The sequence below is a fragment of the Roseibium litorale genome (genome assembly GCF_014842915.1).
Taxonomy (GTDB): Bacteria; Pseudomonadota; Alphaproteobacteria; order Rhizobiales; family Stappiaceae; genus Roseibium; species Roseibium litorale.
This window is the reverse complement of the sequence record NZ_JACYXI010000015.1, coordinates 57099-114396: the sequence shown is the minus strand read 5'-3', so window position 1 is coordinate 114396 and position 57298 is coordinate 57099. Positions and strand designations below refer to the sequence as shown.

The 57298-nt window shown below is 59.1% G+C and carries 50 protein-coding genes, 1 tRNA gene and 1 riboswitch (1 of these 52 running past the window's edge); of the genes, 25 read left to right on the top strand and 26 right to left on the bottom strand.

Annotated elements, in window-relative coordinates; genetic code table 11:
* The first annotated feature begins 162 nt into the window (after nucleotides 1–162).
* Nucleotides 163–951, top strand: a complete 789-nt coding sequence (locus tag IG616_RS19725; RefSeq protein WP_192150088.1) for a class I SAM-dependent methyltransferase — start codon at nucleotides 163–165, stop codon at nucleotides 949–951.
* 16 nt (nucleotides 952–967) lie between these two features.
* On the opposite strand, the gene IG616_RS19720 is transcribed toward IG616_RS19725, so the two are convergent.
* The 3 genes from IG616_RS19720 to ctrA all read right to left on the bottom strand — a co-directional run bounded on the left by IG616_RS19720 (nucleotide 968) and on the right by ctrA (nucleotide 3432).
* The gene (locus IG616_RS19720; protein ID WP_192150086.1) at nucleotides 968–2089 is read right to left on the bottom strand and encodes an ATP-dependent DNA helicase; all 1122 of its coding nucleotides are present in this window, start codon (nucleotides 2087–2089) and stop codon (nucleotides 968–970) included.
* Between the two features lie 113 nt (nucleotides 2090–2202).
* Entirely contained in the window at nucleotides 2203–2634 is a 432-nt protein-coding gene (locus IG616_RS19715) for an EamA family transporter (protein WP_192150084.1), read from the bottom strand.
* A 105-nt stretch (nucleotides 2635–2739) separates the two neighbouring features.
* Entirely contained in the window at nucleotides 2740–3432 is a 693-nt protein-coding gene (gene ctrA, locus IG616_RS19710; protein ID WP_073013530.1) for a response regulator transcription factor CtrA, read from the bottom strand.
* Between the two features lie 373 nt (nucleotides 3433–3805).
* On the opposite strand from ctrA, the gene fliI reads away from it, so the two are divergent.
* From fliI to IG616_RS19690, 4 genes are all read left to right on the top strand, one after another.
* Nucleotides 3806–5131 (top strand): flagellar protein export ATPase FliI, encoded by a 1326-nt coding sequence (fliI, locus tag IG616_RS19705; protein WP_192150082.1) that lies wholly within the window; start codon nucleotides 3806–3808, stop codon nucleotides 5129–5131.
* Between the two features lie 28 nt (nucleotides 5132–5159).
* The gene (gene fliJ / locus IG616_RS19700; protein WP_192150080.1) at nucleotides 5160–5567 is read left to right on the top strand and encodes a flagellar export protein FliJ; all 408 of its coding nucleotides are present in this window, start codon (nucleotides 5160–5162) and stop codon (nucleotides 5565–5567) included.
* 195 nt (nucleotides 5568–5762) lie between these two features.
* Nucleotides 5763–6203 carry a DsrE family protein gene (locus IG616_RS19695; protein ID WP_192150078.1) on the top strand — a complete coding sequence of 147 codons (441 nt, stop codon included), beginning with the start codon at nucleotides 5763–5765 and terminating at the stop codon, nucleotides 6201–6203.
* Nucleotides 6204–6332: 129 nt separating this feature from the next.
* A complete protein-coding gene (locus IG616_RS19690; protein WP_192150076.1) occupies nucleotides 6333–6773 on the top strand; it encodes a paraquat-inducible protein A in 441 nt (146 codons plus the stop codon).
* Between the two features lie 59 nt (nucleotides 6774–6832).
* On the opposite strand, the gene IG616_RS19685 is transcribed toward IG616_RS19690, so the two are convergent.
* A complete protein-coding gene (locus IG616_RS19685; RefSeq protein ID WP_192150074.1) occupies nucleotides 6833–7945 on the bottom strand; it encodes a DUF2336 domain-containing protein in 1113 nt (370 codons plus the stop codon).
* 201 nt (nucleotides 7946–8146) lie between these two features.
* Here IG616_RS19685 and IG616_RS19680 point away from each other — a divergent pair, with 201 nt between their 5' ends.
* From IG616_RS19680 to IG616_RS19640, 9 genes are all read left to right on the top strand, one after another.
* The gene (locus IG616_RS19680; protein WP_192150072.1) at nucleotides 8147–9709 is read left to right on the top strand and encodes an aldehyde dehydrogenase (NADP(+)); all 1563 of its coding nucleotides are present in this window, start codon (nucleotides 8147–8149) and stop codon (nucleotides 9707–9709) included.
* A gap of 139 nt (nucleotides 9710–9848) precedes the next feature.
* Nucleotides 9849–12248, top strand: a complete 2400-nt coding sequence (locus tag IG616_RS19675; protein WP_192150070.1) for a mechanosensitive ion channel domain-containing protein — start codon at nucleotides 9849–9851, stop codon at nucleotides 12246–12248.
* Between the two features lie 134 nt (nucleotides 12249–12382).
* Nucleotides 12383–13906, top strand: coding sequence for a glycerol-3-phosphate dehydrogenase (glpD, locus tag IG616_RS19670; protein ID WP_192150068.1), 1524 nt, complete (start codon nucleotides 12383–12385; stop codon nucleotides 13904–13906).
* Nucleotides 13907–13970: 64 nt separating this feature from the next.
* The gene (gene glpK / locus IG616_RS19665) at nucleotides 13971–15458 is read left to right on the top strand and encodes a glycerol kinase GlpK (RefSeq protein ID WP_192150066.1); all 1488 of its coding nucleotides are present in this window, start codon (nucleotides 13971–13973) and stop codon (nucleotides 15456–15458) included.
* Nucleotides 15459–15766: 308 nt separating this feature from the next.
* Entirely contained in the window at nucleotides 15767–17371 is a 1605-nt protein-coding gene (locus tag IG616_RS19660; protein ID WP_192150064.1) for an ABC transporter substrate-binding protein, read from the top strand.
* Between the two features lie 97 nt (nucleotides 17372–17468).
* Nucleotides 17469–18476 carry an ABC transporter permease subunit gene (locus tag IG616_RS19655; protein WP_192150062.1) on the top strand — a complete coding sequence of 336 codons (1008 nt, stop codon included), beginning with the start codon at nucleotides 17469–17471 and terminating at the stop codon, nucleotides 18474–18476.
* Between the two features lie 10 nt (nucleotides 18477–18486).
* Nucleotides 18487–19413, top strand: coding sequence for an ABC transporter permease subunit (locus IG616_RS19650; protein WP_192150060.1), 927 nt, complete (start codon nucleotides 18487–18489; stop codon nucleotides 19411–19413).
* A 4-nt stretch (nucleotides 19414–19417) separates the two neighbouring features.
* Nucleotides 19418–20254 carry an ABC transporter ATP-binding protein gene (locus IG616_RS19645; RefSeq protein ID WP_192150058.1) on the top strand — a complete coding sequence of 279 codons (837 nt, stop codon included), beginning with the start codon at nucleotides 19418–19420 and terminating at the stop codon, nucleotides 20252–20254.
* A complete protein-coding gene (locus IG616_RS19640) occupies nucleotides 20254–21084 on the top strand; it encodes an ABC transporter ATP-binding protein (protein WP_192150056.1) in 831 nt (276 codons plus the stop codon). Before IG616_RS19645 ends, IG616_RS19640 begins: the two co-directional genes overlap by 1 nt.
* A gap of 366 nt (nucleotides 21085–21450) precedes the next feature.
* Here the strand turns inward: IG616_RS19640 and IG616_RS19635 are convergent, their stop codons facing one another.
* Nucleotides 21451–22341 carry a restriction endonuclease gene (locus tag IG616_RS19635; RefSeq protein WP_192150055.1) on the bottom strand — a complete coding sequence of 297 codons (891 nt, stop codon included), beginning with the start codon at nucleotides 22339–22341 and terminating at the stop codon, nucleotides 21451–21453.
* A gap of 140 nt (nucleotides 22342–22481) precedes the next feature.
* Here IG616_RS19635 and IG616_RS19630 point away from each other — a divergent pair, with 140 nt between their 5' ends.
* A complete protein-coding gene (locus IG616_RS19630) occupies nucleotides 22482–22832 on the top strand; it encodes an ArsR/SmtB family transcription factor (RefSeq protein WP_192150053.1) in 351 nt (116 codons plus the stop codon).
* A gap of 43 nt (nucleotides 22833–22875) precedes the next feature.
* On the top strand, nucleotides 22876–23919 hold the full coding sequence (gene arsB / locus IG616_RS19625) for an ACR3 family arsenite efflux transporter (protein ID WP_343072403.1): 1044 nt from the start codon (nucleotides 22876–22878) through the stop codon (nucleotides 23917–23919).
* 10 nt (nucleotides 23920–23929) lie between these two features.
* On the opposite strand, the gene IG616_RS19620 is transcribed toward arsB, so the two are convergent.
* A complete protein-coding gene (locus IG616_RS19620; RefSeq protein WP_192150050.1) occupies nucleotides 23930–24583 on the bottom strand; it encodes a GntR family transcriptional regulator in 654 nt (217 codons plus the stop codon).
* 208 nt (nucleotides 24584–24791) lie between these two features.
* Here IG616_RS19620 and IG616_RS19615 point away from each other — a divergent pair, with 208 nt between their 5' ends.
* Together IG616_RS19615 and IG616_RS19610 are read left to right on the top strand one after the other, a co-directional pair.
* On the top strand, nucleotides 24792–26033 hold the full coding sequence (locus tag IG616_RS19615; RefSeq protein WP_192150048.1) for an NAD(P)/FAD-dependent oxidoreductase: 1242 nt from the start codon (nucleotides 24792–24794) through the stop codon (nucleotides 26031–26033).
* Nucleotides 26034–26057: 24 nt separating this feature from the next.
* Entirely contained in the window at nucleotides 26058–27089 is a 1032-nt protein-coding gene (locus IG616_RS19610; RefSeq protein ID WP_192150046.1) for a 4-hydroxyproline epimerase, read from the top strand.
* A gap of 14 nt (nucleotides 27090–27103) precedes the next feature.
* Here IG616_RS19610 and IG616_RS19605 read toward each other — a convergent pair whose 3' ends face one another.
* The 8 genes from IG616_RS19605 to IG616_RS19570 all read right to left on the bottom strand — a co-directional run bounded on the left by IG616_RS19605 (nucleotide 27104) and on the right by IG616_RS19570 (nucleotide 35288).
* Nucleotides 27104–28078, bottom strand: coding sequence for an MBL fold metallo-hydrolase (locus IG616_RS19605; protein ID WP_192150044.1), 975 nt, complete (start codon nucleotides 28076–28078; stop codon nucleotides 27104–27106).
* Nucleotides 28079–28273: 195 nt separating this feature from the next.
* Nucleotides 28274–29143, bottom strand: coding sequence for a CheR family methyltransferase (locus tag IG616_RS19600; protein WP_192150042.1), 870 nt, complete (start codon nucleotides 29141–29143; stop codon nucleotides 28274–28276).
* Entirely contained in the window at nucleotides 29140–30342 is a 1203-nt protein-coding gene (locus tag IG616_RS19595; protein WP_192150040.1) for a protein-glutamate methylesterase/protein-glutamine glutaminase, read from the bottom strand. Before IG616_RS19595 ends, IG616_RS19600 begins: the two co-directional genes overlap by 4 nt.
* A 22-nt stretch (nucleotides 30343–30364) precedes the next feature.
* Nucleotides 30365–30730 (bottom strand): response regulator, encoded by a 366-nt coding sequence (locus IG616_RS19590; RefSeq protein ID WP_192150038.1) that lies wholly within the window; start codon nucleotides 30728–30730, stop codon nucleotides 30365–30367.
* A 32-nt stretch (nucleotides 30731–30762) separates the two neighbouring features.
* Complete coding sequence (locus tag IG616_RS19585) at nucleotides 30763–31242, bottom strand: chemotaxis protein CheW (RefSeq protein WP_192150036.1); 480 nt, start codon at nucleotides 31240–31242, stop codon at nucleotides 30763–30765.
* Complete coding sequence (locus IG616_RS19580) at nucleotides 31239–33998, bottom strand: hybrid sensor histidine kinase/response regulator (RefSeq protein ID WP_192150034.1); 2760 nt, start codon at nucleotides 33996–33998, stop codon at nucleotides 31239–31241. The genes IG616_RS19585 and IG616_RS19580 overlap by 4 nt, the downstream gene beginning before the upstream one ends.
* Nucleotides 33999–34144: 146 nt before the next feature.
* The gene (gene chpT, locus IG616_RS19575) at nucleotides 34145–34789 is read right to left on the bottom strand and encodes a histidine phosphotransferase ChpT (protein ID WP_192150032.1); all 645 of its coding nucleotides are present in this window, start codon (nucleotides 34787–34789) and stop codon (nucleotides 34145–34147) included.
* Between the two features lie 118 nt (nucleotides 34790–34907).
* Nucleotides 34908–35288 (bottom strand): YHS domain-containing (seleno)protein, encoded by a 381-nt coding sequence (locus IG616_RS19570; RefSeq protein ID WP_192150030.1) that lies wholly within the window; start codon nucleotides 35286–35288, stop codon nucleotides 34908–34910.
* 244 nt (nucleotides 35289–35532) lie between these two features.
* Between IG616_RS19570 and IG616_RS19565 the strand changes: the two genes are divergently transcribed.
* The 3 genes from IG616_RS19565 to IG616_RS19555 all read left to right on the top strand — a co-directional run bounded on the left by IG616_RS19565 (nucleotide 35533) and on the right by IG616_RS19555 (nucleotide 38331).
* Nucleotides 35533–36120: a DUF1134 domain-containing protein gene (locus IG616_RS19565; protein WP_192150028.1), complete on the top strand. Its 588-nt coding sequence runs from the start codon at nucleotides 35533–35535 to the stop codon at nucleotides 36118–36120.
* 156 nt (nucleotides 36121–36276) lie between these two features.
* Nucleotides 36277–37473, top strand: a complete 1197-nt coding sequence (locus IG616_RS19560) for a coiled-coil domain-containing protein (RefSeq protein ID WP_192150027.1) — start codon at nucleotides 36277–36279, stop codon at nucleotides 37471–37473.
* Between the two features lie 78 nt (nucleotides 37474–37551).
* The gene (locus tag IG616_RS19555) at nucleotides 37552–38331 is read left to right on the top strand and encodes a DeoR/GlpR family DNA-binding transcription regulator (protein ID WP_192150025.1); all 780 of its coding nucleotides are present in this window, start codon (nucleotides 37552–37554) and stop codon (nucleotides 38329–38331) included.
* A gap of 83 nt (nucleotides 38332–38414) precedes the next feature.
* Here IG616_RS19555 and IG616_RS19550 read toward each other — a convergent pair.
* Nucleotides 38415–38489 (bottom strand) — tRNA-Glu (locus IG616_RS19550).
* A gap of 114 nt (nucleotides 38490–38603) precedes the next feature.
* A complete protein-coding gene (locus IG616_RS19545; RefSeq protein ID WP_192150023.1) occupies nucleotides 38604–38957 on the bottom strand; it encodes a hypothetical protein in 354 nt (117 codons plus the stop codon).
* Between IG616_RS19545 and IG616_RS19540 the strand changes: the two genes are divergently transcribed.
* From IG616_RS19540 to IG616_RS19530, 3 genes are all read left to right on the top strand, one after another.
* Nucleotides 38956–39981 carry an RluA family pseudouridine synthase gene (locus tag IG616_RS19540; RefSeq protein WP_192150021.1) on the top strand — a complete coding sequence of 342 codons (1026 nt, stop codon included), beginning with the start codon at nucleotides 38956–38958 and terminating at the stop codon, nucleotides 39979–39981. The genes IG616_RS19545 and IG616_RS19540 overlap by 2 nt on opposite strands.
* 185 nt (nucleotides 39982–40166) lie before the next feature.
* Nucleotides 40167–41051, top strand: a complete 885-nt coding sequence (gene rpoH / locus IG616_RS19535) for an RNA polymerase sigma factor RpoH (RefSeq protein ID WP_192150019.1) — start codon at nucleotides 40167–40169, stop codon at nucleotides 41049–41051.
* A 174-nt stretch (nucleotides 41052–41225) separates the two neighbouring features.
* Nucleotides 41226–43502, top strand: coding sequence for a CHASE2 domain-containing protein (locus IG616_RS19530; RefSeq protein WP_343072404.1), 2277 nt, complete (start codon nucleotides 41226–41228; stop codon nucleotides 43500–43502).
* On the opposite strand, the gene IG616_RS19525 is transcribed toward IG616_RS19530, so the two are convergent.
* The 4 genes from IG616_RS19525 to IG616_RS19510 form a co-directional block, all read right to left on the bottom strand.
* The gene (locus tag IG616_RS19525) at nucleotides 43499–44437 is read right to left on the bottom strand and encodes an ABC transporter substrate-binding protein (RefSeq protein WP_192150015.1); all 939 of its coding nucleotides are present in this window, start codon (nucleotides 44435–44437) and stop codon (nucleotides 43499–43501) included. The two genes, IG616_RS19530 and IG616_RS19525, sit on opposite strands and share 4 nt — an antisense overlap.
* Before the next feature lie 37 nt (nucleotides 44438–44474).
* Complete coding sequence (locus tag IG616_RS19520; RefSeq protein WP_192150013.1) at nucleotides 44475–45230, bottom strand: ABC transporter permease; 756 nt, start codon at nucleotides 45228–45230, stop codon at nucleotides 44475–44477.
* 154 nt (nucleotides 45231–45384) lie between these two features.
* Nucleotides 45385–45491: riboswitch (TPP riboswitch) on the bottom strand.
* Nucleotides 45492–45555: 64 nt separating this feature from the next.
* Entirely contained in the window at nucleotides 45556–47208 is a 1653-nt protein-coding gene (locus IG616_RS19515; protein ID WP_192150011.1) for a hypothetical protein, read from the bottom strand.
* Nucleotides 47209–47469: 261 nt separating this feature from the next.
* Nucleotides 47470–48759, bottom strand: a complete 1290-nt coding sequence (locus tag IG616_RS19510; protein WP_192150009.1) for an adenylosuccinate synthase — start codon at nucleotides 48757–48759, stop codon at nucleotides 47470–47472.
* Nucleotides 48760–49129: 370 nt separating this feature from the next.
* Between IG616_RS19510 and IG616_RS19505 the strand changes: the two genes are divergently transcribed.
* Nucleotides 49130–50032 (top strand): DMT family transporter, encoded by a 903-nt coding sequence (locus tag IG616_RS19505; protein WP_192150007.1) that lies wholly within the window; start codon nucleotides 49130–49132, stop codon nucleotides 50030–50032.
* A 30-nt stretch (nucleotides 50033–50062) separates the two neighbouring features.
* Here the strand turns inward: IG616_RS19505 and serA are convergent, their stop codons facing one another.
* The 6 genes from serA to ftsH all read right to left on the bottom strand — a co-directional run.
* Nucleotides 50063–51649, bottom strand: a complete 1587-nt coding sequence (gene serA / locus IG616_RS19500) for a phosphoglycerate dehydrogenase (protein ID WP_192150005.1) — start codon at nucleotides 51647–51649, stop codon at nucleotides 50063–50065.
* Nucleotides 51650–51664: 15 nt separating this feature from the next.
* A complete protein-coding gene (locus IG616_RS19495; RefSeq protein WP_209007790.1) occupies nucleotides 51665–52147 on the bottom strand; it encodes a hypothetical protein in 483 nt (160 codons plus the stop codon).
* On the bottom strand, nucleotides 52148–53326 hold the full coding sequence (locus IG616_RS19490; RefSeq protein WP_192150003.1) for a phosphoserine transaminase: 1179 nt from the start codon (nucleotides 53324–53326) through the stop codon (nucleotides 52148–52150).
* A gap of 168 nt (nucleotides 53327–53494) precedes the next feature.
* A complete protein-coding gene (locus IG616_RS19485) occupies nucleotides 53495–54313 on the bottom strand; it encodes an outer membrane protein (protein ID WP_192150001.1) in 819 nt (272 codons plus the stop codon).
* A gap of 232 nt (nucleotides 54314–54545) precedes the next feature.
* Nucleotides 54546–55889 carry a phosphoglucosamine mutase gene (gene glmM / locus IG616_RS19480; RefSeq protein ID WP_192149999.1) on the bottom strand — a complete coding sequence of 448 codons (1344 nt, stop codon included), beginning with the start codon at nucleotides 55887–55889 and terminating at the stop codon, nucleotides 54546–54548.
* Between the two features lie 155 nt (nucleotides 55890–56044).
* Nucleotides 56045–57298: the 3' portion of an ATP-dependent zinc metalloprotease FtsH gene (ftsH, locus tag IG616_RS19475; RefSeq protein WP_192149997.1), read on the bottom strand. Its footprint extends 666 nt past the window's final position; only the last 1254 of its 1920 coding nucleotides appear in the window; its start codon lies beyond the right edge, outside the window — the gene reads right to left on this strand; it ends in the stop codon at nucleotides 56045–56047.

Genomic DNA, 57298 nt, shown 5'->3' with positions numbered 1-57298 from the left:
AACACGCTGCCGGAGTTCCAAAGGATGTGGCTTGCCCATCAACGCCCCCTTGCTTCGTTTCAAAACAAGGAATCACGGATCAAACAAAATGGGAATCCTGAATCCGGTCAGCAACGACACGCTCTAAAAGTTCCCGTCCTTCTCTTCAAAAAGGACGAAACCATGAATTCCTCTGAAGTCGCCCGCTATTGGGAAGGGAACGCGGAAACCTGGACCCGTCTGGCCCGAGCCGGATTTGACCAGTATCGCGATGCCCTGAACACGCCTGAGTTCTTCCGCATCCTGCCCGACATCAACGGCCTCACCGGCATCGATATCGGCTGCGGCGAAGGCAGCAACACCCGCAAGCTCGCTGCCCTTGGCGCAACGCTCCACGCTGTCGATATCGCGCCCACGTTCCTGCGCCATGCACAGGAGAGCGAAGACCAGCACCCTCTCGGGATCCGCTACCGCTATGGCGATGCCACAACCTTGGATGAACCGGACGCGGCATATGATTTCGCGACCGCCTTCATGAGCCTGATGGATGTGCCTCAGCCGGAGAAAGCCATCGCCGAAGCCTTCCGGGTCCTCAAGCCGGGCGGATTCTTGCAATTTTCCATCCTGCACCCCTGTTTCGTTCCGCCAGTAACGAAAAATCTGCGCGACGAAAACGGCATCTCCTATGGCCGGATGGTCGGCGACTACTTCCGCGAGACGGATGGAGACATTGAAACATGGACCTTCGGACAGGCCCCGGAAGAACTCAAGGCAACCCTGGAGCCTTTTCAGGTTCCCCGCTTCCACAGAACCCTGTCGACCTGGATCAACACCCTCTGCCAGACCGGTTTCGTGATCGAGGAGATCAACGAACCACGAGCAGATGAGGAAACGGCAAAACGGGTTCCGAAAGTCGAGGACACAAGAACCGTGCCTATCTTCCTGCAGATACGTGTACGGAAGCCTGCGTGAAGCAAAAGATAGCGCCTTACCTCACCACGGTAATGCGCTCGGCAGCCCGCGTCACCGCCGTGTAAAGCCAGCGATCCCGATGCTCGCGGAAGGCCCAGCTTTCATCGAACAGAACCACATCGTCCCACTGGGAGCCCTGCGCCTTGTGGACAGTCAGTGCATAACCGTAATCGAACTCATCGGCCTTGCGGCGGATCGCATAGGGGATTGCCTCCGCACCATCCTCGAACATGGCAGGCAGCACACGGACCTTCACCGTATGCTTGCCCGCTTCATCCTCCGGCGTGACATCGAAGCGCAATGTGTTGCCACGAGGTGGGCGCAGTTGCTTGACCGACCAGAGGCCGCCATTCAGCAAGCCCTTGGTCTTGTCATTGCGCAGGCAGACGAGTTTGTCGCCAACGGCGGGCATCGGCGTTGAAAAGCCCTTCAGCTCGCGGATGCGGCCGTTATAGAGACGGCGCGTCTTGTTGGTGCCGACCAGAACCTGGTCTGCGGACAGGATCCGCTCCTTGTCGATGTCCCGGCGGCTGATCACCTGGCTTTCACCAAAAGTGCCATAATCCAGCGTTCCGCCTTCGCGGATCGTCATGGACATGCGGACGATCGGGTTGTCCTGAGCCTGACGGTGAACCTCCGTCAGCATCACGTCCGGCTCGGCCTCGGTGAAATACCCTCCACCCTTGACCGGCGGCAGCTGAGCCGGATCGCCCAGAACCAGAACGGGCGTACCGAAGGACAGGAGATCCTTGCCCAGATCCTCGTCCACCATGGAGCATTCGTCGATGACGATCAGACTGGCCGTCGCCGCGGCACTGTCCCGTTTGATGGCGAACTGCGGGCCATTGTCATCCGAATCGTCATCCACCTCTTCCTCCTCCTTGGTGGAGCGTGGCCGGTAGATGAGGGAGTGGATCGTGCCTGCGTCCTCACAGCCTTTCTGCCGGAGCACGTGGGCAGCCTTGCCGGTGAACGCGCCAAAGCAGACGTCCCCGTCAATGCCCTCTGCCAAATGCCGCGCCAGCGTCGTCTTGCCCGTCCCCGCAAAGCCGAACAGGCGGAAGACCTGTTTGTCGCCGCGCTTCAACCATCGCGAGGTTTCGCTGAGTGCTTTTTCCTGTTCCGGTGACCAGGCCATCGAGAGTTTCCCGTTTCGTTCTCGCCAAAGGCGTGCTTAGCCTGATTTGCACTGACATGCCACGGGAAAGGCTTGCCCATACCCCGATTCCGGGACGTTCTCCGGAGAACCGGTCAGCCTTGCGCCACCAGCAGAGCCCCGCCCGCGATCAGAACGACGCCTGCCCAGGCCCTCAGACTGAGGCTTTCGCCCAGAAGCAACGTCCCGAGAACCGCAACGAAGACCACGCTCAGCTTGTCGACCGGCGCCACCTGGGAGGCCGTGCCCATTTTGAGCGCCCGGTAATAGCAAAGCCAGGAAGCTCCGGTCGCAAGACCGGAGAGAACGAGAAACATCGTTCCCTTGGCGGACAGATCCGACACACCTTTCATCTCACCGGTAGCCACGGCAATCGCACCGGTCAGGCCCAGAATGACGATGGTGCGGATGAAAGTGGCGAGATTCGAGCCAATCTCATTCACGCCAAGCTTGCCAAGAAGGGCGGTCGCGGCTGCAAAGATGGCGGCCAGAACCGCCCATAATTGCCAGGTATCACGCATCGTCATGCCTCCGGAAAAGGACGAAGCCCCCTCTTCGGCGGCCAGCATAAACGAAAACCCCCGCCACGAGGGCGGGGGTTTCAGAAGAAATCATCTTTAAAGACGCTGCGGTCAGGCCGCGACTTCCACATCCGGCTCGCGCAGCACATAGCCACGGCCCCAGACGGTTTCGATGTAATTCTTGCCGGATGTTGCCGCAGCCAGCTTCTTGCGCAGCTTGCAGATGAAGACGTCGATGATCTTCAGTTCCGGCTCGTCCATGCCACCATAGAGATGGTTCAGGAACATTTCCTTGGTGAGCGTCGTTCCCTTGCGCAGGGAAAGCAGCTCAAGCATCTGGTATTCCTTACCAGTCAGGTGGACGCGCTGCCCACCCACTTCAACAGTCTTGGTGTCCAGGTTCACACGCAGATCACCTGTTACGATTACCGACTGAGCATGACCCTTGGAGCGGCGGACGATGGCGTGGATGCGCGCAACCAGTTCGTCCTTGTGGAACGGCTTGGTCATGTAGTCGTCAGCGCCGAAGCCCAGGCCGCGAACCTTGTCCTCGATACCGGCGTTCCCGGAAAGGATCAGGATCGGCGTCTTCACCTTGGAGACGCGCAACGTCCGGAGAACCTCATAGCCGGACATGTCCGGGAGGTTCAAATCCAGCATGATAATGTCGTAATCGTACAGTTTGCCGAGGTCGATGCCTTCCTCGCCAAGATCTGTCGTGTAGACGTTGAAGTTCTCGGATTTCAGCATCAGCTCAATGCTCTGTGCTGTAGCGCTGTCATCCTCAATCAACAATACACGCATGCCAATCCCCTTATGTTGCCTTTCCTAGGCAAGTCGCAACGGCTCTGTCGGTGCCTGCTACGAAGGACTGCCTTTAACCCCGACTCGAAAGCTAGTCGTTAATGGTTAACAAAATCTAATTCGCAGCGGCAAGCCCTAAGGAGCCAAATCTGTGCACAATACCCAAGGGCTTGAATCCCCAGTTAAAATCCGGATCAAAGCCACTTAAAGTCTTGGTTTAGAAAATCGCTGTAAGCGACTCCCGCCAGACTCATTTCCACAAAGCCTTTGGACTGTGTAAAGGCGCTCTCGCCTGTCAACGTTCCGTTCATTAAGATTAAGCAGAGACGTAAACGATAGGTTACCAAGCCACCCCTTTTGAAAGGAATTCAGCGTGAAGTCGCTTTTTGCCGAGATTGATTCGCTGATGGCTACCGAAATTTACGGACGGGTGGCTGCTGTCCAAGGTCTTCTGGTCGAGGTTGCCGGGCCTGTTCATGAAATGAGCGTCGGCTCCCGGCTGATGATCGATAGCGGCGAAGACAACCCGAAAGTTCCCGCAGAAGTCGTAGGTTTCCGCGACGAACGGGCCCTTTGCATGCCTTTCTCCGGCCTTGAAGGTGTCCGGATGGGATGCAAGGCGGTGATCAGCGCCCGTGACAGTGTCGTGCACCCCTCCACTGCTTGGCTGGGCCGCGTCATCAACGCTCTTGGAGAACCGATCGACGGCAAGGGAGACCTTCCTGGCGGCGCGGTTCCCCGCAAACTCCGCAGCAATCCCCCTCCCGCTTCAGAGCGTGCCCGCGTCGGCGGCCCTCTTGATCTTGGCGTCCGGGCCCTGAACACATTCGTGACTTGCTGCGAAGGTCAGCGCATGGGCATTTTCGCAGGCTCCGGCGTCGGAAAATCAGTGCTCATGTCGATGCTTGCCCGGAACACAGACTGTGATGTGGCTGTCATCGGCCTGATCGGCGAACGCGGCCGCGAGGTGCAGGAATTCATTGAGGACGATCTGGGAGAGGAAGGCCTCGCCCGTTCTGTCGTGGTCGTCGCCACTTCGGATGAAAGCGTGCTGATGCGGCGGCAAGCTGCTTATCTCACCATGACCGTGGCCGAACACTTCCGTGACGAGGGGCAAAATGTGCTCTGCATGATGGATTCCATCACCCGGTTTGCCATGGCCCAGCGTGAGATCGGACTATCCATCGGCGAGCCGCCGACCTCCAAGGGCTATACCCCGACTGTGTTTACGGAACTGCCCCGGCTTCTTGAGCGCGCCGGGCCGGGCCGGGTGGGAACCGGGTCCATTACAGGCCTCTTCACCGTGCTTGTGGAAGGTGACAATCACAATGAGCCTGTTGCCGATGCGGTGCGCGGCATTCTGGACGGCCATATCGTGATGGAACGCGGGATTGCAGAACGGGGCCGCTACCCGGCAATTAATGTGCTAAAGTCCGTTTCGAGAACGATGCCCCGCTGTGTGCCGGAACAGCAGCTTCCTGTCCTGCGCAAGGCAAAACAGCTTTTGTCCACATACACGGACATGGAAGAACTGATCCGGTTGGGGGCCTACCGCAAGGGATCAGACCCCACCGTGGATGAGGCAATCCGCCGGTTTGAGCCGATGGAAGCCTTTCTAAACCAGCGCAAAGACGAGGCGACGTCTCTGGCTGAAGGATATTCTCAACTCGCCAACCTTTTGGAAATGACTCCGGGCTAGGATGCGTTTGCTAGGGGAGTATTGAGTTATGAAGACCCGAGACAGCCTCATTCGCCTGAAGCGATTTCAGGTAGATGACAAGCGCCGGCAACTGGGCCAGATCGAAGCCATGATTGCGGAGTTCAACCGCATGGCCGACGAGCTGGACGATCAGATCCGTTCTGAGCAGGAACGCGTTGGCATTACCGACGTGGGCCACTTTGCCTATCCAACTTTTGCCAAGGCAGCAGCCACCCGCCGCGACAATCTGCGCAACTCCGCGCTGGAGCTGGACGAGCAACTGGAACGCGCCAGGGACGAGTTGAACGAAGCAATTGAAGAGTTGAAGAAGTTCGAACAGCTGGAAGAGCGTGACCAGCAAAGGGAACGCAGCGCCCAGGAAGCGGCTGAACAGGACCAGCTCGACGAAATCGCCGGCAGAGCGCGCCTCCGCTAGACGCCGCTTTCCACGAGCTCTCCGGGGCACCTATACCGCCGCGCCCTATACGCGGCGCCTCTTGGCACACCCAGGAAATAAAACTCACCAACAAATGATCGGGAAGACGCCCTTTTGATTGGAGCGGGCTTCCTACGGCGGCTATTTTCCCTTCCTAAGGTCCGCACTTGGCAGGATCAACTAGGGAGAAAACTCATGCTGCGCCGCTTGGCTCTTGCTTTTTGTCTTGTGCTCACGGTTCCGGTAACCGCAGTTCTGGCAGCCGGCGCTCAGCATAAGCTGGCGATTCACGTGGACCAGAACGACCCCGCGGTCATGAACATGGCGCTCAACAATGCGCAGAACGTCCAAGCTTATTACAATGCCAAGGGCGAAAGCGTTGAAATCGAAATCGTAGCCTATGGTCCTGGTCTTGTGATGCTTCGGGAAGACAAAAGCCCAGTCCGCGACCGGATCGCCGCCATGAGCCTCGAAATCCCGTCACTTGCCTTCTCCGCCTGCGGCAACACTCACAGCGCCATGTCAAAGGCAGAGGGCAAAGAGGTCCCCCTCATGAGCGAGGCAACGCTCGTTCCTTCGGGCGTTGTGCGCCTGATGGAGCTACAGGAAGAGGGGTTCTCATACGTCCGGCCCTGACGTTCCAAACGGAACACAGGCAAGCGTATCCGCCGCAGCTGAGAGGTGGCGTCTCTCCACGTCATTTGCGCAAGTCATGCGAGGTGCTATAGGCGGGACCAAGCCATTTGCACAGCCGGACGGAACCGCATGCGCTTTCTGATCGCCATTCTTCTTCCTCTTTCGACCTTCAGTTTCGCGCTGGGCCTGACCCTGCCGCTGATGCGGTTCGAAAGATTGCTGTTCCTGGAAGACCGGCCATCGCTTATCGATATGGTTCTCAGCCTCTACCAGGATCAGGAATATCTGCTGACTGCTCTGGTTGCGGCGTTTTCGATTGGATTTCCCGCCGCAAAGATCGTGCTCACTCACATTGCAGCACTGTCCGGCGGGAAAAGCCGGTCTCTCGCCCTTCTGGCTGCCGTTTCCAAATGGTCAATGCTCGATGTGATGCTCGTCGCGCTGGTTCTGTTCGCGGCAAAGACCAGCGGTCTTGCGGCTGCGAGCGTTCTCCCCGGCCTCTGGTTCTACGCTGCGGCGGCCATCGGCACGGCGGCCACGGCTTTTCTTGCGAAACAGCAGTCCCGCTGATTCCAGCACAAACAGCGTCAGGAATGGACCATTCTGAGGAATCTCGGCTGTTTTACCGCCTAGAGAGACCGCAGCGGGGTTCTGGGCTGGCCGTTGCGCGGCTTCGGTTTGCGCTTGGCGGCAAACTCTCCCCTGGCCCGCTGTGCCAGATGCGGTTTGCTGATACCGCTTGCGGTGACATAGGCGGAAATCCAGTCTGCGGCTTGCGACATGGGAATACGCAAGTGGTCGCACCGGGCTTTTGCCAGAATGGAGAAGGCATCAAGCGACATACCCGCCTTGCGCGCCATGCCGATCACGTCGTCGCGGTCGCCGTTGAAAAGCGCATTCCGGGCCGTAACGGGCGGAACACCAGAGCGGAAAGCAAGCAGATCTGTTGCATGGGACAGCCTCTTGTCCTGAACAAGCAGAATGGAAAGATCGTCGGCTGCGATACCATGCTGCTTGCAGAACCTGAGAAGGCCGGCCACATCCGGACTATCAAGGTTCACTCCAATCGTGCGGCGCACCTGGCGGAGCCTGGCGAGTTGGTCCAGATCTTCCTTGGAAATCGCACCGCTGATCATTTTCTTGAGGTGAGCTGCCGTCGTCTCATTCACGGAAGGCAGCAGCATCTGGCAGATGGATGGGGTCAGGTCACTGCGCAGGGCGAGATCCTCGCGCAGGACGATGTCCTGAATGGCATGTTTGACCAAAGCCCGCAGCGTGAGCCTGGAAAGTTCAATATCCCGGTTGCCCGCCAGCATCCGCCGGACAATCTTGCTGCCCCGTTCCGCCATCAGATGGGACGCCTTCTGGCCGAGGTCCTTCCTGCGCGAGAGCACCTGAAGGTGGCTGTCGCCGAGCGTCTCGGCAAATTCCTCCAGGTGCTCCTGCTGAAAGCCCGGATACTGTTCCAGCATGGGCATGGCAACACGGATGACGTCGGTGGCAAAGGCCATCGCCAACGGCAAAGGTGTCTGAATATGGGGAGCCAGTTTCTTCGAAAGTGCCGCCCGGCTCTGTTCGGAGATATCCTGATAGAGAAGCAAAGCCACTTCGCCAAAAATCTCGGACTCGGCCGCAGTCCGGCGCTCGACTCCCTCGACATACATGTCAGTCAAGGCAGTCAGCAAAGTGTCCCGCGATTTCCCGGACTTGTCACTTGCCAGACCTAGCAACTGAACTGACATGGTTATATCTCCGTTTGCCTTAACTTATTTTGACGTGCGTTAGAGAACCGTAAAATCTGAAGGGACAAACGAACGGATTCAATCCGTTTTTCTGAAAGTGGGTGGCGAGCACGGTGTAAACCGGTTAAGTCTCTGACCCAAATGCGCGGCCTTAGGGCACTGTGCACTGACTTTGATGAATTTCAAATGGGATAGAATACCATGCTGAGTGGAAAACATCTGATTGACGGCGCCTGGGTGGAGGGCGGCACCACATTCAAAACGGTTTCCCCCGCGACAGGCGAGGTCCTGCAGGAAAAAGTGTGGGATGCAGATCAGGCAACTGTCGCGCTTGCGGCCGAAGCAGCGGAACGCGCCTTCGCAGCCTATAGCGCAACCTCGACCGCAGACCGCGCCAAGTTCCTCCGCACCATTGCGGATGAAATCGAAGCCCGTGGCGCAGCCCTAACGGAAACCGCGAACAAGGAAACCGCGCTTCCGGAAGCCCGGCTCAACGGCGAGCGCGGCCGCACAACCGGCCAGCTGCGCCTGTTTGCCGACTGGATCGAAGAGGGCTCCTGCTTTGACGTGCGCATCGATCGCGCGATGCCGGACCGTCAGCCCCTGCCCCGCCCGGATGTCCGCCTGATGCTCAAGGCAATCGGTCCGGTCGGCGTCTTTGGCGCCTCCAACTTCCCGCTCGCTTTCTCCACCGCCGGAGGTGACACCGCGTCCGCTCTGGCAGCCGGCTGCCCGGTCGTCGTCAAGGGGCACCCGGCCCATGCAGGCACCGCAGAGCTGGTCGCCGAAGCCATCCGCGTTGCAATAGAAAAATGCGGCATGCCAAGCGGTACCTTTGGCCTCGTCCAGGGCGCAAGCCAGGCTTCCGGCGGCGCACTTGTCACTCATCCGCTGATCAAGGCCATCGGTTTCACCGGCTCCCTGCGCGGCGGCCGTGCCCTGTTCGATCTGGCGGTTTCCCGCCCTGAGCCAATCCCGTTCTATGGTGAACTCGGATCTGTCAACCCGACCTTCCTCATGCCCGCAGCCCTCAGCGCGCGCGCGGCAGAAGTCGGTGCAGGCTGGGCGCAGTCGCTCACCATGGGCGTTGGCCAGTTCTGCACCAACCCGGGCCTGGTCATCGCCATTGCAGGTCCGGATCTCGACACCTTCACCGATGCAGCCTGCGAAGCCCTTGGCGCCGTTCCGGCCCAGACCATGCTGACAGCTGGCATTGCAAAGGCCTATCAGAGCGCCATCGACGCCCGTATCAAGGGCGGCAAGGCCAATGTGAAGCTGAAAGGCGTTGCAGAGGCTGGTGCCTGTGATGTCTCCCCCGCAGTCTTCGAAGTCGACAGCGCAACCTGGCTGGCAAACCCGGACCTTCATGAGGAGGTCTTCGGCCCCTCCGCCGTCATCGTTGCGTGCCCGGATGCCAGTGCGGTTCTGGAAGTTGCCAAGGCACTTGAAGGCCAGCTGACCGCAACCTTCATCATGGATGATGCGGACCTTGACGCGGTTCTCCCCCTGCTGCCGGTCGTGGAGCGCAAGGCAGGCCGCCTGATGCGCAACAACTTCCCGACCGGTGTAGAGGTCTGCCACGCCATGATGCATGGCGGCCCGTACCCGGCCTCGACCGATGTCCGGTCGACCTCCGTCGGGACCAAGGCTATCGAACGGTTCCTGCGTCCGGTCGCCTTCCAGAACTTCCTTCAGGACATGCTTCCGGAAGCGGCCCGCGATGGCAGCTCTGTCCCGCATCTGGATAACGGCAAGCGGTCCTGATACCGCACCGGCTTGAAAAGAATTGAGGCGGGCATTCGACACCACGAATGTCCGCCTTATATTTTTCCGCCAGGGGAACAGTTTGGGACACACTTCATGTCCCTGTTCCGAAAAGCAGACACAAAACCGGATCGTTCGCATGACATTTCGCCATCGCCTGCAAGCGGGTCTCATAACCCTGTTGCTCTTGTGCTACGCGGCACCCGCCGCATTCGCCCAGACAAATGCCCAGGCTCCTGGCAATGCCTCAACGGCTGCTTCTCCGCAGACAAGTGCGCCAGCTTCTCCTGAAGCTGCGCGAGAAGCTCTGATTCAGCTCCTGCAGGACCCCAAAGGACGATCCGCTCTCATAGATCTGCTGAAGCAGGAGGGAACCACATCACCGGCGAATGGAGTGATGCCGGAAGTCACAGTTGAAACAAACAGCACCCCGGCTGAAAAGCAGGATTCCTCAGCAGCGGCCACTACACCGGATGAAGACGGCACAGCCACAGACCGTGAGCCATTCGCCGTATGGCTGGGAGCAAAAACCCGTCTGATCGCTGATGATCTGTCTGACAACCTCAATCTGATTGGCCGCTCGCTCAATGGCGTTGTGCTGCTGGCAACCGGAGAGGTTCAGATCCGCTGGGATCGTGCCCAAAGCGCCGCCCTTGAGGTCGCAGTGGTCCTGATCACTGCACTCCTGGTATTTTATGCCGGACAGCACGTCCTCAAGTTCGCCCTGAAGAAATATGTCTCACGGGCAGGATACGGCGGCTGGATCAAGCGGACCGTGCTGCTTCTGCTGGTCACACTAGCAGACGGGCTGACCGTGGTGATCGGCTGGGGAGCTGGCTATGCAGCGGCGATTGCAGTCTTCAAAGACAGCCAGAATGCCGGGTTTCTACTGCAAAGCCTCGCGTTGAATGCCTTCGTATTGACGGGCCTTGCCAAGGTGATCCTGCGCACAGTCTTTGCTCCAAACCGTGCGCCTTTGCGTATTCTGCCGTTCAGCGACGAAACTGCCGGAATCTGGTCCCGTCACCTCGGTTTCGTCACTTCCCTGCTTGGTTACGGCCTGATGCTGGGTGTGCCGGTCGCGAATCTCACCATTTCGTTTGTTCTCGGAAATGCCGTACGCGTTCTCGTTGTCCTCGCCGCAACCCTTTATCTGATGATAACAGTGCACCGGCAGCATGAGCGCGTTGCGAAGGGAATCCGCACTTACAGCGAGCGCATGAGCAGCGACATCCTGCAGCAAACCCTTAGGGCTCTTGCGGGTTTCTGGCATCTGATTGCGTATCTCTATGTTCTCGTCGTCCTTGGCATCTGGCTGTCACGCCCCTTCGACGCGGTGACCATCATCGTTCAGGCAACCGGCTTGTCCCTGCTCACGGTCTTCGGCGGTTTCATGCTGTCGTTCGCCATGACGCGGGCAATCGTCGGCGGCATTCGTGTGCCAGCCAATGTGAGAGAGAGCTTGCCGGCGCTGGAAAGCCGTCTCAACACCTTCGTTCCCTACCTCTTAAAGCTGTTCAGATTCCTGGTCTTCGTTGGAACACTTCTGATCCTTGCGGACATCTGGGGAGCCATCGGGCTCTTTGAATGGGTGAACTCCACCACCGGACGTGAGATTCTTGACCGGTATAGCTCTGCACTTCTGGTCGTTCTGGTCAGCTTTGTCGTCTGGCTGGCAGTGATGTCATGGATCGACCTGCGTCTTCGCAGCCATTCTGGCTACGTCGTAACCGCCCGCGTGCGCACCTTGTTCCAGCTTTTCCGCAACGCATTCACGGTGGTCATGATCGTGATGGGCGCCCTTCTGTGCCTTTCGGAAGTCGGCGTCGATATCGGGCCTCTTATCGCTGGTGCCGGTGTTGTCGGTCTGGCGATTTCCTTCGGTGCCCAGACCCTGGTGAAGGACATCATCACCGGGGCTTTCATCCAGATCGAGAATGCCATCAACGAGGGCGACGTGGTCACGGTGGGGGGCATTACCGGTGCTGTGGAACACCTGACTGTCCGATCCGTCCGGCTGCGCGATGTAGACGGCACCACCCACATCGTACCGTTCTCGGCCGTCGACACCGTTTCCAACTTCATGCGCGACTTCTCCTATCATGTCGCTCTGATCGGCGTTTCCTATGACACGGATATACGCAAGGCCAAGGCGGCGATGGAGGAAGCCTTTGAGCGCCTCAGAAACACCGAGGCCGGCAAGGACATCATCGCGGACCTGGAAATGCATGGCGTTACCAGCTTCGGGGATTCTGCCGTCAACATCCGGGCGCGCATCAAGACCCTCCCGGGGTCCCAATGGGGAATTGGCCGCGCCTATAATGAGCACATAAAGGATGTTTTCGACGAGCAAGGCATTGAAATTCCTTTCCCGCAGGTGACCTACCATTCCGCAAATCCGGCTATCGTGGAGGAGCTGGAAAAAACCACCTCGCGGGACAAGGACGAGCCCAATGACCGGCCAGCAAAGGACTCTCCGAACGAAAACGACGCAGATGCCGACGCAGGCGAAGCGGACTCCGATGACGCTCCGCGTTGATCGCGAGAGCCGGAAAAGTGAGCAGGCCGCCGGAGCACTTCCGGCGGCCTTTTCATTGATTGAACTTCGCTAAGTTTCGTTTTATTTTCGCTTCATCACAATATCGCGCATCAGACCACTCAGGAGACGCCTTAATGACCCCCGAATTCGACCTCATCGTAATCGGTGGCGGTATCAACGGAACCGGGATTGCCCGCGACGCGGTAGGCCGCGGTGCAAGTGTGCTTCTGGCAGAAATGGGTGACCTTGCAGGCGCAACGTCTTCGGCCTCGACCAAGCTCATCCACGGCGGTCTGCGCTACCTGGAATACTACGAGTTCAATCTGGTCAGAAAGGCTCTGAAGGAGCGTGAGGTTCTTTGGCGGGCAGCCCCTCACATTGCCTGGCCGCTGCGCTTCATCCTGCCCCACCACAAGGACCTGCGCCCGGCATGGCTGCTGCGTCTTGGCCTGTTTCTCTATGACCACCTTGGTGGCCGCAAACTGCTGCCGGCAACCAAGACCGTGCGCCTGGACAAGCCTCCCTTCTCCAGCGGGCTGAAGAGCCTGTTCCGCAGGGGCTTTGAATATTCCGACTGCTGGGTGGACGACGCCCGCCTTGTCGCGCTCAATGCCCGCGATGCGGCAGACCGCGGCGCGGAGATCCTGACCCGGACGAAATGCATCAGCGCCCGCCGCGAAAATGGCCATTGGTCCGTAACGCTTGAAAACACTGCGACCGGAGAGCAGCGCCTCGTCACCGCCAAGGTGCTGGTCAACGCGGCAGGTCCCTGGGTTGCGTCCATGCTGTCCGGTGTTGCAGGGGTTAACCGCTCTTCCAATGTGCGGCTCGTCAAGGGCAGCCACATTGTCGTGCCGCGCTTGTTCGACCATGACCGCTGCTTCATTTTCCAGAATGGCGATGGCCGGATTATCTTCGCTATTCCGTATGAGACCGATTTCACGCTGATTGGAACCACCGACGTGGACTACCAGGAGGAGCCGGGAAAGGTCGCCATCTCAAAAGACGAGATCGACTATCTGTGCCGCTCTGTCAGCGAGTATCTCGAAACACCGGTCAAGCCGGAAGACATCGTTCACACCTATTCCGGCGTGCGCCCCCTCTACGATGATGGCGCAAAAGACGCGAAAGCCGCCACCCGCGATTACGTTCTGGAACTGGACGGTGGTGACGCCGGAAACCCGGCGCTACTGTCCGTTTTCGGCGGGAAAATCACCACCTACCGCAAGCTGGCGGAACACGTTCTGGAAAAGCTGGAGCCGTTCCTTCCATTCAAGAACGGGCCCTGGACGGCTTATGCTCCGCTGCCCGGAGGCAACTTCCCGGTGCTTGCCTTCAACGAGGAAGTTCAGAAGCTGCGGGACGCGTTCCCGTTCCTGGCCGCCTCTCATGCAACCCGTCTGGTGCGCGCCTATGGCACAGACGCCCGGATGATCCTCGACGGAGTTTCCTCACCGGCGGAGCTTGGCCGCAACTTCGGTCATGATCTTTATGAGGATGAAGTCCTCTGGCTCGTTGGCCGTGAATGGGCGCGGACGGCGGAGGATATCCTGTGGCGCCGGTCCAAACTGGGGCTTCGTGTCAGCAAGGATGAAGCTGACGCACTGGACGGCTTCCTGAAGGACTATCTTGCAACCCGCACGTCAGCCTCGGCATAAATTAAGAAGAACAACCGCGGCAAACCGGCAAAACCAGCCGCTGAAGCTACATCAGGAGGAAACAATGGCGGGAGCCATTCTAGCCATCGATCAGGGCACAACGTCCAGCAGGGCGATCGTATTCGGCAGTGATTTTCAGCCGGTCAGCGTCGGCCAGAAAGAGTTCCCGCAGCATTTTCCACGCTCCGGCTGGGTTGAGCATGATCCGGAAGACCTTTGGTCCACAACGGCCGCGGTCTGCCGGGAGGCCCTTGAGCGCGCCCATGTGGCAATTGCCGATATTGCAGCAATAGGCATCACCAATCAGCGGGAAACCGCGGTTGTCTGGGACAAGAAGACCGGCAAGCCGGTCTATAACGCGATTGTCTGGCAGGACCGCCGCACAGCCGATGTCTGCGCCAAACTCCGGGCTGCTAGCAAAGAGGCTCTGATCACATCCAAGACCGGCTTGATCCTTGACCCCTATTTCTCCGGCACCAAGGTTGCCTGGATCCTGGACAATGTGGAAGGCGCACGGGCACGGGCGGAGCGGGGCGAACTGGCGTTCGGTACAGTGGATTCCTGGCTGATCTGGCACCTGACGGGGGGTGAGAAGCACGTCACCGATGCGACCAATGCCTCGCGCACCCTGCTCTACAACATCCATGACAATTGCTGGGACGAAGAACTGTGCGGCCTGATCGGCGTTCCCATGAACATGCTGCCCGAGGTCAAGGACTGCGCCGACGATTTCGGGATGACCAGGGCTGATCTGTTTGGGCGTCCCATTCCCATCCTTGGCGTTGCCGGCGACCAGCAGGCAGCAACGCTGGGCCAGGCCTGTTTCGAGCCGGGAATGGTCAAGTCGACCTATGGCACGGGCTGCTTTGCTCTGATCAACACGGGCAAGGAACCGGTTTCTTCCAAAAACCGGCTGCTGACGACAATCGCATACCGGCTGAACGGCGAAACCACCTATGCGCTGGAGGGATCGATCTTCGCGGCCGGCACCACCGTTCAGTGGCTGCGCGACGGGCTCGGCATCATCACGTCGGCCTCAGACACCCAGGCAATGGCGGAGCGCTCGAACCGCGAGCAACAGATCTACCTGGTTCCGGCCTTCGTCGGCCTCGGCGCGCCTCATTGGGATGCGGATGCCCGCGCGGCCATCTACGGCCTGACCCGCGCTACCGGCCCGGATGATTTTGCCCGCGCTGCACTGGAAAGCGTTGGCTACCAGACCCGCGATCTGATTGATGCGATGCAGGCAGACTGGTCCGCACAAGGTCAAACCGTTCTGCGTGTCGATGGCGGCATGTCGGCCTCCGACTGGACCATGCAGTTTCTGGCAGACATTCTGGGTGCCCCCGTGGACCGGCCTAAGGTCTCTGAAACCACCGCGCTCGGCGCCGCCTGGCTGGCTGGTTCCCACGCGGGAGCCTGGCCAGGACAAACCGAATTTTCCGCCAAATGGCTGCTGGACCGGAGATTTTCCCCGGAAATGGCTCAAGCAGATCGCGACAAATTGCTCGCCGGCTGGCGGGACGCCGTGCGCCGGACCCGGTCGAATTGAACCTGGCTGCCCCGCCGGAGACCAACCGGTGGGGCCAATTATATATGATATATCATACCATTAGGCGTGTACTGCGCAGTACTCTATTCGGGATAAAGTTTCCCGTGAGCGACATCGAACCAGCACGTCATTACGACAGCATAGCTGACCTAGTGAATATTTTCCCCGTTAATGCCATTTTTCGAAATATTTCCGCTGTTGATTTTATTGGCAAAACCCTCTTAGTTTGGCCCAGTCCCGGGCACCAGAGCGCCACTTTTTCGCCAAGACGCCGCCCAGGGATCCTTCATCAAGGGGAGATAAATTTGATGATTATTCAGAAAACCCTGAAGGCCGCCCTTCTGGGTGTCAGCCTTGCCGTAGTCGCTGCAACCGGCGCGTCTGCCAAAACCTTGGTCTATTGCTCGGAAGGCTCTCCGGAAGGGTTCGATCCGGCCCTCTACACCGCAGGCACTACCTTCGACGCTTCTTCCAAGCCGGTTTACAACCGTCTGGTCGAGTTCAAGCGCGGAACCACCGAAGTCGTGCCGGGCCTGGCTGAGAGCTGGGACGTTTCCGAAGACGGGCTGGAGTACACTTTCCACCTGCGCAAGGGTGTCAAGTTCCACACCACCGGCTTCTTCACCCCGACCCGTGACTTCAACGCCGATGACGTTGTTTTCTCCTTCGAGCGTCAGCTGAAGAAGGACAATCCCTGGCACGAATACACCCAGGGCGCGTCCTGGGAATACTTCGACGGCATGTCCATGCCGGACCTGATCAAGGAAATCGTCAAGGTTGACGACAACACGGTCAAATTCGTCCTGAACCGCCCCGAAGCTCCGATGATCGCCAACCTGGCGATGGACTTCGCGTCGATCTTCTCTGCCGAATATGCAGCTCAGCTTGAAGCTGCAGGCAAGAAGGAAATGCTGAACCAGGAACCGGTCGGCACGGGCCCGTTCTCCTTCGTTGGCTACCAGAAGGATGCGGTCATCCGCTATCAGGCTTTTGCAGACTATTGGGGCGGCAAGCAGCCGATCGACAACCTGATCTTCGCAATCACCACCGACGCAGCCGTCCGCCTGCAAAAGCTGAAGGCAGGCGAATGCCACGTGATGCCTTATCCGGCTCCGGCTGACATTGCTGACATCAAGGCAGACGGCAATCTGTCCATGATGGAACAGCAGGGCCTGAATGTTGGCTACCTCGCCTACAACACCAAGCAGGCTCCGTTCGACAAGACCGAAGTCCGCAAGGCGCTGAACCACGCCATCAACAAGCAGGCGATCCTCGACGCAGTCTTCCAGGGCTCCGGCCAGGCAGCGAAGAACCCGATCCCGCCGACGATGTGGTCCTACAACAACGCCATCGAAGATGACGCGTTCGACCTGGACCTTGCCAAGAAGATGCTGGATGAAGCAGGCGTCAAGGATCTTTCCATGAAGATCTGGGCAATGCCGGTGCAGCGTCCGTATAACCCGAACGCCCGCCGCATGGCCGAAATCATCCAGGCTGACTTCGCCAAGATCGGCGTCAACGTGGAAATCGTCTCCTACGAGTGGGGTGAATACCTCAACCGTTCCAAGGCTGAAGACCGCGATGGTGCTGTTCTGCTGGGCTGGACCGGTGACAACGGTGATCCGGACAACTTCCTGGCCGTTCTTCTCGGCTGCGACGGCGTGGGCGGTTCCAACCGTGCACAATGGTGCAACAAGGACTTCGAGGACCTGATCCAGAAGGCCAAGATTGTCTCCGACAAGGCCGAGCGCACCAAGCTCTATGAAGAAGCTCAGGTCGTGTTCAAGAAGGAAGCTCCGTGGGCAACCATTGCGCATTCCGTGGTGTTCATGCCGATGTCCTCGAAGGTCTCCGGCTACGTCATGGATCCGCTGGGTGGCCACTGGTTCGACGGTGTTGACATCGCCGAGTAAGGTTTCCTGACCCTTCGGGCGCCGGCGGTAGAGCTGCCGGCGCCCTGTCTGTTTCTGAGGCGCCCGTGCGGCGTCCTCTTCATACCCGGGCTACGGTATGCTTCGTTTTCTTCTAAGCCGCTTCGGATTGCTGATCCCGACGTTCTTCGGCGTCACTCTGGTTGCGTTCAGCTTCATCCGCCTGCTTCCCGGCGACCCGCTGGAGCTTCTGGCCGGCGAGCGCGGGATCGACCCCGCCCGCAAGGCGGAACTGATGGCCAACATGGGCTTCGACAAGCCGCAATGGCAGCAGTACCTCAGCTATCTGTGGGACGTGCTTCACGGAGATCTGGGTGTCTCCTTTGCCTCCAAGAAGCCGGTTCTGACCGAATTCCTCACCCTGTTCCCCGCCACCGCCGAACTCGCCTTCTGCGCCATCATCATCGCGGTCTGCCTGGGCATTCCGGCAGGCATCTTCGCCGCCGTGAAGCGCGGATCCGTTGCTGACCAGGCGATCATGGGCACGGCTCTGGTCGGCTATTCCATGCCGATCTTCTGGTGGGGCCTGCTTCTGATCATCCTCTTCTCCGGCATCCTGCAGTGGACCCCGGTCTCGGGCCGCATCTCGCTGATGTATTTCTTCCCGCAGGTGACCGGCTTCATGCTGATCGACAGTCTTCTGTCGGGGCAAAAAGGCGCCTTCACATCCGCGCTCAGCCACTTGATCCTGCCATCCATTGTGCTCGCGACCATTCCTCTTGCGGTGATTGCCCGCCAGACGCGCTCGGCCATGCTCGAAGTTCTGGGCGAGGATTATGTCCGCACGGCACGGGCCAAAGGCCTGCCGCCGCGCCGGGTCATCGGGCTTCACGCGCTGCGCAACGCTCTTATCCCCGTGATCACCACCATCGGCCTTCAGGTCGGCGTGCTTCTTGCGGGCGCCATCCTGACCGAAACGATCTTCTCCTGGCCGGGTATCGGCAAGTGGCTGGTCGACAGCATTTCCCGCCGCGACTACTTCGTGGTCCAGGGCGGACTGCTGCTGATCGCCGCCATCATCATGCTCGTCAACCTGATCGTGGACCTGCTCTACGGCCTGGTGAACCCGCGTATCCGCCACAGGTGAGACCCAAGTCATGACAGAAATCACCCCCAACGGCGTCGACACAACAGTTCTCGAGAAAGAGAGCCGCAACGCCACCCGGGCCATGCTGACGGAGTTCTGGTATTATTTTTCCCAGAACAAAGGCGCCGTCATCGGCCTGATCGTCTTCCTGGCTCTGGTTCTCGTGGCCATCTGCGCACCGCTGATTGCCCCGCACGACCCGAGCCTGCAATACCGTGACAGCTTCCTGACCCCGCCCGCGTGGCAGGAAGGCGGCAAGGCGGCATTCCTGCTCGGAACCGACGCTGTCGGGCGCGACATCCTCTCCCGCCTTATCTTCGGGGCGCAGTACTCCCTGTTCATCGGCGTGATCGTGGTGAGCATCGCGCTGGCCGGCGGCATTAGTCTTGGCCTTATCGCAGGCTATGTCGGCGGCGTCGTCGATACGCTGATCATGCGCGTCATGGATATCATCCTGGCCTTCCCGTCCCTGCTGCTCGCCCTCGTGCTCGTGGCCGTGCTTGGGCCGGGCCTGACAAACGCCATGATTGCCATCGCCCTGGTGCTACAGCCCCATTTCGTGCGCCTGACCCGCGCGGCCGTCATGGCCGAGCGGAACCGGGATTACGTGGTTGCCGCCCGTGTGGCCGGTGCCGGGCATTTGCGCCTGATGGTCAAGACCATCCTGCCGAACTGCCTGGCCCCGCTGATCGTTCAGGCAACCCTGTCCTTCTCCAACGCGATTCTGGATGCGGCAGCCCTTGGCTTCCTCGGCATGGGCGCTCAGCCGCCCACTCCGGAATGGGGCACCATGCTGGCCGAAGCGCGCGAGTTCATTCTCCGCGCCTGGTGGGTCGTTACTTTCCCTGGCCTTGCCATCCTCATCACCGTTCTGGCCATCAATCTGGTCGGCGACGGCCTGCGCGATGCGCTTGACCCGAAGCTGAAGAGGAGCTGAGCCGATGCCGCTTCTTGAAATCCGCAATCTCAGGGTCGAGTTCGACACTGCCAAGGGCCCGTTCCGGGCGCTGGACGGCGTCGACTACACCGTGGACGCCGGTGAAGTGCTCGCCATCGTTGGCGAATCCGGCTCCGGCAAGTCCGTTGCCATGCTCGCCACCATGGGGCTTCTGCCCGATACGGCGACCATCACCGCTGATGTGATGGAGTTCGAAGGCCGCGACCTGCGCAAGCTCTCCCCCAAAGAGCGCCGCCAGGTTATCGGCAAAGACATCTCCATGATCTTCCAGGAACCGATTGCCAGCCTCAACCCGTGCTTCACAGTCGGGTTCCAGCTGAGCGAAGCCCTGAAAGTTCACACCAATCTGTCGAAGACGGACCGCAAGGCCCGTGTGCTCGAACTGATGCGTGCAGTCGGCCTGCCCGATCCGGAACGCCGCCTCAACGCCTTCCCGCATCAAATGTCCGGTGGCCAGTGCCAGCGTGTCATGATCGCCATGGCCATTGCCTGTTCGCCCAAGCTGCTGATCGCTGACGAGCCGACCACGGCTCTCGACGTGACGATCCAGAAGCAGATCCTCGATCTTCTGGTGAAGCTGCAGCAGGACAGCGGCATGGGCCTGATCATGATCACCCATGACATGGGCGTGGTGGCGGAAACCGCCGACCGGGTCATCGTCCAATACAAGGGCCGCAAGATGGAGGAAGCCGATGTGCTGTCCCTCTTCGAAGCCCCCAAGAGCAACTACACCAAGGCCCTGTTGTCGGCCCTGCCGGAAAACGCGACGGGCGACCGTCTGCCGACAGTGAGCGACTTTGCCGGCGCGGGAGGTTTCTGATGAGCAGCGATCCCATCCTCAAGGTCCGCGATCTCTACCGGACCTATGACATCAAGGGCGGCCTGTTCCGCAAATCGTCAACTCTGACCGCCGTGAAGGGCGTCAGCTTGGACGTGGAGCGCGGCTCCACCCTTGCCATCGTCGGCGAAAGCGGCTGCGGCAAGTCCACCCTCGCCCGCATGCTCTCCATGATCGATGCCCAGTCGTCCGGCTCCATCGAGATCGGCGGCATGCAGATCGACATTGCCAAGACCGGCATTTCCCGCGAGATGCGCCAGATGGTGCAGATCGTGTTCCAGAACCCCTATGGCTCGCTCAACCCGCGCCAGAAGATCGGGCATGTTCTGGAAGAGCCTCTGCTGCTGAACACCAGCATGAGCGCGGCGGAACGCCGGGATCTGGCGCTGGAAATGCTGCAGAAGGTGGGCCTTCAGCCGGAGCATTATGGCCGCTATCCGCATATGTTCTCCGGCGGCCAGCGCCAGCGCATCGCCATTGCCCGTGCCATCATGCTGAAACCGAAGCTCCTGGTGCTGGACGAGCCGGTCTCCGCGCTCGATCTGTCGGTTCAGGCACAGATCCTGAACCTGCTCAAGGACCTTCAGGACGAAATGGGCCTGACCTATGTCTTCATCAGCCATGACCTGTCGGTCGTGCGTTACCTCGCCGACAAGGTGATGGTGATGTATTTCGGCGAAGTGGTGGAATACGGCACGCGGGATGACGTCTTCAGCGACCCGAAGCACGACTACACCCGCACCCTCTTCGCCGCGACGCCCCAGGCGGACGTGGACAGCATCCGGAAGAGGCTGGCCGCCAAGGCAGCGTGAAAGGGGTAGTTCCCTTTCCTATGTGCGCGCCTCATAGGACTGATCGCTGCGATCTGTAGCGAACGATGTCTGCACAAATGTGTCCGCGAACTCCCGTCTCCCCCCTCGCGGGGGAGATGGCCCCGAAGGGGTCAGAGGGGGCAAAGCCCCTCGAAGAACAACGGTTTTTCTGCATATGCGGAAGCATCACCCCCCTCTGTCAGCTATCGCTGACATCTCCCCCGCAAGGCTTTACGGACGCACGAGGGACAAAGAGAATGGTATGTGAAGCACTCAGGCTTTGATCATGCAACCATCTTGAGAAGCAGGTATAGCGCCTAACATCTCACAAGATGTTTCACGTATCTTATAATGTATTTCAGTTAGTTACGCAGAAAAAAGCTCGGTCACCTTGACAAAGGGCTGTCGCCGCTCCGAATGATATCGAACCTTTTTCCGTATCACTTCACCAATGTCGAGTCGCCGATTCAGCGTATGGTAGATATCGGTTCCGTCCATCATAATTAGGCGTCGTGCAGTAAAAGCATCAAAACTCTGACCCGAGAAACCTCCATAGGAGACATAGAGTCCTCGGGTCCAGTCCGGACGCTCAAGAAGCTTGCCTTGAAAACTATGCAGTAGTCCGGCATCAACAGGGCGAGTATGCCATTTCGCTTCAACAAGATAAGTACTTCCATCATGCTGAAACGAGCCATCAATCTGCTCACCTACTGTACGAAAAGAAGCATTCGCGTCCAAACCCCACACATCACACCAGCGCTTCAAAAAACGTTCGAAGGCATAGCCCCTATGCTGAGGAACCTCATCCATCGTGGTGATTGCTAGAAACTCCTGCTCCAGTGCTGATAGTATGCCGTCCGGAGGCACCTTTGAGTCTGGCGTTTGTGTTTGAGCGAAGTTTGGATCCGGCGGTAGCTCTTTTCCCCCAAGCTTGGCTAATAGGCCGTTTAGTCGCTGCCGTGCATTGCTCACCGTCTCGACCTCACCACGGTCGAGCATGATAGTTTCTCTATACTCCCATAGGGCAGTGAGAGCCCGATGCACCTCAGGATTTGGGGCAATTTCAAGGAAAGCACGAAAGCGCTTCCCCATAGAGTTTCCATTTATCGCGTACCTGTCGTGATAGATATCAATGCTGAGATCTCGACGAAAAAAATCTGCAAACCGTGCCTTGGAGTTAAGGTCCAGCACGTACCCGCTGTACATCCCGAAGATGTTGTTAATCAGCGCCATATCAGTAATTGTTAACTGCGCCATCGTATCGATCGTCCGATTCTTACTGTCTGGTAATCTGGCGCTATTCTGAGTTTGTGTGCAAATCGCAAATTACTAAATCACCGCCTGTCGCAGTTTAGTTTGGTACTTGTACAATTCCATATTTCGAGTATTCTCGAATAATGGAAAAACAAAATTCCCTCACGGCCTTTGCAGCCCTCGGTCAGGAAACCCGCCTCGACGTCTTTCGCCTGCTGGTGAAGGCCGGACAGGAAGGCATGGCCGCGGGCGCCATTTCAGATGCGCTGGATGTGAGAGCCAATACCCTGTCGACCCATCTGAGTGTCCTGTCCCGGTCCGGCCTTGTGCACGCCCGCCGGGATGGGCGCTCAATCGTCTATCAGGCGGATATGGCCGCCATTCAAAGCCTTATCACCTATCTGCTGAATGATTGCTGCGGCGGCAAGCCGGAGCTTTGCGCGCCGCTTTTCTCGATGCTTCAGGGCAACGCCGGTTCGCCCTGCTGCGGCTGATCCCTATCAGCCCTTGTGCCTTCAGGCCTCAGGAGACACCCCAGTGACCACGCAGAACACCTCCCCTCTTGGCGTTTTCGAGCGCTATCTCTCCCTGTGGGTTGGGCTGTGCATCGCCGCAGGCGTTGCCCTCGGCCTGCTCATGCCGGGCACGTTCCAGGTCATCGCCGGACTTGAATATGCCAGCGTCAATCTGGTCGTCGCCGTGTTCATCTGGGTGATGATCTACCCGATGATGGTCAACGTGGATTTCGCCTCGCTGAAGGATGTGGGCAAGAAGCCGAAGGGCCTCTGCATCACCCTGGTGGTGAACTGGCTGATCAAGCCCTTCACCATGGCAGCGCTCGGCATCCTGTTCTTCGAGCATCTGTTTGCCGGTCTGGTCGACCCTGCAAGCGCCAAGGAATATATCGCGGGCATGATCCTGCTCGGCGTCGCGCCCTGCACGGCCATGGTCTTCGTCTGGAGCCAGCTTGTGCGCGGGGATGCGAACTACACCCTGGTGCAAGTGTCCATCAACGACATCATCATGGTCTTCGCCTTCGCCCCGATCACCGCCCTTCTGCTGGGTGTGACCGATATCATCGTGCCCTGGGCCACCCTGGTTCTGTCAGTGATCCTCTATGTGGTGATCCCGCTTGCTGCCGGTTATGTCACGCGCCGGATGCTGGACAGGAGCGGCAATCATGAAGGCATTGCCGAGTTCACCGGCCGGATCAAACCCTTCTCGATCATGGGTCTTCTGGCCACGGTCGTGCTGCTCTTCGGCTTTCAGGCAGAAACGATCATTGCCGACCCGCTGCTGATCGCGCTGATCGCCGCCCCTTTGATCATCCAGAGCTACGGCATCTTTGCGATTGCCTATCTGTGGGGAAAGGTCTGGGGCGTCCCGTTCAACACGGCAGCTCCCGCAGCCCTGATCGGCACGTCCAACTTCTTTGAGCTGGCGGTGGCCGTTGCCATCAGCCTCTTCGGCCTGAACTCCGGCGCTGCGCTGGCAACGGTCGTCGGCGTTCTGGTGGAAGTGCCGGTGATGCTGTCGCTTGTGGCCTTCGCCAACCGCACCCGGCACTGGTTCAAAGCGTAGGCAGGTCTGATCAGACCCACTCCACCTCGGCAATAAGCCTGACGGCCTGACGGCGGAAATGCTGCATCAGGCCTTCGGCCTTGACCGTCGCCTCGCGCTCCTGGCCAGCCTCGATGGCCATCATCAGCTCAAGATGCCCCCGTGCCGACGCCTCGAGATCCGTATCGCCGAGATAGCGGAACCAATAGCGGCGGCTGAGGGTTTGCAGCGGAGCGACGGCCTTTGCCGCAAAAGGGTTGCAGGCAGCCTTGGCAACGATCTCGTCGAATTCCTTGTCCAGCCGCAGGAAGGCAATGACATCGCCATCGCCCGCGGCATCCCGCATCTTGCCTGCGCAGTCCTGTAGCTCCCTGCGCTCCTCTTTGCTGGCCAGCCGGGCAGCGGAACCTGCGAGAAGCACCTCCAGAGCATGCCGGGCCTCCATCACCCGGGTAAAGTCGCCCGGGTTGATATCGGCAATGACCATCCCGAGCCGCGGGCGGATTGTCAGAAGCCCCTCCCAGCTCAACCTTTGGATAGCTTCCCGGATCGGAGTCCGGCCCATGCCAAGTTCCGCCGTCAGCCGCGCCTCGGTGATCGCTTCACCGGGCTTCAGTTTCAGGGTGACAATGTCCTCCTCCAGACGGCGGTACGCGATCTGGGCGAGACTTTCCTCATCGGCCATGTGCAACTCCCTGACACTAAGGTGGCAAAATTACCCGCAGGCCTTTCATTTGATATATCAGTCGTTGACAAAAAGATAAACCAATCGCACTCTTCCGCGCTGAAACCATCAGAATGCGGTCCCGGCCGCTTCTTTCAGGAAGGATTTGGACCCGCCTCGTTTCGTAATGGCTGACCGGCCAGACGGAGAGCTCCAGGTCCCAAGCGACATGACCCAGCCGAACGTCACGATCCTCGGAGCCGGCATTATCGGCCTGGCCACTGCGTCTGTCCTTGTCAGCAGGGGCTGTTCTGTCACAATCATCGACAAGGAAGGACCGGCGGCAGGCGCCAGCCAGGGCAATGCGGGCGGCATCGCCTGGACGGATGTTGCCCCCCTTGCCTCGCCCGGCGTCTGGAAAGACGCCATCGGCTGGCTGATGGATCCGCTTGGGCCTCTGACCGTCCGGCCAGCCTATGCGCTCCGAATTCTGCCCTGGATGCTCCGCTTCGTCGCGGCTTCAAGCCCTGCCAAGGTCAAAGCAAGCACCCAGGCAATCGCAGCCCTCAACGCATCCGCGCTGCCAGCTTGGGAACGGGTCTGGACCCTGACCGGCACCCACAACCAGGTCCGCCGCAACGGCTGTCTCGAAGTCTTCGACAATGTTTCCAAGTTCGAGCGCAACAAGGCAGGCTGGGAAGAACAGAAAGCCCACGGCATCAAGATCGATCTCCTGTCCTCCGGCGAACTCTTGGAACTGGAGCCGGACCTCAGCCCGTCCGTGGTTGGCGGCGCCTTCGTTCCCGGCTGGGCGCAGATGGACGACCCGAAAAAGCTCTGCCTCTCCATCGCCGGATGGCTGGAGGCTCAGGGCGTCACCTTCGACCGGCGGACGCTCGCACAGGTCAGCCCGGAAGGCGAAGGAGCCCGCCTGACTTTCGCGGATGGCAGTGCGCAGAGTTGCCAAAAACTCGTCATCGCTTGCGGCGCCTGGTCCAAACCCTTTGCGGCCCAGCTTGGCGACAAGGTACCGCTCGATACGGAGCGCGGTTACAACATCACCATTCCGGAACCCGGCATCTCGCTGAAGCATTTCATGATGCTGCCGGGGCACGGATTTGCTGTGTCCCAGCTGGAAACAGGCTTGCGGCTCGGCGGTGCCGTGGAATTCGGCGGCCTCGACCTTGACCCGAACTGGAAGCGCGTGGACGCCATGATCTCCCGCGCCAGAACGATCTTCCCCAAGCTGGATGCAAGCCAGGGCAAGCGCTGGATGGGTTTCCGCCCATCCATGCCCGACAGTCTGCCGGTGATCGACCGCTCCTCCGCCTCGCCATCCATTCTCTATGGCTTCGGCCATGCCCATCACGGACTGACTCAGGCAGCAACGACCGCCGAAGCCCTGGCAGCCCTCATTTTCAACGAGACCCCCAAGCTCGACCTCTCCCCCTTCAGCGCCAGCCGTTTCTGACGCGGCAGCACAGCGGAGTTCTCCATGGCACGTCACACGTTCTTCTGCATCGATGGCCATACCTGCGGCAATCCGGTCCGCCTGGTGGCAGGCGGAGGGCCCCGCATTCAAGCCTCTTCCATGTTCGAACGCCGTCAGAAATTCCTGGAGGATTTCGACTGGATCCGCACCGGACTGATGTTCGAGCCGCGCGGACACGACATGATGTCCGGCTCCATCCTCTACCCGCCTTCAAGCGGCGACTATGACGTCGGCGTTCTCTATATCGAGACCTCCGGCTGCCTGCCGATGTGCGGTCACGGGACGATCGGCACCGTCACCATGGCGATCGAGGAAGGGCTGCTCGAGCCAAAGACACCAGGCCTTGCGCGGTTGGAAACGCCGGCGGGTCTCGTCCTCGCCGAATACACCATGGATGGCGAATACGTATCCTCGGTCAAACTTACGAACGTGCCGTCTTTCCTGGCAGCGGAAGGGTTGGAAATCGACTGCCCGGATTTAGGCCGTCTGACCTTCGATGTGGCTTATGGCGGCAACTTCTACGCCATCATCGAACCGCAGAAGAACTTCGCCGGCGTCGGCTCGGTTCCGGTGGATCAGCTGGTGCAGATCAGCCCCAAACTCCGCACTGCCCTGAACGAGGCTTACGAGATGGTTCACCCGGTCAATCCGGGCATCAAGGGCATTACGCACATTCAGTGGACCGGGCCAGCAGCAGCAAAAGGCGCGGACGCGCGCAACGCCGTCTTCTATGGCGACAAGGCCATTGACCGCAGCCCCTGCGGCACCGGAACCTCCGCCCGCATGGCCCAGCTCTTCGGCAAGGGCAAACTCAAGGTGGGCGACAGCTTCGTCCACGAGAGCGTCATCGGCTCACTGTTTACCGGCGGGGTCAAGAAAGAGGTTCTGGTCGGCTCGAAGCGGGGCATCATTCCGACCATCGAAGGCTGGGCGGTGAAGACCGGCACCAGCACGATCACTCTGGATGAACGCGATCCCTATATGACGGGCTTTTCGGTGACAGGAACGGGGGTAAAACGCTACCCCCGGCCCTGATCAGGAGGTTAGGCTTACATCCGCAACTGGTAGGTTTCAGGAACATAGCGGAAGGCATCGCCCGCAGCCTCGACATAGCCTACCGCCGGGAACGGCATGTGGTATCCGGCAAAGGCGATCTTGTCGCTGGAGAGCATGCCCAGCACCTTGCGGCGGGTCGCAGCAGCTGCCTCTTTGTCCATATCGAACCGCACTTCCCAGTCCGGGTGGGCAAGAGACCAAACGTAATGATTGGCTGTGTCTGCTGTCAGAACAAGCTGCTTGCCGTCGCTTTCAATCATGTAGATCATGTGGCCTGGTGTATGGCCGCCTGCAGCCATTGCGGTAATGCCTGACACAACTGAGCCGCCATCTTCCACAAACGTCATCTTATCGGCCAGCGGGACGATGTTCTGCGCCACCAGTTTCGCCGCACCGTTTGCGGCGGGATCCATCTTCGACCAGAAGTCATATTCCTTCGCGCCGGTTACATAGCGTGCGTTGGCAAAGGCCGGCTTCCCGCCTTCCATCACGCCGCCGATATGATCGGGATGCATGTGGGTCAGAACCACCACATTCACCTCATCCGGAGAATATCCGGCGCTTTCCAGCGCAGCACGCATATTGCCCCGGTCCGGGCGAGCACCCTCTCCCAGTCCGGTGTCGAACAGCACAAGCTCCTTGCCGGTGTTGACGAGAGTCGGCGTGAAGAAATTGGTGAAGCTATCGGTGGGCAGGAAGCTCGCAGCCGACACTTCGGCGAACTCATCAGCAGGAACATTCATTCCAAAGGTCTTCTGCGGCTCAGCAGAGGAAGCCGTGCCATCGAGCAGCGTCGTGACCTCGAAACCACCAATCGAATAGCGGGCGAAGGGCAGACGGGCGGCAGCTTGTCCAGTGCCGGCATTCCCGGCAGCGGCGAGCACTGGCGCAGCGGTGGCAAAGGCAGCCACCCCACCTGCTCCCAAAAGCGCCGCGCGGCGCGAAATTGTCAGATTGAGTCCAGTCATCTCTGTCTCCCATGTCGGCGTAGTCAGTGCACATACGACAGGGGCATGTGGATCGGATCAAAGAGATAAAAAGAGGGGGATGAACGAAAAGTGAAGGGTGGACGTGTCACGTTTCCGCGAGCAGCGCCAAGCCCCTGCCTACAAAGACAAACGGCGGCTTGAAGCCGCCGTTTGCGTCACTCCGATCTGACTCACTCAGCGCGGGACCGCACCGCCAACGGCAAATCGGGGCGTTGCCTGGGCGGTCTTGACGGCTTCCTTGCGCTGGAACAGGCCACGCTTGCCCGGCACGGGACGGAAGGCATCGCTCAAACCGACAACCGTTTCGGCAGCTCCCAGGACAAGGTAGCCATCTTCCGGGATCATCTTCGCAAGACGGTCCAGAACCATGGTCTTGGTCTGCTGGTCAAAATAGATCAGAACGTTCCGGCAGAAGAGAATGTCGAATTCGCCAAGATGCGAGAAGTTCTCCAGCAGGTTCAGCTTGCGCCACTCGATCATTGCCCGCAGCTCCGGGCTGATCTGCCACATGTCGCCTTTCTGATCGAAATACTTCAGCAGCATTTGAATCGGCAGGCCGCGCTGAACCTCGAACTGGCTGTAGAGGCCAGCCTTGGCTTTCTCAAGCACCTCCATCGAGAGGTCGGTCCCGAGGATCCGGGTGCGCCACCCAGCCATCTTGGCTCCCGCTTCCTTGATGCAGATTGCCAAGGAATAGGGTTCCTGTCCCGACGAGGCCGCAGCACACCAGATCTTGAGGCTCTTGGTGCGCGCACGCGACTGCAGCAGAGCAGGCAGCATGGTGTCGTTGAAATGCTCAAACGGCGTCTTGTCGCGGAAGAAGAACGACTCGTTGGTCGTCATGGCTTCGACCACGTCTTCGGCCAGCTTGCTGCTTCCACCACGCTGCAGAAGCCGGATCAGAGGCCCGAGGCCATCCAGTTTCTGAGCCTTTGCCAGCGGCAGCAGACGGCTTTCCACCAGATACTGCTTGTCGTTGGAAAGCACCAGACCGGAGCGTTCCTTGAGGAACTTTTGGAGAAATTCAAACTCTGCGGGGGTCATCGCGCATTCCCCTTCAGGACACGGACGACTTTCGGTCCGATTTCAGACAAGGGAAGCACATCACTGCACATCCCCGTGTTTGCGGCAGCGCCCGGCATGCCCCAGACAACGCTGGAAGCTTCGTCCTGGGTTAAAATGCTGCCACCACCGGCGGCAATCGTCTTGACCCCGTTCGCCCCATCATGACCCATGCCGGTCAGAATGACGCCAAGAGTTGCCGACCCGTAGATCTTGGCAACGCTGTCGAACAACGGGTCGACGGCCGGCTTGCAGAAGTTGACTGGAGGGTCGTCCGTCAGCCGGATTTTGACCGCACCGCCATCCTTCTCAAGAATCATATGCTTGCCGCCGGGCGCGACGTAGATATGACCCGGCTGCAGCACCTCGCCATCGGCACCTTCCTTGGAGGGCCGCAAGGCTGCCTTGCCAACATGTTCAGCCAGAATAGCCGTGAACGTCGGCGGCATATGCTGGGTAATAACCACCGGGATATCGTGCATGGCGGTGCCAACATCCCTCATCACCTGCTGAAGAGCCTGCGGCCCCCCAGTGGACGATCCAATCGCCAGAATACGCGGACGCACGGCGGAATAAGGACGCAGTTTGAATGTTGCACGGGGAGCTGCCGGAGCGGCGCCTCGCAAGGGAGCTGCCGCCGTAGCGAGCCGTCCTACGGGAGCCTGCGAAGCAGTACGTCCAGCATTGGTCTCTGCCCGCATGGTCCGCACAGGACCGCGCATACGCCGCGCACGGGCACCCAGCACCTTCACCTTTTCAATCAGTTCCCTGCGGAAATCGACGGAAGTGGTCACTTCCGAGGTGGATTCAGGTTTGGGAACATAGTCGGCAGCGCCGAGAGACAGAGCTTTCAAGCTGATCTCGGCGTTCCGCCGGGTCAGCGTCGAAGCCATGATCACCACGAGGTCCCGCTTCTTGGCAAGCATGAGCGGGAGCGCGGTCATTCCATCCATCTCGGGCATCTCGATGTCGAGGACAACGACATCGGGATTGCTCTTTTCGATATCATCTACCGCAAGTTTGCCGTTCCTGTGGGAGCCGACAACCTTCAGGCCGGGGTCAGTGTCCAGCCAGCGTGTCAAGAGACCACGGATGACGACGGCGTCATCCACGACCATGACTTTGATGGGATCAGTTCCGGGGTTTGCCCCGCTTGTGATATTTTGTTGTGCAAACGGCATCGATGGGATCCAGTCGTGGTATTTAGATCAAGCCAACTTCCTGGAACTTTGCTTCCACGATTTCCCTGTCGAACGGCTTCATAATGTACTCGTTTGCACCTGCCCTGATAGCACGGGCGATGTGTGCAACGTCGTTTTCCGTGGTGCAGAAGACAACGATCGGCTTCTCGCCGCCCTCTTCACTGCGCAGGCTCGTGAGAAACTCCAGCCCATCCATGACCGGCATGTTCCAGTCAAGCAGGATCGCATCCGGCATTGCCTTGCGGCAGGCATCCAGGGCCTGCTGACCGTCTTCAGCTTCCGTAATCTCGAAGTTCATGTCTTCCAGAATACGCCGGGCAACCTTCCGAATGACACTGGAGTCATCGACAACGAGGCACTGTTTCATTTTCATTATCTCCCTAGGTTCCAGCTGCCATCTCAAGCCGCTGCCATCGGCTCCGTAAACATGGATCCCAGCAAACGCGCCACATCTAGAATGACCATCAGCCGGCCATCGAGACGGTGAACACCAGCCGAGATTTCCGCCCAACGCTTGTCCAGGTTGGTCGGGTTCGGCTCGGCGCTCTTGGCCTGCAAGGTCAGAACCTCGCCAACAGTATCGATCACGAGACCATAGCTCTCGTGCTTGTATTCGATACCGACAGCCATCATCGTGCCTTCCGTCCGCGGCGGCAGGTGAAGGCGGCGGCGCATGTCGATCGCGGTCACGATACGGCCACGCAGGTTCAGAACGCCTGCAACTTCAGGCGCGGAAAGCGGAACACGGGTTACACTTTCCGGAACGAACACGTCATGAACCTGGGAGATTGGGAGACCAAAAAGCTGGCCTCCGATCACAACGGTGACATACTGGATCATGTCACCGCCAGCAGCGACATTGGTTTCGAGCACAGTCATGCTGCAACTCCCATCTCACCAGAGAACACATCCTTGAGGGCGGCAATCAGGCCCGGACGGTCAAACTTAGCAACATAGTCGTCGAACCCTGCCTGACGGCCGCGTTCGATCGACGCCGGTGTGACCATGGCCGAGAGAGCCAGGATCGGAATGTTCCGGAACCGGGGGTCGCGGCGCATCGCTTCGCAGAATTCGAAGCCGTTGATTTCCGGCATCTCGATATCGCTGACGATGGCGTGGAACTTGACGCCGTTTTCCAGAAGATCGAGGGCTTCCTGCGGACCGACACAGGTGGTCACATCATAACCTGCGGCCTTGAGGACCGGGGTCAGCATGTTGCGGAAGAATGCGGAGTCATCGACAAACAGAACCTTCTTGGTGAGGGCCTGAATGTCCATTTCCTTGCGCATGAACCAGTCTTCAAAGGCCTGCGGCAGGTAGTAGCCGAGGTCGATGATTTCGGTTGCCCGTTCCTTGATGACCGCCGATCCGAGGATACCCGGACGTTCGGAGCCAACCTCGATGTTGAGACGCTCTTCGACGATGTCAACGATCTCGTCGACCACCAGTCCCATGGACCGGCCGCTGTCGGAGAAGACGAGCATCGGCTGGGTGCCTTCAAGCTTATGCTGATCTCCGTCGTTGACGTAGACGAGCGGCATGAGCGCACCACGGTACTGAACCAGATCCCGGCCGTTGGAGCGTTCGATCTTGGAGACCTCGAACTCTTCGAGACGGGTAACCAGCGACAGTGGAACGGCCTTCGGCTCCGGCGCGCCGGCGCGGAACAGCAACATAGAGATTGCTGCCTGGCTTGTCTGGGTCCGGCGCTGCAGGTCTTCGGCTTCTTCTTCCGACTGTTCTGCGACTGTACTGGACGCATGGCTTGCCATCGCACTGGCGACCCCGTTCGGATCGATGATCATGATCACCGAGCCGTCACCGAGAATGGTGTTGCCCGAGAACATGGTCAGGTTCCGCAGCATCGTAGACATCGGCTTGACCACGATTTCCTCGGTGTGGAAGACGCCGTCAACCACAAGACCAAAGGTCTGGCTGCCAACCTGCATCACCACGATGAAGCCGTTGTCCTCATCGATCGCCTTATCCGCATTTTCACCGGCATAGATACCGAGAAGCTGAGACAGGTGCAGCAAGGGAAGCAGCTTGTTGCGCAGACGCAGGACTGGAGTGTCCTTAATCCGCTCAATCCGGTGCTCGGAGTTGTTCTGAACACGAACCAATTCGACCACAGACAGCTGCGGAATTGCAAACCGGTCTCCGCTTGCCTCGACGATCAGTGTCGAGACGATGGCAAGGGTCAGCGGGATCTTGATGATGAAGCTGGTACCCTTGCCCGGCACCGACCGCAAGTCCACGGTGCCGCCGATCACCTCGATGTTGTTGCGAACCACATCCATGCCGACACCGCGGCCGGACACGCTGGTCACCTGAGCGGCCGTAGAGAAGCCGGCTGCAAAAATGAACTTGTGGATCTGGGCGTCGGACATCTTGTCGACTTCGGCTTCGGTCGCGATGCCGCGTTCGATAACCTTGGCCTTGATCTTGTCGACGTCGAGACCCTTACCATCATCACGAACTTCGATGATGATGTGACCGCCTTCATGATAGGCCGCCAGCGTAATGGTGCCCTTTTCCGGCTTGCCGGCGTCGCGGCGGTCCGACGGCATCTCCAGACCATGGTCAGCAGAGTTGCGGACCATGTGGGTCAGCGGGTCCTTGATCATTTCAAGAACCTGACGGTCCAGCTCTGTCTCTGCGCCGATCATTTCAAGTTCGATCGGCTTTTCGAGTTCCTGGCTGAGATCGCGGACGATACGCGGCAGCTTCTGCCATGCGTTGCCAATCGGCTGCATGCGCGTTGCCATCACGCCTTCCTGCAGTTCGGCCGTCACATTGGACAGGCGCTGCAGCGGAACCTTGAATTCGCTGTCTTCATGACGGCGGACGATCTCAAGGAGCTGGTTTCTGGTCAGAACCAGTTCCGACACCATAGTCATCAGGTGTTCAAGCGTATCAACAGACACACGGATCGACTGATTGGAGACCGACGAGCCGGACTTCTTTTCAACAGCTTCGGCTTTGTCGTCATCCGCTTCAACAGTGCGGGACGGTTTTGCGGGCTTGGCAGGCTTTGCCGGAGCTTCTGCTTTCACAGGAGCCGGGGCAGGTGCCGGCTCTTCGACCGGTTCCGGCGCAACTTCAGCGACGTCCACTTCGACTTCTGTCTCGCGGAAAGCACGCTCGAGCTCGTCAAGCGAAACTTCACCAGGGCGAAGCGGGCGCTCAAGGCTTTGTTCAAGGATGTTCAGTGCCGGTTCGGGCTCTGCAACAGGCTCGACAACCGGAGTTGCCGCTGCACTGGTCGACATCCGCTCCAGTTCGGCAATCAGATCACTGTCATCTCCGGCAGGCTCCTCGCCCTCCGCAGCTTCCAGATCTGCAAGAATATCCTTGATACGATCAATCGAGCTCAGGATGAGAGACACGGCGTCTGGCGTAACAGGCGTCCCCTCACGGAACTTGCCCATCAGGGTTTCAGCGGCATGGGCGATCGCCTCAAGCCGGGGAAGCCCCAAAAAGCCGCATGTGCCCTTGATCGTGTGAACAAGGCGAAAAATATTGTCAAGGATCGTTGCGTTGTTGGGTTCTTGCTCGAATTTAACAAGCTCAACGTCCACAACATCGAGACTCTCGTTGGTCTCGGTAATGAATTCCCTGAGAAGGTCGTCCATGGCCTGCTCTCACCCGACTGTTACACTGGTTCCGCGCCTCCAGGGAGACGTCTGGACCGGGATGTCCATGGAGAGAGGTTGAGCCCAAACAGTTAAGATACGCTGAAACGAAAGAAGACTTTCGCCTCAAGCGTACAACCGGCCTGTCATTGGGTCTTCAGAGCAGTAATTCTGACAATGTCTTCGTCTTTAACGATTGCCAATTTCATTCCGCACTCACGTGCGAGTAGTACCGTGTAGATGGGCTGAACGGAATGCGCGTCCACACGCTCAGGCTCTTCGCCGGAGAGAGTTTCCTGCATCCCGAGCGGAATGCGCGGATTAAGCCCTTTGGCGGTTAAGGTGAACTCTGGAGCGGAAGGTTCGCCTTCCATTGTCACGGTAATCACGCCGCCGCGCGGAATACACTGATTGGCGATCAGGATCAGGTTCAGGAGCATCTTGACGAAATTTTTCGGCATGAGGTTCCGGGGAACCTGCCAATCAAGATCCGACTTTTCATTCTCCATGAAGCCGGTCGCCACGACCTGGGCATCGCCAAGATCGATTTCTGCGCCTGCGGAACCGGCAGCGCCAAAGGCAAGCCGGGCGAACTGAAGCTTTGCGGAGGCCTGACGGGCGCTCTTGCGGATGAGGTCCATGGCGAACTCGCGCATGTCCTCCGAACCTTCCTCGTCCAGCACTTCAAGTCCGTTGGTAATTGCACCAACCGGGCTGATGATGTCGTGACAAACGCGGCTTGCGACCAGCGCGGACAGATCAAGCGAGGAGAGATCCTTGAGTTGAGACATGGCGCTTCAAAGCTCTTCGTGTCTGCGGTCCCGCTAATAGCCGGCCCGATTATGATTCGATTAACGATAAACAAAGGGATACACACAGGATGCTTTGATGCCAAGCCGGAGAAGGCGCTCAAAGTGCCGGTTTACACCCCGTCTTCTGCATATTGGCCTCGGCGTCGGCCATCTGGGGCTTCGCGTTGGCCAGAAACAGGAATCTGTTCACTACAGAGTGGAAAAAAACGAGCTTGCCATCCACGAAGGCGAAGATATGTGGATTTCCGGCTGTCACGTAGCCTTCAGAGAGCGCATGCGCTCCGCAGGCCGCAAAGAGCGGAGCATAGACTTCTGGCGCGGCCTTGAACGCAGCCATGTTGCCTTCGTTCAAAAAAATCCACTCCGCACCGCCCCACATGTACTCGTACTTCCTCTTTCCCATTCTTGGCTTGTGATCGATGAAGTAAGCGACGGGGTCATGTCCACCCAGGGCGTAACCGGTTATCGGGTCCGGCATGAACAAATCCGTTCGGGTGACGGCCTTCCCCGGCGCAAAGGGAATTCCGGCTGCCGCACAAAAGATTGCCGCAGCCAGAGCCGGCAGCCATATCCTTGACCTATTTAAGCTACACTTTTTCATCGTTTTGTGATCGTAAAGGTCAGAAGGCCGTGCGAATCATTCAGATAATCCGGTGCAGTCTACACCATCGGGACTTAGATTGGCCGGACGGTCATTTGACGCTGCCAAGGAGAAATTCTTTATGATCTGGGAAAGTCTGAGCCGCATTCGCCGCGGCGTCTTTTCTGCCATAGTGACTGCAGCGGTCTTGCTGGCGGTTCCGTTGTCTGCGTCCGCGCAGTCAGGGCAGACCTACAAGCAAGACGAAATCGTCAAAACCGGTCATGAGTTCTTCGGCTCGGTTTCCGGCGGGCTCGCATCTGTCGTCGAAAAGGCGTTTGCAAAATACGGCGAACCCAACGGCTATATTCTTGGCGAGGAAGGCTCCGGTGCGATTGTTGCCGGTGCGCGCTACGGCGAAGGCACCCTCTACACCCGCAACGCCGGCAATCACAAACTCTTCTGGCAGGGCCCCTCGATCGGCTGGGACTTCGGCGGCGATGGCGCGAGAGTCATGATGCTGATCTACAATCTGCCCAGCACCCAAGCGATGTACAACCGCTTCATGGGCGTCAACGGCTCAGCTTATCTGGTCGGCGGAGTCGGCATGACTGTGCTTGCCAACCAGGAGATCGTCGTGGTGCCCGTTCGTGCCGGGGTCGGCGCGCGGCTGGGTCTTAACCTTGGCTACCTGAAGTTCACGAGCGAGCCGACCTGGAATCCATTCTGAGGCATTTCTCAGCCTGCATCATTCAACCCTGCAGGCTGAACCCTCTGGCTGAGCCGCTTCCTGTTTTGATCATCCAGCTCATTTGACCCAGCCTGTAATCAATGGGATTGTGGCGGAACATTAAAATGCCGATCAAGTTATTAAACGGAGCCCCGCGTGATTGAAGCGGCGATGTATGTTGCATTGGGTTTCTGCGCAGCCACACTTCTGGTGCTCGCTATCCTGCCGGCAATTTACCGGCGCTCCGTGCGCTTGACCCGCGAGGCTCTGGAAGCCGTCAATCCGGCCACCTACGCGGAGGTTCGCGCCAGCCACGATTATGATCGCGCCACTCATGCGCTGAAGCAGCTGCGGCTCGAGCAGACCATCGAAAAGGAACGCGAGCAGAGCGTGCGGAACCGGCTTGAAGCCGGACGCCTGACCACGGAAATCGTGAAGACCAAGGCCGCGCACGAAAGAGAACTCTCAACGCTCCGGGTCGAACTTGAGAAAGCCCTGCAATCGCAAGCCGGAACCAAGGGCAAGGATCTGATTGCCGAAATGGAGAGCTTGCGCCACCAGCTCAACGAAACCGAATTCGCTCTGGGCAGCACCCGGGCTGAACTGAATCTCTTGAAAAGCCAGACAGATGGCCAGCCCATCCAGGCCCAAAGCTGGCTTCCGGCCGACGATGCCATGTCCCTTGCGACCATCACCAGCCTGGAGTCCCAATTGGCGACGGCGCGCAAGCGCCTTGCCCAGCTTGAAGGCAATGGAGGGCTGCCCGCAGATCCTCTTCTGCCAGTCTCCGCCCAAGAGCTGCAATCCGCGATGGTTCAGCTGGAAGCCGATCTTGTTGACGCAGAAGCCCAGTTCATTACCGCTCAGGCAGAGGTTACCCGGCTGACAATCCTGCTCGACCAGAGCGACAGACCCGTAGATGAGCACATCCAAAGGCTTGAACGGGAACTTGAGTGGGCCGACGCGGAAAAAGCACGGCTGACAGCTCTGGTCCACCAGCGCAACCGGGCTCTCAACCGCGCCCGGTTGCAAGTTCAGCAGCTGCGGAAGGATCTGCGCGCCTCACCGGATCTCAAGGAGTTGCGCAGCGGCCTCCTTGAAATAAGCGCCCGGATACTGGATCCGGAGAACAAGACAGAGCGTGCTGCCGCACCTGACGGATCAACAGAAACGGCAGCTGCCATTCCTAATCCCGAGCACAATGATATACCTCATGCGCTTGTGAGCAGGATCGTAAATGCAAGCCGCGCCAATGCGATGGAAGAAGCAGCAAGCACAGAGGTATCAAACCCGGAGCAGTCTGCAACGCCCGGCGGAAAAACCGGGACGTCTTCGGCGAAGGACGTCGCCTGACCAATCCTGCCGGTGCCCGGCTCCTGAAGGCAGCAGCCTGCCCCTGATTCTGACCAAAATTCCGAGCAAGAGTTTCGCATGCTGATTGCCCGCCACAACGCGATCCTGGAAATCGCCCGTCAGACTGGCCGTGTCACGGTGGAGGATTTGGCAAAGCGGTTCGACGTTAGCCCCCAGACAATCCGCAAGGACTTGAACGAACTTTGCGAACGGCGTCTTCTTGCCAGAACTCACGGAGGCGCTCTGCTCTCTTCCGGTATTGAGAATGTCGGCTACGAGGCCCGGCGCATCATTTCCAGCACGGAAAAAGCCGATATCGGCGCCTCGGTCGCAGACCTGATTCCGGACAACGCCTCCCTCTTCATCAATATCGGAACCACGACAGAGGCAGCCGCACAGGCCCTCCTTCAACACCGCGGCCTGATGGTCATCACCAACAACATCAATGTTGCTGCGCTGATGCGCGGCTACTCGCAGATCGAAGTCGTTGTTGCAGGCGGCGTCCTGCGCCATGCGGACGGCGGCATCGTAGGAGAGGCAGCTGTCGATTTCATGCGGCAGTTCAAGGTGGATTTCGCCATCATTGGCGCATCCGCGATTGACCTCGACGGATCCCTGCTGGACTACGACTATCGGGAAGTCCGTGTGACCCAGACCATCATGGAAAATGCTCGCCATGTCATTCTGGCTGCTGACAGCACCAAGTTTGAGCGGACGGCCCCTGTGCGTGTTGGACAGATCTCTCAGGTCAATACTTTCGTGACGGACCAATGCCCCTCAACGAAAATCCGCCAGATTGTCCGCGACGCAGGCGTGACCCTAGTGGAAACCGGCTCCCCGTCACCGCAGCCAGCGTGACGTAAGCGATAACGGCTACGGCTGTTCAAATGCGCTCGGGCAAAAGGCGTATGCCGTAATCAGATAATTTGAAGGGAAGAGAGTGGTACGCCCAAGGGGAATCGAACCCCTGTTTTCGCCGTGAAAGGGCGACGTCCTGACCGCTAGACGATGGGCGCATCCGACCGAGGCATGCGCCTCAGCTGATGGGGAGGCTAATAAGGCCAGAGCGGGGCCGATGCAAGATACTTTTTTCAAGCACTCTGCACCGGCCTGTGAATAACTCTGTCAGATCAACGGGAAACCAGATCCGTACGGCCCAGCTGCACTCCCGTGGAAGGATCGAAATGAAGCAGTGCGGACTTGTCGTTTTCCTTCACCAGCAGCACCAGCCGCCCGCCAATCAGCTCCATATCCTCGACCACCGCATCAGGACCGACCGCGATCGTTGAAGGAATGCCACCTGAAGCCCCGCCATCAGAAGAGTTGATCTTGTAGAAGATAGCTGCGAAGACAGCGATAAATCCCGCGAACATGATCAGGCTCGATCCCGCGAGCAGGCGCTTCAGCTTTGCCTGCACTCGCAAAGTGGCCGGATCCAACGGTTGTTCTTCGGGCTGCGATCCCTTGGACTCAGGTTGACTCATGAACGAATTCACTCCGGAAGACCCGGCCGACATGGACACGGACTTCAGTTATCTGGTTGATGCTGAGGACACGGGCAAGCGCCTCGACGCAGTCCTGGCGGGACAAATGGACGCCTTGAGCCGTAACCGGATCCAGGCCCTCATCCGCGCCGGCGAGGTCACTGTGGACGGCGCCAAGATAGTTGAGCCGAAATACCGGGTCAATGAAGGCGAGCTTCTCGCTCTGACCGTGCCTGAGGCGGAAGAGGCAGAACCTCAAGGCGAGGATATTCCCCTCACCATCGTCTATGAGGATGAGCATCTGATCGTTGTCGACAAACCCGCTGGCCTTGTTGTTCATCCGGGAGCCGGCAACTGGACCGGGACCTTGGTCAATGCCCTGATCCACCACTGCGGTGACAGCCTATCCGGCATTGGCGGCGTCAAGCGTCCGGGCATCGTGCACCGGATCGACAAGGACACGAGCGGTCTTCTGGTCGTCGCCAAAACCGATCTGGCCCATCAGGGTCTCAGTGCCCAGTTTGCCGATCACGGCCGCACCGGTCCTCTGGAACGGGCCTACTCAGCGCTTGTCTGGGGAGCTCCCGCCAGCCTCAAGGGCACGATTGACGCGAACCTTGCCCGCTCTCTCCACAACCGTCAGAAGATTGCGGTGGTGAAGACCAGCGGACGGCAGGCGATCACGCACTGGCAGGTCAAGGAGCGGTATGGCCCTGAAGACCAGCCTTCACTCGCCTCTCTGATGGAATGCCGCCTTGAGACCGGCCGCACGCATCAGATCCGCGTGCATATGGCGCATATCGGTCATCCGCTGATCGGCGATCAGGATTATGGCGCCGGCTTCAAGACCAAGGTCAACAAGCTTGATGATCCACTGAGGACGGTCATTTCGGACTTCAGCCGCCAGGCTCTTCATGCCGGACTTTTGGCATTCGAACATCCCGCAACGGGGGAGACGCTGAAATTCGAGAGCCCGTATCCCTCTGATTTTGCCAATCTTTTATCCGCATTACAAAAATTTTAGAATGCAATTCTCGCTCCCGGCCATGCAATCGGCGTATTGCTACTTATATTGAAGCTTTGCAGCGGGCCGTGAAACGGACGCTGGTCTAACGCGCTCGCCTGAGAAGAGAGGCGCGTCCGGCAGCAAACTGCTTCCGGATGACGACCCGGAGGGAGCGCAAATTCGGGAGAAAGGGGGCGCATCTAATGGCCCGGAATGTACCGATGTTAACCGCCGGGGAAGGTGGCCTGAGCCGCTACCTCGACGAGATCCGCAAGTTTCCCATGCTCCAGCCGCAGGAAGAGTACATGCTCGCCAAGCGGTATAAGGAGCATGACGACCCGGAGGCTGCCGAACGCCTGGTGAATTCTCATCTGCGTCTCGTGGCGAAGATCGCTATGGGCTATCGCGGTTACGGTCTGCCTTTGGGTGAAGTCGTTTCCGAGGGCAACGTCGGCCTGATGCAGGCCGTGAAGCGGTTCGAGCCGGACAAAGGCTTCCGCCTGGCAACCTATGCCATGTGGTGGATCAAGGCCGCGATCCAGGAATACATCCTGCGCTCCTGGTCCTTGGTCAAGATGGGAACGACTGCCAATCAGAAACGTCTGTTCTTCAACCTGCGCCGCCTCAAGGGCAAGATCCAGGCGCTGGATGAAGGCGACCTGAAGCCTGATCAGGTGCAGGAAATCGCGACCAAGCTCGGCGTGAGCGAGGAAGAAGTGATTTCCATGAACCGGCGCCTGGGTGGTGATGCCAGCCTGAACGCTCCGGTTCGCGCCGAAGCAGATTCCGGCGAATGGCAGGACTGGCTGGTGGATGATTCCGACAGCCAGGAAACCATTCTCGCCAATCAGGAAGAGCTGGATGCACGCCGCCGCATGCTGAGCGACGCCATGGACGTTTTGAACGACCGCGAGCGGCGTATTTTCGAGGCCCGCCGCCTGTCGGAAGACCCGATCACGCTGGAAGACCTCTCCGACGAATTCGGCGTGAGCCGGGAGCGTGTCCGCCAGATCGAGGTCCGGGCCTTTGAAAAGGTCCAGAAGGCGGTTCAAACAAGTGCCAAGGAATTCGAGCGCCCTCACGCCTGAGGCAATCGAAGCTCGATCAGAACGGATGAAAGCCGGGCGTTTCACCCGGCTTTTGTTTTTTGCAGCATCAAACTGCCCCCGGTCCTCAATGCTTGTTCGCCGCAACGTAACCGCCTAACCTGCGATGAGCGCAGGTCCAGAGCGGGGAGCAGGATGCGGGGGCTGTTGAAATTCGTGCGGGGCAAGCGGATGCTTGTCGCCCTTGTGGCTGTTCTGACCTTGATGGCCGCAACCTTCATCCGCGTGACAGACCCGCCGTTTCTGACCGCCGTCCGCGAGCTGACCTTCGATTCCTATCAGCAACTTTTCCCGCGCGAGTACCATCCCGGGCCCGTGCGGATCGTTGATATCGACGAGGCATCGCTTAAGAAATATGGGCAATGGCCCTGGCCACGCACCCGGCTTGCCGAACTGACCCATGCGCTCAACGAGATGGGCGCCGCCGTCATTGCCTATGACATCGTCTTCGCAGAACCGGACCGGACATCTCCGGGACTGGTTCTGCAAAATCTCTCGGCGGACAATCTGTCAGATCTGGAGAGCTTCAAGTCGGAGCTGGCAAAGCTGCCGGACCATGATGTCGTCTTTGCCCAGTCCCTCGAAGAATCTCCCTCCGTTGTTGCCTTTGCTGTGCTGACCCACGCGGGCGGACGGCTGCCCATATCCCGCTCCGGCTTTGCCTTCGGCGGCGAGAACCCGGCCAGCTTTCTGGCTCCTTTCGCCTCAACCCTGCCAAGCCTGGACATGTTCCAGACTGCGGCAAGCGGGTCCGGCGGGATTTCGCTCTCCGAGGATGAAAAGGGCGGCGTTGTCCGGCGCGCGCCCCTGATCTTCACAGATGGAACCAAGCTCTACCCGAGCCTTGGAGTGGAAGCCCTGCGTGTCGCACAAGGGGCAAGCGGCGTGCTGGTAAAATCAACCGGCGCAAGCGGAGAGGCCGCAACGGGCAATTCCGCTGTCACCGAACTCAAGATCGGCAGCTTTGTGGTTCCGACCACGGCCAAAGGCGAGGTCTGGGTGCACTACGACACCGACCGGAAGGACCGCTATGTCCCGGTCATTGACGTTCTGGACAAGACAAAGCGCGACCTGATCACGCCCTTGATCGAAGGCCAGATCGTTTTTGTCGGCACGTCGGCCGCAGGCCTTCTCGACCTCAGAACAACGCCTCTGGGCGAAGTGGTGCCCGGGGTCTCCGTTCATGCCCAGATGATCGAACAGATCCTGTCGGAAGACTTCCTGACCCGGCCCGACTGGGCAGATGGCGCGGAAGCTCTGGCCACGCTTGCGATCGGCCTGATCGTTATCCTTGCCCTGCCCGCGGTTGGAAGCATCGGCACCGCGGTCATGGGTGCGGTGATTGCCGCCAGCCTGGTGGGCGGCTCGCTGATGGCCTATCTGAAGAACGGGCTGCTGTTCGATCCGGTCTTCCCCTCCCTCGCCGTGCTGTTCGTCTTCGTTGCGGAAACGACCCTGCTCTACATCATGACAGAACGGGAGAAGCGTTTCGTCCGGCAGGCCTTCGGTCAATATCTGTCGCCCCATCTGGTCAATCAGCTTGAAGAGGCTCCGGAGCAGCTGGTTCTGGGCGGCGAAATGCGCGACATGACCATCCTCTTCATGGACGTGCGCGGCTTTACACCGATTTCCGAGCAGCTGACCCCGACCGAGCTGGTCAGCTTCCTCAATACCCTGCTCTCTCCCTTGTCGGACATCATCCAGCATGAGGAAGGCACGATCGACAAATATATCGGCGACAGCATCATGGCTTTCTGGAACGCGCCACTGGCGATCAAGGCCCATGCCAGCCATGCCTGCCGCGCCGCGCTGGACATGCTGAAAAAGGTCGATGAGCTGAATGAAAGCGATGCCTTCGGTTTCAAGGCCCGCGGATTGAAAACCCAGTCGGTTCACATCGGCATCGGCCTCAACACCGGCGAGGCCTGCGTCGGCAACATGGGGTCCAGCCGCCGCTTCAACTATTCGGTGATTGGCGATGCAGTGAATATTTCCTCGCGGATCGAGTCGAGCTGCAAAGCTGTGGGTGCGGAGTTGCTCATCTCTGATGCGACCCGCCGGGCTGCGCCCGAGTTCGCTTATCTGGAGGCAGGCGAAATCCCTCTCAAGGGAAAATCGGAACCGGTGCGGCTCTTTGCGCTGGTGGGAGACGAGAGCTACCGGCACACGGAAGGCTTCCGCCTGCTTTCCAAGGCGCATGCAGCAATGGTCAGCGCCATGCGCGATGGCAACGCCGCAGAGGCAGCGCTTCATCTGGAAGCCTGCCGGAAGGCCGCGACCGGACGGCAAAGCCCGTTCTACGAGGTCTTTGCCGCTGCCATTGCAGAGCTTGCCGAACACCAGATGCTCTCAGGGAGTGTGCCGGAGGAAGGCTATCTTCCACTTGGGGCGGCAGAACAGGAGCCAGCCACCCCAATGATTGATCAGACTTAGCGGATCTCGACCGCGTAATCAGCGACCGGAACCGCTTTCTTGATCAGGCCGTTTTCCAGCATGAAATCAGCGAAGCGCTGATATCGGCCCTCGTCCAGAGCAGCGGGCCGCTTTGCGAAACGCGGCAGCGTATCGAACCAGGCCCGGCGGTTAAGTTCGTCATTGAGGTTCGGATAGGCCTCGACAAAAGCATCCCAGGCTTCTTCCGGATGGTTGGTCAGATAGATGGTCGCATTCTCGACTGCAGCCAGAAACTTCGCGTAGCGGGGGTCGCCGGTCTTGTCCTTGTGCACGACATAGATCAGCTCGTCATAAGGGGGCACGCCATGCTCTTCCGGAAAGAAGGCGCGGCCCTTCTTGCCCTCGATTTCAATCTGGGTCAGTTCGAAGTTCCGGTAACCGCCAATGACCGCATCCACCTGGCCCGTCATCAGAGCCGGAGACAGAGCGAAGTTAACGTTGACCAGTTCGACATCCTTCATGGTCAGCCCGGCCGACGTCAGCATCTGACCAAGCATGGCATCTTCAAAACCGGAAACGGAGAAGCCGACCTTCTTGCCCTTGAGATCCTTGAGTTCCTTGACCGGACCGTCATCAAGAACAATCAAGCTGTTGAGCGGCGTCGAGACGAGAGCCCCAATGCTCTTCAACGGCATGTCCTCTTCGATCTGGGCATGAAGGGTCGGCTGATAGGAGATTGCAATGTCCCCCTGCCCCGCGGCAACCAGCTTCGGTGGCATGGCAGGATCAGCCGGCTCCACGATTTCAACGTCCAGGCCTTCTGCGGCAAAGAACCCCTTGGTCTGCGCCGTGATGATCGGCGCGTGATCCGGGTTCGTGAACCAATCGAGCAGAACAGTTAGCTTTTCAGCCGCCTGAACCGGTGTGGCGGCCAGAACCGCTGCAGCGGTCAGGCATCTGATCAGGTTTTTCATGAAGTCCTCCACAATTATGGGATTGGGTGCTGGCAGATCAGTCTTCCGGCTGCCAGGGAACAAGAGAGCGGGTCAGGCGGTCGACGGTGAAACGGAGCGTCAAGACCATGAGCGCGAGCAGGATGAGCGCGGCGAACATGACATCGGTCTGCATGCGGGCGTTGCTCTGAAGCATGATGAAGGCAAGGCCGCCCTTCGCACCGACCCACTCGCCGACAATGGCTCCGATGGGGGCGAAAACCGCTGCGATCCGGATACCGGAGGCAAGTGCCGGCAGTCCGGAAGGGATGCGGAAGTAGATGAGTTCCTTGAACCGGGACAAGCGGTAGAGCCGGGCCAGATCCACCAGCCCGGCATCTGCCCGGCGCAGACCATCATAGAACGAGGACGTGACCGCGAAGAAGATGACCAGCACCGCCATCACGATCTTCGAGGCAAGACCGAAGCCAAGCCAGAGAACAAGGATCGGAGCTATGGCGAAAACCGGCAAGGCCTGAGTGACCAGAACGACAGGCAGCAGGGCCCGGCGCGTCAGAGGCGACAGCCACATCGCAATGGCCAGCAGGGTGCCGGCGGAGACCCCGAAGACGAAGCCGAGCAGCGTTTCATAGGCCGTAATTGCCGCATGTTCGAGAAGGAAAGATGCGCGCTCAGAAAAGGCCACCGCAACGCTGTATGGCCCCGGCAGCATAAAGGCGGGGATCTCCAGCGCGTGGACCAACCCCGCCCAAAGACACAGGAATACAATAAGCCCCGCGGCAATCCGCAGACTGGAAGAAGCAAAACCGGTCATGAGCCTTTGGCCCTTTCCAATTGGAAAAGGCGGCGGCACATCATGGCCGCGGAAATATGCTCATCGGAAATGCCCCGGAGAGGGGATAGTACACAACGCAAAGCAGGATCTCCCGTCTTCGGACAAGCCGAATGCGACACTGGAGATCCGGGATATGGCTAAAGGCTTCCGTCCCTTCGCCGGCATGACCCGGATCAGGTTCTAAGGGTTCGGCGCAAAGCCATCTCAGTTCCGGTTCACGGAACACCCCTCGGACCAATGCGGAACATGCATTGCCTTCAGACAAAAGGCAAGCCTGTTCCCGCAAAGAAGAACTGCGAAAGGATCAGCCGGCCTGCCAGGACGTGACAGCCTGATCGACGGCCGCCGTTCCGGCGCCACCCTTTTCAAGCGTCAGGATGCCGCGTTTGCCATTTTCGAACAGCATCGGGATATCAATCCAGCCGCGCTCGCGCAGCAGGCCCATATTCCGCTCCCGCTCACTGCTGAGGCTGGACAGCGCGATCCAGAAATAGCCGGGAGACACTTTCACCGAGGCTCCGATCAGGCCATCGCCGCGGGCTTCTTCGGTCGGCTTCATGACCAGACCTGGAACGCTGACGATTTCACCCGCGGAGAAGTCATCCGGGAAGTCGAACTTGATCTCGACCAGATGGCTCGCAGGCAGGGACGGATCGTCATTCGGCTTGATCTTCAAAGACACCGAGACGTTCCGCTCAGGGATCTGGATATCGGCAGACAGAACGTTATACTTTTTGCCTTCCAGATTCGTCTCTTCATTCAGCGCCCAGGTCACCTCCCCCTGAGACGCAGTCCCCGCACCATTTGCCTCGTCCCCTTCCTCATAAAGGATGGAGCGCTGAGTACCGGCGGTCACCCCGCTTGTATCGGCTTCCGGCGTCACGGATGCGATACCTGAGTTCTCGTTCACGATGGCCGGGCTATCGAGCGGAACATCGGTGCTGGTTCCTGGCGATGAGGAAACACCGCTTTCCTGAGGCGTAATCAGGGTCGTCGTGACAGTCCGTGCGTCCGGCGCCGCAGCAGGCTCACCACTGTCGTCCAGCAACCGGTCTTCAATCTTTGTGTTTTCTTGCGCAGGTGCAGGTGTTTCCACCGTATCTCCTGGCGCTGTTTCCGGTCCGGAATCAGACGGAGCCGCCGTCTCTGTCACAGGCGTGTTGACCGCGACATCCGTCCCACCTTCATCCCCGGAGGAATAAAGAAACGCTACTACGCCTGCGATCAAAAGCACCAGAACCCCAACCAGAGCGAGGGGCAGAACCGGGAAACCGGATCCAGCCTGCTTCCTCTCAGAAGCAGGTTTACGCTTTTCACGCCGTGGCTTTTCGGCCCGCAGCTTTGGAGCTTCAGGCGCTGTATCCGCGTCTGAACCCGTGGGTTCCTCTGCAGAATACGGCTCTTCTGAAGAAGCGGAAGCATCAACAGGCTGGGCTTGCGGCTTGCTCGACGAGAAGACCGGTTCCTGTCTAACCTGAGGGTGAGACACCGCCGGTGCGGACGCCGACATCACTTCCTTGGTCGATTGAACCGCTCTGTGAGACGCTTCGCCAAGCTGCGCGGCTTGATCCACACTGGACTTCAGCGGCGACGCCGTTTGAACAGCGGAAGCTGAGGGCTGAACATGGCTTTCAGGCTCCGCCGCAGGTGCTTGCGGCGCCTGGGGTTCCTGTCTGACAGGGGCCTGAGGAGCCGGGGCGGCAGCAGGAGCTGCTTTTGGCGCGGCCTGTCCAAGTCCAAGGCTTTCACGAGCAGCCTCAGCCTCGACTTTGCGGATGGCCTCTTCAAGGCGCAATTGCTCCGCCGTGATTTCGGACGGCGAGAGCGGCGGTTCATAGGCCTTGAGCTGATTGACAATCGCATTGCGCGCCCGGCTGTAAACACTCCGGCGCGCAGCGCCGTTGTTCTCCGGAAGCGACGAAATCGTTCGTTTCAAAATCGAATAATAATCAGCCATCTTCCCGCCTGTTGGCCGCCGCCAAAAGTTTCCCGGTCATTATCAATGAAGGCTTATACCATGTTGCATTCAGAGCGAAGCCCTTGTTGTCGCTCGTGATCATTGAGTTCAGCGCACGCTACCGCTGAATTCCGCCATTCCTGCGGCGCAGTTCCGGCAAGCAGACGGCAAAGCTCCAGCCCGGATATAAAAATAGCGCTGACAGCCCGGTTTGAAAGAGCCGCCAGCGCTATGCTTAAACGTGAGGCAAACCCTAGGATCTCAGTCCTGGAAGGGGTTCTGCATCAAAATGGTGTCTTCGCGCTCGGGGCTGGTGGACAGCAGTGCGACCGGTGCACCGATCAGCTCTTCCACATAGCGCACGTATTTGATCGCCTGAGCCGGAAGATCGGCCCAGCTGCGTGCGCCTTCTGTGGATTCTTTCCAGCCCGGCAGGCTTTCGTAGATCGGAATGGCGCGTTCCTGAGCCGCCTGAGAAGCCGGCAGATAGTCGATTCGCTGACCATCCAGCTCATAGGCAACGCAGATCTTGATCTCGTCGAGACCGTCCAGAACGTCCAGCTTGGTCAGTGCAATACCGGTGATACCGGACGTGCAGACCGTCTGGCGCACCAGAACCGCGTCGAACCAGCCGCAGCGGCGCTTACGGCCCGTGACCGTGCCGAACTCATGACCGCGGGTTCCAAGGAAATCACCGACTTCGTTTTGCTGCTCGGTCGGGAACGGGCCTTCCCCCACGCGGGTGGTGTAGGCCTTTGTGATGCCGAGCACGTAATCGATCGAGCCCGGCCCAAGTCCCGAACCGGCAGCGGCTTGACCCGCAACGGTGTTGGACGAGGTCACGAAAGGATAAGTGCCGTGATCAATATCGAGAAGAGCGCCCTGTGCGCCTTCAAACAGGATCCGCTTGCCAGCCTTGCGCTCGCCATCCAGCAGACGCCAGACAGAATCCATGTAAGGCAGGACCTTGTCGGCAACGCTCGCCAGCTCATCATAGATCGCCTGAGCGGAGATCTCGTCCTGGCCAAGGCCCTTGCGCAGCGCATTGTGGTGGGTCAGCAGGCGGTCGATCTTGGCCGGCAGCGCGTTCAGGTCAGCCAGGTCCATCAGACGGATGGCGCGGCGGCCAACCTTGTCTTCGTAAGCCGGGCCAATGCCGCGCTTTGTGGTACCGATGCGGGTTCCGCTGTTGGAGTTCTCACGCAGCGCATCCAGTTCCTGGTGCAGCGAAAGGATCAGCGTGACATTCTCGGCCACGCGCAGGCTTTGCGGAGTGACGGTGATACCTTGAGCGGCGAGACGTTCGACTTCCGCGACAAAAGCATGCGGGTCAAGAACGACACCGTTGCCGATGACGGACAGCTTGCCACGAACAACACCGGAGGGAAGCAGGGACAGCTTGTAGCTGACACCATCGATCACCAGCGTATGGCCAGCGTTGTGACCGCCCTGGAAGCGGACGATGACATCGGCCTGTTCGGACAACCAGTCAACGATCTTGCCCTTGCCTTCATCACCCCACTGCGATCCGACGACAACCACATTGGCCATGGATTTCCTGCCCTCCTGAAACGGCATCACCGGCGCGGTTTCCCGCCGGTCTAAACACGAAGAACCCCGGACGCTCCGCCCGGGGCAAACGCGGCGGACTATAGACATTTGCTCCGGCAATGGCGACCCCTTGGAGCCGCTTTTTCTCAAGCGTGACCGCGCAAACCACCGGATCAATCAGATAGCCAGCTCACCCGGAAACCGGGAGCAGCAATTCTACCGGCTAAGCACATGTTCTCAAACGGGAACTTGCGGACGGGAAGACGGAAACAAGCTGCCGCTCGCAAATCGGGTTTTCAGCACCACAACACGCCGTGCTAGAAAAGACAGATCAACGCAATCGTCCCACCTTCGAATTCTGGTGCCTTCAATGTCCTTCAGAAACTGGCTCCTGCTTTTGCTTCTCGGCGCGGTCTGGGGAGGTTCCTTTCTTTTTGCGAAAGTTGCGGTTGCAGAGATACCGCCGCTCGTGCTCGTTTTCTTGCGGGTCAGCCTGGCGGCGGTTGTTCTTCATGCGGTCCTCCGCCTGACAAGACGGCCGTTCCCGTTCGAGCCACGGATGCTGGGAGCGTTCCTGATCATGGGACTGCTCAACAACGCCGTTCCTTTCTCGCTGATCTTCTGGGGCCAGACCGCGATCGCGGCGGGACTTGCCTCCATTCTCAACGCGACAACGCCGATCTTCACGTTTCTGGTCGCGGCAGTCGTTCTGAAACAGGAACCTGTCCGTCTGTACCGAATTGCGGGTGTTCTTGTCGGGTTTGGAGGTGTTCTGCTCATGCTGATGCAGAGCCTTGAGAGCAATGGGAACGATCCGCTCTGGGCCCAGCTGGCCTGCCTTGGCGCTGCGGTTTCCTACGCACTCGCGGCCGCGTTCGGTCGCCGCTTCAAGCATCTCCCGCCGATGGTGTCCGCAGCCGGGCAGCTCAGCGGCTCCACGCTGATCATGCTTCCGGTTGCCCTGCTGACATTGGGCTCATGGTCTCCCTTGGAGACGTCCGGCTTTGTCTGGCTCAATGTTCTGGCGCTTGGCGTTCTCGCAACGGCCTTTGCCTATCTGCTCTATTTCAAGCTTCTGGCCGATGCGGGCGCTACCAACGCTTCGCTGGTCACGCTGCTTGTTCCGGCCAGCGCCATCCTTTTTGGCAGCCTGCTGCTTGGAGAGCAGTTGAAGGGATATCAGCTCGGCGGCTTTGCTCTGCTGCTCGCTGGCCTGCTTTTGCTGGACGGGCGGATTCTCAACCTTGCAGGACTCAAAAGGGCGGCCCGATGAGCCGCCCTTCTTTAACGTCTCGCCGGCACCTCAGAAACGCAGTTTCTTGACCTGCTTGACATGGGAAACCGCAGACAGGCGGTTAAGAACCTCCTGCGGCACCTCTCCGTCGACCTCGACAAGGCAGATCGCATCCTTGCCCGGAGCCGTTCGGCCAAGGTTGAAGGTTGCGATGTTGATACCGCTGTCGCCCAGCTCCATGCCAAGGCGGCCAATGAAACCCGGCTTGTCCTCGTTGGTGATGTAAAGCATGTAGGGGCCGAGTTCAGCCTCCATATTGATGCCCTTCACCTGAATGATGCGCGGCTTGCCATCCTCGAACACTGTCCCGGCGACGGACCGTTCCTGGGTTTCGGTCACCAGCGTCAGCCGGATATAGGTCTCGAAGGCCCCCTTCTGCTCACGGCGGGTTTCTTCCACCTCGATCCCGCGTTCACGGGCAACCACAGGGGCGGAGACCATGTTGACGGTCTGCAACAGAGGGGTCAGCACCCCGGTCAGCGCCGCCGAGGTCAAAGCCCGGGTGTTGAGGTCCGCAACGGCACCGGCATATTCCAGACGGATGGTCTTGATCCCGCTTTCGGTCAGCTGGCCTGCAAACAGACCAAGCTGCTCCGCCAGCCTGACAAAAGGTGTAAGCTTCGGCGCCTCGTCAGCCGAGATAGACGGCATGTTCAGGGCGTTGGACACCGCCCCATGCAGCAGATAGTCGCACATCTGTTCGGCGACCTGCAGAGCGACATTCTCCTGCGCTTCGCTGGTTGACGCTCCCAGATGCGGCGTTGAGACAAAGTTGCGCGCGCCAAAAAGCACATTTTCCTTTGCCGGTTCCTCGACAAACACGTCAAACCCTGCCCCTGCCAGCTTGCCGCTGTCCAGTGCATCGCGCACAGCCTGCTCATCGGCGAGACCCCCACGGGCGCAGTTGATCAGATAGGCCCCGGTCTTCATCTTGGCGATGGCAGCCGCATCGATGATGTTGCGGGTCTTGTCCGTCAGCGGCGTGTGCAGCGTGATGAAGTCAGCCCGGCGCAGCAACTCGTCCAGTTCAACCTTTTCGACGCCAAGAATAGAAGCCCGTTCAGGTGTCAGGAATGGGTCAAACGCAACCACCTTCATCCGCAATCCTATAGCCCGGTCGGCAACGATGGAGCCGATGTTGCCGCAACCGATCAGGCCAAGCGTCTTGGAGGTGATTTCCACTCCCATGAAGCCGGACTTTTCCCACTTCCCAGCCTGGGTTGAGGCGTCGGCGGCCGGGATCTGGCGGGCAAGCGAGAACATCATCGCAATCGCGTGTTCCGCCGTCGTGATGGCGTTGCCGAAGGGGGTGTTCATCACAATGATGCCCCGGGCCGTGGCCTTCGTGATATCGACATTGTCGACACCGATGCCCGCGCGGCCGATCACTTTCAGCCGGGAAGCCGCAGCGATGATCTTTTCCGTGACCTTGGTCGCAGAGCGGATCGCAAGCCCGTCATACTGATCGATGACCGACAACAGCCGGTCTTTGTCCTTGCCGAGATCGGGCTGAAAATCGACGTCGATACCGCGGTCCTTGAAGATCTGGACCGCCGCGTCGGACAGCTTGTCCGAAATGAGAACTCTGGGTGCCATGTTCGTACCTGAAAGTTAGCGCAACCAGCGCAGCATATTGGGAAAGGGGTCGACACCCTCTTCGGCCGCCAGCCTCGGCTCGTAACACATGCCGTAGTACTGAAGCAGGGGAACACCGACATAGCGGCCGGCCGAGAAATTCTCGATCAGCGCGTCGGCACCGCCCTTGTAGCCATCGGGGTGAAAGACGACCTCAACGGAAATCTCGAGATGGCGGGCAGCCGCATAGGACCACGCAAGTGTCGCCATCTCATCGCCAGGCTGAGGATCCAGTTTCTCCAGCTGCCGTTCTTCAGGGGACGCGACAGCCACGTGCCCTGCCTCATGCAGCAGATCGCCCGGATACAGCAGGCGTTTCTCGTCAACAATCAGCTCGCCGAACCGGATATCAATTCCGGGCAGAAACGTCGGATCCGGCAGATCGGCCAGATGCACCGGTATTCCTATGTCCTGCACGAATCCCGCAAGCTTGGCGCTTAGCGGATCGGCGAGCATCACTCAGGCCGCCTTGACCGCTGACGCGGCAGCCTCGGCAAAGGCCCAATCGAGCCAGCCGAACAAGGCCTCGAGATCGGACGTCTCGATGGTTGCACCGGCCCAGATACGAAGGCCGGAGGGAGCATCCCTGTATGCTCCAATATCATAGGCGACACCTTCCGCAGCCAGTTTGGAAACAATCGCCTTGGCAATCGCATCCTGCTCCGCATCAGGCAGAGCCGTGACGGCGGGATCCACCACCCGAAGGCAGATGGACGTATTAGAGCGCGTTTCCGGCTCCACAGCTAGAAAATCAACCCACGGGGTCCGCTCAACCCAGGCCGTCACAGCCGCAAGGTTGCGGTCAGCCCGGCCGATCAGCCCCTCCAGACCACCGATGGACTTCGCCCACAGCAGAGCATCAAGATAATCCTCGACGCAGAGCATGGACGGGGTGTTGATGGTTTCGCCCTTGAAGATGCCTTCGATCAGCTTGCCGCCCTTGGTCATGCGGAAGATCTTCGGCATCGGCCAGTCAGGCGTGTAGCTTTCCAGCCGCTCGACAGCACGCGGACTGAGGATCAGCATGCCATGCGCGCCCTCCCCGCCCAATGCCTTCTGCCAGGAGAAGGTCACGACGTCGAGCTTGGAGAAGTCGAGGTTCTGGGCGAACGCCGCGGAGGTGGCATCACAAATGGTAAGGCCTTCCCGATCGGCCGGGATCCAGTCGCCATTGGGAACACGCACGCCAGAGGTCGTGCCGTTCCAGGTGAAGACAACATCGTGAGAAAAATCGATCTGGGACAGATCCGGAAGGAGACCGTAATCAGCCTCGAACTTGCGGACATTGTCGAGTTTCAGCTGCTTGACGACGTCGGTAATCCAGCCGGAACCGAAGCTTTCCCAGGCGAGCATGTCGACCGGGCGCGCGCCGAGCAGCGACCAGAGCGCCATCTCAACAGCGCCCGTGTCGGACGCCGGAACGATACCGATACGATAATCTGCCGGAACCTGGAGAACCTCACGGGTCAGGTCTATTGCCTGCTCCAGCTTGGTCTTGCCGATCTTGGCGCGGTGGGAGCGGCCAAGCGGCGCGTCGGCCAGGCCTTCAAGAGACCAGCCGGGACGCTTTGCGCAGGGACCGGAAGAAAAATTGGGATTGGCCGGACGCTGGTCCGGCTTGGCATGTGCAGTCGTCATAAATTCTACCCTCTCAGATAGCAGCCCCTCGGTGGGGAGGAGTGGCCCACTGACCGGCATATGCCTGTTGCCAGGCTCCGTCAAATAGTTTCGTGAGGGGTAGCCTTACTGTAACAAAAAGGCCGGACAGATTGCCCGGCCTTTCCGATCCAGAAAGATCTGAATTTCTTAGAAGTTGCTCGTCAGCGGCTGGCTGGACGGATAGTAAGCCGGCGCCGGAGCCGCTGCGGCATAGCTGTCAAACTTGTAGCGCACGCCAAGGCGGATTTCGTGAGCCGTCAGATCCTTGAAGGTCGAGCGGGTCTGACCGGAACCGGTGTTGTAGTACTTCACGGTCTTGGCCGTGCCGAGATCGCGGTACTGGTAACCAGCATCAATGCTCCAGTTCGGCGTAACCGCATAGGACGCACCAGCCATCAGGGCCCAGGCCAGGTTCCACTCACCATGGCGGCCATCATAACGAGTGGTCGCGCCGCCCGGGTTTTCGGAGATGGTGTTGTTTGTGCTGACATAGGCAGCACCGATGCCGGCACCGACATAAGGCGTGATGTTATTCCAGGTACCAATGTCGACATAGCCGTTCAGCATGACGGTCCAGACATCCACATCCGTGCTTTCACGCGAGAAGCCACCGCTACAGGTGCCGCAAACGGCGTAGCCGCGGGTCTTGGACGGAGTTTCATAGTCGAGCGTAATGTCACTGCGGAAATAATCAGTGAACTGATAGCCAACGCCGACGCCAACCATCCAGGCATCATCCATGCTTTCACGCTGGTAGCGCAGGTTGCCGACGACGGAGTCGTTGAAGCTGCCATCGGGATCGCCGTAGAATTTGTAACCGATATCCCCGCGCAGGTACCAGCCGCCAGAGGCCGGGATTTCCGGGGCGTATTCAATCACCGGAGCCGGCAAGTCCGCTGCCCAGGCTGCGCTGGAAACAAGTGCTGCAGCGCCTGCCAAAGACAATCGCTTTAAAAATGTGACCATGTCCTCGTCCTTTTACATCAGGCGACCGCGTCTGATTGCGGGCCGTTCGAGATTAATCTCGTTAAGGATGCCGGAAATGTCTTAAGCTTGATTTAACCCTGTTTCTTAACTGTGTTTTTTTACGTAAATATTGCGTTAACAGCCACAAGCTTACGTAATGAAAATTTAATAAAATACCCTGCCTGACCAAAGTCAGACAGGGCAAAGGAACCCCAAGGCGGATTAGTCCGTGTCAGGCGGCAGACTTGGCGACGACGTCGACAATGTCATTCACCACCTGATTGACAAGCGCCGCGTCATCCCCCTCTGCCATCACACGGATAAGCGGCTCCGTTCCAGAGGCACGGATCACAAGACGGCCGGAATTTCCGAGACGGTTCTCGCCATCCCTGATCGCTTCCTGCACGGTTTTCTGCTCCAGCGGCGCTCCACCGGCATAGCGGACGTTCTTGAGCACCTGCGGCACAGGATCAAAGCGGCGGCAAACTTCCGAGACCGGGCGCCCCTGATCCTTGACACAGGCCATCACCTGCAGGGCCGCAATCAGCCCATCGCCGGTGGTCGCGAAGTCCGACAGAACGATGTGGCCGGACTGCTCGCCGCCAACATTGTAGCCATTCGCCCTCATGTGCTCGACCACATAGCGGTCCCCGACCTTGGTCCGGGCAAGAGACAGCCCAAGACCGCCAAGGTAACGTTCGAGACCGAGGTTGGACATGACCGTCGCGACAATACCAGGCTGAGACAGCCGGTCATGCGCCTGCCAGGACTGGGCAACCACCGCCATGAGCTGATCGCCGTCGATTGTTTCGCCGTTTTCGTCAACAATGATCACCCGGTCGGCATCGCCGTCGAGCGCAATACCGATATCGGCCCTCACCTCGTGGACCCGCCGCGCCAGTGCGTCTGTCGACGTGGATCCGCAGTCCTTGTTGATGTTGTAGCCATCCGGCGTCACGCCATGGGGGATGACATCGGCCCCGAGCTCCCAGAGGGCCTCGGGCGCCACCTTGTATGCAGCTCCATTCGCGCAGTCGATCACGACCCGCAAGCCTTCCAGGCTCATTTCACGCGGCAATGTACGCTTGGCAAATTCGATATAGCGCTGCTGTGCGCCATCGATGCGCTTGGCCCGGCCAAGATCGCGCGGCCCAGACAGGCTGGCTGTCATATCGCTGACAGCAAGACGCTCTATTTCGCTTTCGATCGCATCGCTCAGCTTGAAGCCATCGGGACCAAAGAACTTGATGCCGTTGTCCTGAAACGGATTGTGGGAGGCGGAAATCATCACGCCAAGGTCAGCACGCAGCGAACGGGTCAGCATAGCAACGGAGGGCGTAGGCATCGGACCGAGCAGAAACACATCCATGCCGACCGATGTGAAGCCGGCAACCAGCGCGTTTTCGATCATGTACCCGGAAAGACGGGTGTCCTTGCCGATCACGACACGATGCTTGTGTCCGCCGGTCTTGAAGGCAAGACCGGCGGCCATACCGACCTTGAGAGCCATCTCGGCCGTCATCGGGAATGTGTTTGCCTGGCCGCGGATGCCATCGGTTCCGAAGAACTTGCGCATGGGTTCAGATCGCCTTTTTCATTGATTTCAGCACCCTTTTAGACCTTATCGGCAGAGTGTGCGGTTCAAAATTTGTGAGCGAATGTTACCATCCGTTCCTTAAAAAAATGCCCGGCAAAAGCCGGGCATCGCGTTTTCCAACTCTGCGGATCGGATCAGGCCTGAGGCTGAGGCGCCATGCCGCCGGGAGCTTCGTCTCCACCGCGCTTCAGGCCCGTCGGCGGGACCGCCGAAGACCGGCCGATCGGCTGATCATCACCGGTATCACGCACCGGAGGCTTGCCGTCGAGCAGGTTCTTGATCTCTTCGCCAGAGAGGGTTTCGTATTCGAGTAGACCCTTGGCGATCGTGTGAAGCTGATCCTCATGGTCACCCAGGATCCTCTTGGCGGTCTCATAGCCCTGATTGACGAAAGACTTGATCTCCGCGTCAACGACCTTCTGGGTTTCATCAGATACGTGCTGGTTCTTCGCAACGGAGTGCCCCAGGAAGACTTCTTCCTGATTCTCACCGTAGAGAAGCGGACCGAGCTTGTCGGACATACCAAACTGAGTCGCCATCGCACGAGCCAGCTTGGTTGCCATCTGGATATCCCCGGAAGCACCGGAGGTGACCTTCTCATACCCGAAGATCATTTCTTCAGCCACACGGCCACCCATGGCAACGGCTAGATCGGCCTTGCACTTGGCACGGGTCAGAGAGACTTGATCCTTCTCAGGCAGACGCATCACCATACCCAGCGCACGGCCACGCGGAATGATCGTCGCCTTGTGGATCGGATCGGAAGCAGCCTGATGGAGGGCAACCAGGGCATGACCGGCTTCATGATAAGCTGTCAGCTTCTTTTCTTCTTCGGTCATGACCAGGGTACGGCGCTCCGCGCCCATCATGACCTTGTCCTTGGCATCCTCGAACTCAGCCATGGTGACCAGACGCTTGGAGCGGCGGGCCGCCAGAAGAGCCGCTTCGTTAACGAGGTTCATCAGATCCGCGCCAGAAAAGCCGGGGGTTCCGCGTGCGAGCGTCTTCACATCGACATCCGGAGCCAGCGGCACCTTGCGCATGTGAACCTTGAGAATCTTTTCGCGCCCCGTGATATCCGGATTCGGAACAACGATCTGGCGGTCGAAACGGCCCGGGCGCAGCAAGGCCGGATCGAGAACGTCCGGACGGTTGGTCGCGGCGATAATAATGATGCCTTCGTTCGGCTCGAAACCATCCATCTCGACCAGAAGCTGGTTCAGGGTCTGCTCACGTTCATCGTTCCCGCCGCCGAGGCCTGCGCCGCGATGGCGGCCAACGGCGTCGATTTCGTCGATGAAGATGATGCAAGGCGCATTCTTCTTGGCCTGCTCGAACATGTCACGGACACGGGATGCACCAACACCAACGAACATTTCAACGAAGTC

What these genes read in the sequence shown, in the direction of transcription:
- ctrA (WP_073013530.1), bottom strand. Translation starts at nt 3,432, where the DNA reads ATGCGTGTATTGTTGATTGAGGATGACAGCGCTACAGCACAGAGCATT.
- IG616_RS19720 (WP_192150086.1), bottom strand. Translation starts at nt 2,089, where the DNA reads ATGGCCTGGTCACCGGAACAGGAAAAAGCACTCAGCGAAACCTCGCGA.
- chpT (WP_192150032.1), bottom strand. Translation starts at nt 34,789, where the DNA reads ATGTCTCAACTCAAGGATCTCTCCTCGCTTGATCTGTCCGCGCTGGTC.
- IG616_RS19675 (WP_192150070.1), top strand. Translation starts at nt 9,849, where the DNA reads ATGACATTTCGCCATCGCCTGCAAGCGGGTCTCATAACCCTGTTGCTC.
- IG616_RS19695 (WP_192150078.1), top strand. Translation starts at nt 5,763, where the DNA reads ATGCTGCGCCGCTTGGCTCTTGCTTTTTGTCTTGTGCTCACGGTTCCG.
- IG616_RS19555 (WP_192150025.1), top strand. Translation starts at nt 37,552, where the DNA reads ATGCTGATTGCCCGCCACAACGCGATCCTGGAAATCGCCCGTCAGACT.
- IG616_RS19645 (WP_192150058.1), top strand. Translation starts at nt 19,418, where the DNA reads ATGCCGCTTCTTGAAATCCGCAATCTCAGGGTCGAGTTCGACACTGCC.
- IG616_RS19650 (WP_192150060.1), top strand. Translation starts at nt 18,487, where the DNA reads ATGACAGAAATCACCCCCAACGGCGTCGACACAACAGTTCTCGAGAAA.
- IG616_RS19635 (WP_192150055.1), bottom strand. Translation starts at nt 22,341, where the DNA reads ATGGCGCAGTTAACAATTACTGATATGGCGCTGATTAACAACATCTTC.
- serA (WP_192150005.1), bottom strand. Translation starts at nt 51,649, where the DNA reads ATGGCACCCAGAGTTCTCATTTCGGACAAGCTGTCCGACGCGGCGGTC.
- IG616_RS19525 (WP_192150015.1), bottom strand. Translation starts at nt 44,437, where the DNA reads ATGAAAAACCTGATCAGATGCCTGACCGCTGCAGCGGTTCTGGCCGCC.
- IG616_RS19600 (WP_192150042.1), bottom strand. Translation starts at nt 29,143, where the DNA reads ATGACCCCCGCAGAGTTTGAATTTCTCCAAAAGTTCCTCAAGGAACGC.
- IG616_RS19570 (WP_192150030.1), bottom strand. Translation starts at nt 35,288, where the DNA reads ATGCCGGACCCGATAACCGGTTACGCCCTGGGTGGACATGACCCCGTC.
- IG616_RS19660 (WP_192150064.1), top strand. Translation starts at nt 15,767, where the DNA reads ATGATTATTCAGAAAACCCTGAAGGCCGCCCTTCTGGGTGTCAGCCTT.
- IG616_RS19605 (WP_192150044.1), bottom strand. Translation starts at nt 28,078, where the DNA reads ATGACTGGACTCAATCTGACAATTTCGCGCCGCGCGGCGCTTTTGGGA.
- IG616_RS19610 (WP_192150046.1), top strand. Translation starts at nt 26,058, where the DNA reads ATGGCACGTCACACGTTCTTCTGCATCGATGGCCATACCTGCGGCAAT.
- IG616_RS19590 (WP_192150038.1), bottom strand. Translation starts at nt 30,730, where the DNA reads ATGAAACAGTGCCTCGTTGTCGATGACTCCAGTGTCATTCGGAAGGTT.
- IG616_RS19490 (WP_192150003.1), bottom strand. Translation starts at nt 53,326, where the DNA reads ATGACGACTGCACATGCCAAGCCGGACCAGCGTCCGGCCAATCCCAAT.
- IG616_RS19595 (WP_192150040.1), bottom strand. Translation starts at nt 30,342, where the DNA reads ATGCCGTTTGCACAACAAAATATCACAAGCGGGGCAAACCCCGGAACT.
- fliJ (WP_192150080.1), top strand. Translation starts at nt 5,160, where the DNA reads ATGAAGACCCGAGACAGCCTCATTCGCCTGAAGCGATTTCAGGTAGAT.
- glpK (WP_192150066.1), top strand. Translation starts at nt 13,971, where the DNA reads ATGGCGGGAGCCATTCTAGCCATCGATCAGGGCACAACGTCCAGCAGG.
- IG616_RS19585 (WP_192150036.1), bottom strand. Translation starts at nt 31,242, where the DNA reads ATGACTGTGCTCGAAACCAATGTCGCTGCTGGCGGTGACATGATCCAG.
- glpD (WP_192150068.1), top strand. Translation starts at nt 12,383, where the DNA reads ATGACCCCCGAATTCGACCTCATCGTAATCGGTGGCGGTATCAACGGA.
- IG616_RS19630 (WP_192150053.1), top strand. Translation starts at nt 22,482, where the DNA reads ATGGAAAAACAAAATTCCCTCACGGCCTTTGCAGCCCTCGGTCAGGAA.
- IG616_RS19615 (WP_192150048.1), top strand. Translation starts at nt 24,792, where the DNA reads ATGACCCAGCCGAACGTCACGATCCTCGGAGCCGGCATTATCGGCCTG.
- glmM (WP_192149999.1), bottom strand. Translation starts at nt 55,889, where the DNA reads ATGCGCAAGTTCTTCGGAACCGATGGCATCCGCGGCCAGGCAAACACA.
- IG616_RS19505 (WP_192150007.1), top strand. Translation starts at nt 49,130, where the DNA reads ATGTCCTTCAGAAACTGGCTCCTGCTTTTGCTTCTCGGCGCGGTCTGG.
- IG616_RS19565 (WP_192150028.1), top strand. Translation starts at nt 35,533, where the DNA reads ATGATCTGGGAAAGTCTGAGCCGCATTCGCCGCGGCGTCTTTTCTGCC.
- IG616_RS19655 (WP_192150062.1), top strand. Translation starts at nt 17,469, where the DNA reads ATGCTTCGTTTTCTTCTAAGCCGCTTCGGATTGCTGATCCCGACGTTC.
- IG616_RS19690 (WP_192150076.1), top strand. Translation starts at nt 6,333, where the DNA reads ATGCGCTTTCTGATCGCCATTCTTCTTCCTCTTTCGACCTTCAGTTTC.
- IG616_RS19640 (WP_192150056.1), top strand. Translation starts at nt 20,254, where the DNA reads ATGAGCAGCGATCCCATCCTCAAGGTCCGCGATCTCTACCGGACCTAT.
- rpoH (WP_192150019.1), top strand. Translation starts at nt 40,167, where the DNA reads ATGGCCCGGAATGTACCGATGTTAACCGCCGGGGAAGGTGGCCTGAGC.
- IG616_RS19545 (WP_192150023.1), bottom strand. Translation starts at nt 38,957, where the DNA reads ATGAGTCAACCTGAGTCCAAGGGATCGCAGCCCGAAGAACAACCGTTG.
- IG616_RS19515 (WP_192150011.1), bottom strand. Translation starts at nt 47,208, where the DNA reads ATGGCTGATTATTATTCGATTTTGAAACGAACGATTTCGTCGCTTCCG.
- IG616_RS19510 (WP_192150009.1), bottom strand. Translation starts at nt 48,759, where the DNA reads ATGGCCAATGTGGTTGTCGTCGGATCGCAGTGGGGTGATGAAGGCAAG.
- IG616_RS19580 (WP_192150034.1), bottom strand. Translation starts at nt 33,998, where the DNA reads ATGGACGACCTTCTCAGGGAATTCATTACCGAGACCAACGAGAGTCTC.
- IG616_RS19540 (WP_192150021.1), top strand. Translation starts at nt 38,956, where the DNA reads ATGAACGAATTCACTCCGGAAGACCCGGCCGACATGGACACGGACTTC.
- IG616_RS19520 (WP_192150013.1), bottom strand. Translation starts at nt 45,230, where the DNA reads ATGACCGGTTTTGCTTCTTCCAGTCTGCGGATTGCCGCGGGGCTTATT.
- IG616_RS19685 (WP_192150074.1), bottom strand. Translation starts at nt 7,945, where the DNA reads ATGTCAGTTCAGTTGCTAGGTCTGGCAAGTGACAAGTCCGGGAAATCG.
- IG616_RS19725 (WP_192150088.1), top strand. Translation starts at nt 163, where the DNA reads ATGAATTCCTCTGAAGTCGCCCGCTATTGGGAAGGGAACGCGGAAACC.
- IG616_RS19620 (WP_192150050.1), bottom strand. Translation starts at nt 24,583, where the DNA reads ATGGCCGATGAGGAAAGTCTCGCCCAGATCGCGTACCGCCGTCTGGAG.
- IG616_RS19715 (WP_192150084.1), bottom strand. Translation starts at nt 2,634, where the DNA reads ATGACGATGCGTGATACCTGGCAATTATGGGCGGTTCTGGCCGCCATC.
- IG616_RS19485 (WP_192150001.1), bottom strand. Translation starts at nt 54,313, where the DNA reads ATGGTCACATTTTTAAAGCGATTGTCTTTGGCAGGCGCTGCAGCACTT.
- IG616_RS19680 (WP_192150072.1), top strand. Translation starts at nt 8,147, where the DNA reads ATGCTGAGTGGAAAACATCTGATTGACGGCGCCTGGGTGGAGGGCGGC.